Annotated in this window: 60 protein-coding genes (1 of these 60 cut by a window edge); 25 read left to right on the top strand and 35 right to left on the bottom strand. The window is 74.1% G+C overall.

Translation table 11 applies throughout. The features are described from left to right. The 4 genes in view from ribD to ribH are tightly spaced (at most 8 nt apart) and all read left to right on the top strand, a layout consistent with a single transcriptional unit that may run on beyond the window. Positions 1-65 carry the end of a bifunctional diaminohydroxyphosphoribosylaminopyrimidine deaminase/5-amino-6-(5-phosphoribosylamino)uracil reductase RibD gene (gene ribD / locus FJR00_RS14790; RefSeq protein WP_141339384.1) on the top strand. It extends 1,045 nt beyond the left edge of the window, so only the last 65 of its 1,110 coding nucleotides appear in the window; its start codon lies off the left edge, out of view; its stop codon occupies positions 63-65. An 8-nt stretch (positions 66-73) separates the two neighbouring features. Beyond that, on the top strand, positions 74-700 hold the full coding sequence (locus tag FJR00_RS14785; protein ID WP_141339383.1) for a riboflavin synthase: 627 nt from the start codon (positions 74-76) through the stop codon (positions 698-700). Then, positions 697-1,365: a 3,4-dihydroxy-2-butanone-4-phosphate synthase gene (gene ribB / locus FJR00_RS14780; protein WP_141339382.1), complete on the top strand. Its 669-nt coding sequence runs from the start codon at positions 697-699 to the stop codon at positions 1,363-1,365. Before FJR00_RS14785 ends, ribB begins: the two co-directional genes overlap by 4 nt. Next, complete coding sequence (ribH, locus tag FJR00_RS14775; protein ID WP_141339381.1) at positions 1,362-1,832, top strand: 6,7-dimethyl-8-ribityllumazine synthase; 471 nt, start codon at positions 1,362-1,364, stop codon at positions 1,830-1,832. Before ribB ends, ribH begins: the two co-directional genes overlap by 4 nt. A 6-nt stretch (positions 1,833-1,838) precedes the next feature. Here the strand turns inward: ribH and FJR00_RS14770 are convergent, their stop codons facing one another. Next, positions 1,839-2,921 (bottom strand): alcohol dehydrogenase catalytic domain-containing protein, encoded by a 1,083-nt coding sequence (locus FJR00_RS14770; protein ID WP_238330516.1) that lies wholly within the window; start codon positions 2,919-2,921, stop codon positions 1,839-1,841. A 120-nt stretch (positions 2,922-3,041) separates the two neighbouring features. On the opposite strand from FJR00_RS14770, the gene FJR00_RS15865 reads away from it, so the two are divergent. Continuing rightward, positions 3,042-3,209, top strand: coding sequence for a hypothetical protein (locus FJR00_RS15865; RefSeq protein ID WP_181409656.1), 168 nt, complete (start codon positions 3,042-3,044; stop codon positions 3,207-3,209). Positions 3,210-3,236: 27 nt separating this feature from the next. Then, positions 3,237-3,518, top strand: coding sequence for a ribosomal protein L7/L12 (locus FJR00_RS14765; protein WP_141339380.1), 282 nt, complete (start codon positions 3,237-3,239; stop codon positions 3,516-3,518). Position 3,519: 1 nt separating this feature from the next. Here the strand turns inward: FJR00_RS14765 and FJR00_RS14760 are convergent, their stop codons facing one another. After that, positions 3,520-4,995 (bottom strand): DUF5129 domain-containing protein, encoded by a 1,476-nt coding sequence (locus tag FJR00_RS14760; RefSeq protein ID WP_181409655.1) that lies wholly within the window; start codon positions 4,993-4,995, stop codon positions 3,520-3,522. Between the two features lie 102 nt (positions 4,996-5,097). Here FJR00_RS14760 and FJR00_RS14755 point away from each other — a divergent pair, with 102 nt between their 5' ends. After that, positions 5,098-5,553 (top strand): META domain-containing protein, encoded by a 456-nt coding sequence (locus FJR00_RS14755; RefSeq protein ID WP_141339378.1) that lies wholly within the window; start codon positions 5,098-5,100, stop codon positions 5,551-5,553. A gap of 37 nt (positions 5,554-5,590) precedes the next feature. Here the strand turns inward: FJR00_RS14755 and FJR00_RS14750 are convergent, their stop codons facing one another. From FJR00_RS14750 to FJR00_RS14725, 6 genes are all read right to left on the bottom strand, one after another. After that, entirely contained in the window at positions 5,591-6,475 is an 885-nt protein-coding gene (locus FJR00_RS14750; RefSeq protein ID WP_141339377.1) for a siderophore-interacting protein, read from the bottom strand. Then, a complete protein-coding gene (locus FJR00_RS14745; protein ID WP_141339376.1) occupies positions 6,472-7,335 on the bottom strand; it encodes an ABC transporter ATP-binding protein in 864 nt (287 codons plus the stop codon). The genes FJR00_RS14750 and FJR00_RS14745 overlap by 4 nt, the downstream gene beginning before the upstream one ends. Further along, the gene (locus tag FJR00_RS14740; protein WP_141339375.1) at positions 7,336-8,391 is read right to left on the bottom strand and encodes a FecCD family ABC transporter permease; all 1,056 of its coding nucleotides are present in this window, start codon (positions 8,389-8,391) and stop codon (positions 7,336-7,338) included. Beyond that, complete coding sequence (locus FJR00_RS14735; RefSeq protein ID WP_181409654.1) at positions 8,388-9,395, bottom strand: FecCD family ABC transporter permease; 1,008 nt, start codon at positions 9,393-9,395, stop codon at positions 8,388-8,390. Before FJR00_RS14735 ends, FJR00_RS14740 begins: the two co-directional genes overlap by 4 nt. 83 nt (positions 9,396-9,478) lie before the next feature. Further along, on the bottom strand, positions 9,479-10,600 hold the full coding sequence (locus FJR00_RS14730; protein ID WP_141339374.1) for an iron-siderophore ABC transporter substrate-binding protein: 1,122 nt from the start codon (positions 10,598-10,600) through the stop codon (positions 9,479-9,481). A 146-nt stretch (positions 10,601-10,746) separates the two neighbouring features. Continuing rightward, positions 10,747-12,204 carry an ADP-ribosylglycohydrolase family protein gene (locus tag FJR00_RS14725; protein ID WP_141339373.1) on the bottom strand — a complete coding sequence of 486 codons (1,458 nt, stop codon included), beginning with the start codon at positions 12,202-12,204 and terminating at the stop codon, positions 10,747-10,749. An 88-nt stretch (positions 12,205-12,292) separates the two neighbouring features. Between FJR00_RS14725 and FJR00_RS14720 the strand changes: the two genes are divergently transcribed. Then, positions 12,293-12,982 carry an NUDIX hydrolase gene (locus FJR00_RS14720; protein ID WP_141339372.1) on the top strand — a complete coding sequence of 230 codons (690 nt, stop codon included), beginning with the start codon at positions 12,293-12,295 and terminating at the stop codon, positions 12,980-12,982. A 75-nt stretch (positions 12,983-13,057) separates the two neighbouring features. On the opposite strand, the gene FJR00_RS16415 is transcribed toward FJR00_RS14720, so the two are convergent. Beyond that, positions 13,058-14,098 carry a hypothetical protein gene (locus tag FJR00_RS16415; protein ID WP_238330515.1) on the bottom strand — a complete coding sequence of 347 codons (1,041 nt, stop codon included), beginning with the start codon at positions 14,096-14,098 and terminating at the stop codon, positions 13,058-13,060. A gap of 222 nt (positions 14,099-14,320) precedes the next feature. Between FJR00_RS16415 and FJR00_RS14710 the strand changes: the two genes are divergently transcribed. Continuing rightward, the gene (locus FJR00_RS14710; protein ID WP_272949585.1) at positions 14,321-14,806 is read left to right on the top strand and encodes a very short patch repair endonuclease; all 486 of its coding nucleotides are present in this window, start codon (positions 14,321-14,323) and stop codon (positions 14,804-14,806) included. Here FJR00_RS14710 and FJR00_RS14705 read toward each other — a convergent pair. Further along, entirely contained in the window at positions 14,736-15,371 is a 636-nt protein-coding gene (locus FJR00_RS14705; protein ID WP_141339371.1) for a DUF2461 domain-containing protein, read from the bottom strand. The two genes, FJR00_RS14710 and FJR00_RS14705, sit on opposite strands and share 71 nt — an antisense overlap. Positions 15,372-15,420: 49 nt before the next feature. Next, a complete protein-coding gene (locus FJR00_RS14700; RefSeq protein ID WP_141339370.1) occupies positions 15,421-16,161 on the bottom strand; it encodes a TetR family transcriptional regulator in 741 nt (246 codons plus the stop codon). 121 nt (positions 16,162-16,282) lie between these two features. On the opposite strand from FJR00_RS14700, the gene FJR00_RS14695 reads away from it, so the two are divergent. Next, positions 16,283-17,203 (top strand): DUF2382 domain-containing protein, encoded by a 921-nt coding sequence (locus FJR00_RS14695; protein WP_141339369.1) that lies wholly within the window; start codon positions 16,283-16,285, stop codon positions 17,201-17,203. Between the two features lie 103 nt (positions 17,204-17,306). Here FJR00_RS14695 and FJR00_RS14690 read toward each other — a convergent pair whose 3' ends face one another. Together FJR00_RS14690 and FJR00_RS14685 are read right to left on the bottom strand one after the other, a co-directional pair. Further along, positions 17,307-18,737, bottom strand: coding sequence for a M1 family metallopeptidase (locus FJR00_RS14690; protein ID WP_141339368.1), 1,431 nt, complete (start codon positions 18,735-18,737; stop codon positions 17,307-17,309). Positions 18,738-18,799: 62 nt separating this feature from the next. Beyond that, a complete protein-coding gene (locus FJR00_RS14685; RefSeq protein ID WP_141339367.1) occupies positions 18,800-19,525 on the bottom strand; it encodes an AIM24 family protein in 726 nt (241 codons plus the stop codon). A gap of 115 nt (positions 19,526-19,640) precedes the next feature. Here FJR00_RS14685 and FJR00_RS15860 point away from each other — a divergent pair, with 115 nt between their 5' ends. The 5 genes from FJR00_RS15860 (at position 19,641) to FJR00_RS16565 (ending at position 22,628) form a co-directional block, all read left to right on the top strand. Continuing rightward, complete coding sequence (locus FJR00_RS15860; RefSeq protein ID WP_181409653.1) at positions 19,641-20,021, top strand: hypothetical protein; 381 nt, start codon at positions 19,641-19,643, stop codon at positions 20,019-20,021. Between the two features lie 301 nt (positions 20,022-20,322). Then, positions 20,323-21,195 (top strand): hypothetical protein, encoded by an 873-nt coding sequence (locus FJR00_RS14675; RefSeq protein WP_141339366.1) that lies wholly within the window; start codon positions 20,323-20,325, stop codon positions 21,193-21,195. A gap of 134 nt (positions 21,196-21,329) precedes the next feature. Then, positions 21,330-21,698: a phage holin family protein gene (locus FJR00_RS14670; RefSeq protein ID WP_377465593.1), complete on the top strand. Its 369-nt coding sequence runs from the start codon at positions 21,330-21,332 to the stop codon at positions 21,696-21,698. Further along, positions 21,695-22,378, top strand: a complete 684-nt coding sequence (locus tag FJR00_RS14665; protein ID WP_238330514.1) for a DUF3618 domain-containing protein — start codon at positions 21,695-21,697, stop codon at positions 22,376-22,378. Before FJR00_RS14670 ends, FJR00_RS14665 begins: the two co-directional genes overlap by 4 nt. Positions 22,379-22,493: 115 nt before the next feature. Beyond that, positions 22,494-22,628 (top strand): hypothetical protein, encoded by a 135-nt coding sequence (locus tag FJR00_RS16565; protein WP_272949584.1) that lies wholly within the window; start codon positions 22,494-22,496, stop codon positions 22,626-22,628. A gap of 7 nt (positions 22,629-22,635) precedes the next feature. Here the strand turns inward: FJR00_RS16565 and FJR00_RS14660 are convergent, their stop codons facing one another. From FJR00_RS14660 to FJR00_RS14640, 5 genes are all read right to left on the bottom strand, one after another. Then, positions 22,636-23,007, bottom strand: coding sequence for a nuclear transport factor 2 family protein (locus FJR00_RS14660; protein WP_141339364.1), 372 nt, complete (start codon positions 23,005-23,007; stop codon positions 22,636-22,638). 5 nt (positions 23,008-23,012) lie between these two features. Continuing rightward, positions 23,013-23,831: an FHA domain-containing protein gene (locus FJR00_RS16060; RefSeq protein ID WP_202876697.1), complete on the bottom strand. Its 819-nt coding sequence runs from the start codon at positions 23,829-23,831 to the stop codon at positions 23,013-23,015. Then, complete coding sequence (locus tag FJR00_RS14650) at positions 23,828-24,928, bottom strand: hypothetical protein (RefSeq protein WP_141339363.1); 1,101 nt, start codon at positions 24,926-24,928, stop codon at positions 23,828-23,830. Before FJR00_RS14650 ends, FJR00_RS16060 begins: the two co-directional genes overlap by 4 nt. Further along, a complete protein-coding gene (locus FJR00_RS15855) occupies positions 24,925-25,602 on the bottom strand; it encodes a hypothetical protein (protein WP_181409652.1) in 678 nt (225 codons plus the stop codon). The genes FJR00_RS14650 and FJR00_RS15855 overlap by 4 nt, the downstream gene beginning before the upstream one ends. Positions 25,603-25,671: 69 nt before the next feature. Beyond that, positions 25,672-27,573, bottom strand: a complete 1,902-nt coding sequence (locus FJR00_RS14640) for a hypothetical protein (protein ID WP_202876696.1) — start codon at positions 27,571-27,573, stop codon at positions 25,672-25,674. Between the two features lie 150 nt (positions 27,574-27,723). Here FJR00_RS14640 and FJR00_RS14635 point away from each other — a divergent pair, with 150 nt between their 5' ends. Then, entirely contained in the window at positions 27,724-28,629 is a 906-nt protein-coding gene (locus FJR00_RS14635; protein ID WP_141339362.1) for an SDR family oxidoreductase, read from the top strand. Positions 28,630-28,725: 96 nt separating this feature from the next. Continuing rightward, positions 28,726-29,895 (top strand): YihY/virulence factor BrkB family protein, encoded by a 1,170-nt coding sequence (locus tag FJR00_RS14630; protein ID WP_141339361.1) that lies wholly within the window; start codon positions 28,726-28,728, stop codon positions 29,893-29,895. On the opposite strand, the gene FJR00_RS14625 is transcribed toward FJR00_RS14630, so the two are convergent. From FJR00_RS14625 to FJR00_RS14560, 14 genes are all read right to left on the bottom strand, one after another. Then, positions 29,882-30,244 carry a hypothetical protein gene (locus FJR00_RS14625; protein WP_141339360.1) on the bottom strand — a complete coding sequence of 121 codons (363 nt, stop codon included), beginning with the start codon at positions 30,242-30,244 and terminating at the stop codon, positions 29,882-29,884. The two genes, FJR00_RS14630 and FJR00_RS14625, sit on opposite strands and share 14 nt — an antisense overlap. Before the next feature lie 10 nt (positions 30,245-30,254). Then, entirely contained in the window at positions 30,255-31,139 is an 885-nt protein-coding gene (locus FJR00_RS14620) for a hypothetical protein (RefSeq protein WP_141339359.1), read from the bottom strand. 144 nt (positions 31,140-31,283) lie between these two features. Next, entirely contained in the window at positions 31,284-32,165 is an 882-nt protein-coding gene (locus FJR00_RS14615) for an SGNH/GDSL hydrolase family protein (RefSeq protein WP_141339358.1), read from the bottom strand. Positions 32,166-32,327: 162 nt separating this feature from the next. After that, positions 32,328-33,335, bottom strand: a complete 1,008-nt coding sequence (locus FJR00_RS14610; protein ID WP_141339357.1) for a hypothetical protein — start codon at positions 33,333-33,335, stop codon at positions 32,328-32,330. 57 nt (positions 33,336-33,392) lie between these two features. Next, a complete protein-coding gene (locus FJR00_RS14605; protein WP_202876695.1) occupies positions 33,393-34,337 on the bottom strand; it encodes an FHA domain-containing protein in 945 nt (314 codons plus the stop codon). Continuing rightward, positions 34,334-35,620 carry a VWA domain-containing protein gene (locus tag FJR00_RS14600; protein WP_141339356.1) on the bottom strand — a complete coding sequence of 429 codons (1,287 nt, stop codon included), beginning with the start codon at positions 35,618-35,620 and terminating at the stop codon, positions 34,334-34,336. Before FJR00_RS14600 ends, FJR00_RS14605 begins: the two co-directional genes overlap by 4 nt. Continuing rightward, complete coding sequence (locus FJR00_RS14595) at positions 35,613-36,767, bottom strand: PP2C family protein-serine/threonine phosphatase (protein WP_141339355.1); 1,155 nt, start codon at positions 36,765-36,767, stop codon at positions 35,613-35,615. Before FJR00_RS14595 ends, FJR00_RS14600 begins: the two co-directional genes overlap by 8 nt. Next, positions 36,764-39,157 (bottom strand): serine/threonine-protein kinase, encoded by a 2,394-nt coding sequence (locus tag FJR00_RS14590; RefSeq protein ID WP_141339354.1) that lies wholly within the window; start codon positions 39,155-39,157, stop codon positions 36,764-36,766. Before FJR00_RS14590 ends, FJR00_RS14595 begins: the two co-directional genes overlap by 4 nt. Before the next feature lie 46 nt (positions 39,158-39,203). Next, complete coding sequence (locus FJR00_RS14585) at positions 39,204-40,349, bottom strand: hypothetical protein (protein ID WP_141339353.1); 1,146 nt, start codon at positions 40,347-40,349, stop codon at positions 39,204-39,206. After that, positions 40,346-41,449 carry a hypothetical protein gene (locus FJR00_RS14580; RefSeq protein WP_141339352.1) on the bottom strand — a complete coding sequence of 368 codons (1,104 nt, stop codon included), beginning with the start codon at positions 41,447-41,449 and terminating at the stop codon, positions 40,346-40,348. The genes FJR00_RS14585 and FJR00_RS14580 overlap by 4 nt, the downstream gene beginning before the upstream one ends. Positions 41,450-41,640: 191 nt before the next feature. Next, on the bottom strand, positions 41,641-43,527 hold the full coding sequence (locus FJR00_RS14575) for an AAA family ATPase (RefSeq protein WP_141339351.1): 1,887 nt from the start codon (positions 43,525-43,527) through the stop codon (positions 41,641-41,643). After that, the gene (locus FJR00_RS14570) at positions 43,524-44,132 is read right to left on the bottom strand and encodes a hypothetical protein (protein ID WP_075957710.1); all 609 of its coding nucleotides are present in this window, start codon (positions 44,130-44,132) and stop codon (positions 43,524-43,526) included. Before FJR00_RS14570 ends, FJR00_RS14575 begins: the two co-directional genes overlap by 4 nt. Before the next feature lie 15 nt (positions 44,133-44,147). Continuing rightward, positions 44,148-45,392, bottom strand: a complete 1,245-nt coding sequence (locus FJR00_RS14565) for a toxic anion resistance protein (RefSeq protein ID WP_141339350.1) — start codon at positions 45,390-45,392, stop codon at positions 44,148-44,150. A 191-nt stretch (positions 45,393-45,583) separates the two neighbouring features. Then, complete coding sequence (locus FJR00_RS14560) at positions 45,584-46,075, bottom strand: GNAT family N-acetyltransferase (RefSeq protein ID WP_202876694.1); 492 nt, start codon at positions 46,073-46,075, stop codon at positions 45,584-45,586. A 122-nt stretch (positions 46,076-46,197) separates the two neighbouring features. Here FJR00_RS14560 and FJR00_RS14555 point away from each other — a divergent pair, with 122 nt between their 5' ends. The 4 genes from FJR00_RS14555 to FJR00_RS14540 all read left to right on the top strand — a co-directional run bounded on the left by FJR00_RS14555 (position 46,198) and on the right by FJR00_RS14540 (position 49,454). Continuing rightward, positions 46,198-47,004, top strand: a complete 807-nt coding sequence (locus FJR00_RS14555; RefSeq protein WP_141339349.1) for a DUF4397 domain-containing protein — start codon at positions 46,198-46,200, stop codon at positions 47,002-47,004. Between the two features lie 33 nt (positions 47,005-47,037). Then, on the top strand, positions 47,038-48,009 hold the full coding sequence (locus FJR00_RS14550) for a class F sortase (RefSeq protein WP_141339348.1): 972 nt from the start codon (positions 47,038-47,040) through the stop codon (positions 48,007-48,009). Between the two features lie 99 nt (positions 48,010-48,108). Next, entirely contained in the window at positions 48,109-48,690 is a 582-nt protein-coding gene (locus FJR00_RS14545; protein WP_202876693.1) for an RNA polymerase sigma factor, read from the top strand. Next, complete coding sequence (locus tag FJR00_RS14540; RefSeq protein WP_141339346.1) at positions 48,687-49,454, top strand: anti-sigma factor; 768 nt, start codon at positions 48,687-48,689, stop codon at positions 49,452-49,454. The genes FJR00_RS14545 and FJR00_RS14540 overlap by 4 nt, the downstream gene beginning before the upstream one ends. On the opposite strand, the gene FJR00_RS14535 is transcribed toward FJR00_RS14540, so the two are convergent. Both FJR00_RS14535 and FJR00_RS14530 read right to left on the bottom strand, forming a co-directional pair. Beyond that, positions 49,426-49,782 (bottom strand): DUF202 domain-containing protein, encoded by a 357-nt coding sequence (locus FJR00_RS14535; protein WP_141339345.1) that lies wholly within the window; start codon positions 49,780-49,782, stop codon positions 49,426-49,428. The genes FJR00_RS14540 and FJR00_RS14535 overlap by 29 nt on opposite strands. Further along, positions 49,782-50,156 carry a YidH family protein gene (locus tag FJR00_RS14530; RefSeq protein WP_075957716.1) on the bottom strand — a complete coding sequence of 125 codons (375 nt, stop codon included), beginning with the start codon at positions 50,154-50,156 and terminating at the stop codon, positions 49,782-49,784. Before FJR00_RS14530 ends, FJR00_RS14535 begins: the two co-directional genes overlap by 1 nt. A 108-nt stretch (positions 50,157-50,264) precedes the next feature. Here FJR00_RS14530 and sqr point away from each other — a divergent pair, with 108 nt between their 5' ends. From sqr to FJR00_RS14510, 4 genes are all read left to right on the top strand, one after another. Beyond that, the gene (sqr, locus tag FJR00_RS14525; RefSeq protein WP_141339344.1) at positions 50,265-51,503 is read left to right on the top strand and encodes a type III sulfide quinone reductase, selenoprotein subtype; all 1,239 of its coding nucleotides are present in this window, start codon (positions 50,265-50,267) and stop codon (positions 51,501-51,503) included. Between the two features lie 8 nt (positions 51,504-51,511). After that, positions 51,512-51,826 carry a TusE/DsrC/DsvC family sulfur relay protein gene (locus FJR00_RS14520; protein ID WP_075957718.1) on the top strand — a complete coding sequence of 105 codons (315 nt, stop codon included), beginning with the start codon at positions 51,512-51,514 and terminating at the stop codon, positions 51,824-51,826. A 32-nt stretch (positions 51,827-51,858) separates the two neighbouring features. Continuing rightward, complete coding sequence (locus tag FJR00_RS14515; protein WP_238330513.1) at positions 51,859-52,506, top strand: DsrE/DsrF/DrsH-like family protein; 648 nt, start codon at positions 51,859-51,861, stop codon at positions 52,504-52,506. A gap of 207 nt (positions 52,507-52,713) precedes the next feature. Next, the gene (locus FJR00_RS14510; protein ID WP_272949586.1) at positions 52,714-53,823 is read left to right on the top strand and encodes a PLP-dependent cysteine synthase family protein; all 1,110 of its coding nucleotides are present in this window, start codon (positions 52,714-52,716) and stop codon (positions 53,821-53,823) included. Between the two features lie 29 nt (positions 53,824-53,852). On the opposite strand, the gene FJR00_RS14505 is transcribed toward FJR00_RS14510, so the two are convergent. After that, the gene (locus FJR00_RS14505; protein ID WP_337678397.1) at positions 53,853-54,275 is read right to left on the bottom strand and encodes a VOC family protein; all 423 of its coding nucleotides are present in this window, start codon (positions 54,273-54,275) and stop codon (positions 53,853-53,855) included. Positions 54,276-54,616 lie beyond the last annotated feature (341 nt).

Genomic DNA, 54,616 nt, shown 5'->3' with positions numbered 1-54,616 from the left:
ACGCCCGCCCGGCACCGCCGACCACCACCGACCAGCGGACGCTCGCCCCGTCCCCGACCCCCTGAGGAGCCCCATGTTCACCGGCATCGTCGAGGAGCTCGGCCGCCTGACCCGACGGACCGACGGGCAGGACAGCAGCCGCGTCGAGATCTCCGGACCGACGGTCGTCCCCGGTCTCTCCCACGGCGACTCGGTCGCCGTCGACGGGGTCTGCCTGACCGTGACCGAGGTCGTCGGTGACGGCTTCGTCGCCGACGTCATGGCCGAGACGCTGGCCCGCACCACGCTGGGCCGCCTCACCGAGGGGGACCCGGTCAACCTCGAGCGGGCCGTCCGGGTGGACGACCGGCTCGGCGGCCACATCGTGCAGGGCCACGTCGACGGCACCGCCCGGGTGATCTCCCGGACGCCGGGGGACCGGTGGGAGGTGGTCCGGTTCTCGCTGCCGCCGGAGCTGGCCCGGTACGTCGTGCACAAGGGCTCGGTCTGCCTGGACGGGGTCTCGCTCACCGTCTCCGCGCTCGACGAGGACGCCTTCGAGGTGAGCCTCATCCCGACCACCCTGGAGCTGACCACCCTGGGCCGCCGGCAGCCCGGCGACGAGGTCAACGTCGAGGTGGACGTGCTGGCCAAGTACGTCGAGCGGCTCGTCGCCGCAGGGGCGGGCGGGACGACCGGGTCGACGGGGACGACGTCATGACGAGCAGCGCCGTGGTCCCCGGCCTGTCCTCGGTGGAGGCGGCGCTCGAGGCGCTGCGCGACGGGCTGCCGGTGCTCGTGCTGGACGACGTCGACCGGGAGAACGAGGGGGACGTCATCCTCGCCGCGCAGACGATCACGCCCCGGTGGACCGGGTGGACGATCCGGCACTCCTCGGGATACCTGTGCGCGCCGATGCCCGCCGACTGGGCCGACCGGCTCGCGCTGCCGCCGATGGTGGAGCAGAACGAGGACGCCCTGCGGACGGCCTACGCGATCACGGTCGACGTGGCCGAGGGCGTGACCACGGGGATCAGCGCCACCGACCGGTGCCGCACCGTCGCCGCCCTGGGCGACCCGGCCACGGGGGCGACCGACCTGCGCCGGCCGGGCCACGTCGTGCCCCTGCGGGCCCGCGCCGGGGGCGTGCTGGAGCGTCGCGGCCACACCGAGGCGGCCGTCGACCTGTGCGCCCTCGCCGGCCTGACGCCGGTGGCGGCCATCGCCGAGCTCGTCGACGACGAGGGCGAGATGCTGCGCACCACCCAGGTGCTCGAGCTGGGCGCCGAGCACGGGCTGCCCGTGCTGACCATCGACCAGCTCGTGACCCACCGCCGCGAGCTGGACCAGGCCACGTCCGACGGACCGACGAGGAGCACGACATGAGCAGGAGCGGAGCCCCCACCGTGGAGGCCGACGGCAGCGGGATGCGGGTGGCCGTGGTCGCCGCGTCCTGGCACACCGTCGTTATGGACGGGCTGCTGGACGGCGCCCGCCGGGCCCTAGCCGAGGCCGGGGTCACCGAGGTCGACGAGGTGCGCGTGCCCGGCAGCTTCGAGCTGCCCGTCGCCGCGGCCCGGCTCGCGCGGACCGGCCGCTACGACGCGCTCGTGGCCCTCGGGGTCGTCGTCAGGGGGGGCACGCCGCACTTCGACTACGTCTGCTCGGCGGCCACCGACGGCCTGACCACCGTCTCGGTCACCACCGGCATCCCCGTGGGCTTCGGCGTGCTGACCTGCGACGACGAGCAGCAGGCGCTCGACCGGGCCGGCCTGCCCGGGTCGCAGGAGGACAAGGGCCACGAGGCGGCCGGCGCCGCCGTCGCGACGGCGGCGGTCCTGCGCGAGCTGTAGGCACGATCAGGGCCGGACGATGGTCACCCCCGGGGTCGTCGGACCGCTCATCGCGACCAGGGCCGCGGGTGCTTCGGCCAGCGTGATCGTCCGACCGAGGAACTGCTCGGGCGTCAGCCGGCCGTCCACCACGTCGGCCAGCATCCGCGGGTAGTCGGCCGGCGCCATCCCGTGGCTGCCCAGCACCTGCAGCTCCCGGGCCACCACCGTGTGCATCGGCACGCTCGCCCGGTCGCCGATCACCGCGGGCGGCATCAGTCCCAGCTGCAGGTGACGGCCGCGCACGCGCAGCACCGAGGTGGCCGCCCGGGCGGTGGCGACGCTGCCCAGGGCGTCGACCCCGACGTCGACCCCGCCCGGCACGAGCTCCCGTACCCGCGCGACCGCCTCCTCCATGCCCGGGTCGGTGGCGACGTCCACCTGCACGGTCTGCTCCGCGCCGACCCCGCGCGCCAGGTCGAGCGCCTCCGGGCTGACGTCCACCGCGACCACGTGGGCTCCTCGCGAGGCGGCCACCATGACCGCCGCGAGCCCGACCCCGCCGCACCCGAGGACTGCCACGTGCTCGCCGTCGACCACCCGGGCCACGTCGACGACCCCGCGGTATGCCGTCGCGAACCGGCACCCGAGGCTCGCCGCCACGTCCGCTCCGATCTCGTCGGGCAGGTGGACGACGTTGTGGTCGGCCCACGGCACCGCGACCAGCTCGGCGAACGACCCCGGGCCGCTGAACCCGGGCTGCCACTGGTGCGGGCACACCTGGGAGGCAGCGGCACGGCATACCTCGCAGGTGCCGCACCCGCAGACGAACGGGACGACGACCCGGTCGCCGACGGCGACCGTGCGGACGTCCGCTCCGACCTCGTGCACGACGCCGGCGAACTCGTGGCCGGGCACGTGCGGCAGCTCGGTGATGTCGTCGTCGTGCCCCTGCCACGCGTGCCAGTCCGAGCGGCAGACCCCGGTCGCCTCGACGCGGACGACGACGCCGTCCGGCCGGGGGCGGGGGAGCGGCACCTGCGTCACGTAGGGCCGTGCGCCGAACGCGTCGTAGCGCACGGCCCGCATGGTGGGGTGGTCCTCGGGCATGGGGCTCCTCGGGATGTGGTGCGTGTGCACCCTCAGTGTGGCGGTCCCCGCGCGGGCAGGACGCAGGTGGTCCCCGTCGGGGGATGGCGCGGTGGTGCCCGCCAGGTCTAGGTTCATGAGATGCGCATCCAGCTCTGGCACCTGGCGGTCCTGCTGCTGATGGCCGTCCCCTTCGTCCTGATCTACCTCGCGGTGCGCCTCGGCGTGCGCCACGGGCGGCGGGACAGCGGGGCGGGGCGCGGCGCGGGCGAGCAGGACGCCCGCCACGACCGGGCCACCCAGGACTGAGGCCGCTGTGGTCCGTAGGGTCGGGCCATGGGTCTCTTCACCAGCGACGAACAGATCGCCCGGCTCTCCCGGAAGGTCGACTCCCTCTCGGGACAGGTGCGCCACCTGACCCGCCTCGTCGAGCACCTCGCCCGAGGTCAGGGCGTCGACGAGGCGGTCCTCGAGGGCTTCACGCCGCAGGAGGAGCCGTTCTGGGAGGAGGCCCGCCGGCTCAAGCGGGCCGGCTCGCCCATCGCTGCGATCAAGCTCGTCCGCGAGCACACGGGCATGGGCCTGCGCGAGGCCAAGGAGGCCGTCGACCGGTTGTGAGTCAGAACCGCGACGAGCTGCCCGCCCCGCTGAAGCTGCCGCCGCCGCTGTAGCCGGAGCCGGACCCGCCGGAGGCGGCCGACCGCGCCTGCTCGACCTCGCCCTTGCCGGTCGACCAGCCGGAGACGAACGCGTGGGTGCCGAACCACGTCCAGGTCGGGTAGGCCGTCGCGACGATCGTCGGCTCGGACCGCCGCCGGTCGCGCTCGGTCCTCAGCGCCGTGTCCAGCGTCTTCCGCTCGTCCTCGTCCTCCCCGAACGTCCGGGCCACGGCCCCGGCCAGCGCGTCGAGCCGTTCGCTGAGGCCGTCCCGCGTCGCCCGCAGGTGGTCGAGGGCGTCGTCGGGCGAGACCTGCCGGTGCTCCAGCTCGCCACGGAGGCGGTCCAGCCCGGCCAGCTCCTCGGAGGCGAACTGCCGCAACCGGTCCGCCTCCGGAAGTCCGCGCATCTCCTCGGGCAGCTCGGTCCCCAGGAGGTCCTCGACCCCCTCGAGGTCCTCCCGGACGGGGGCGACCTGGCGGTGCCAGGCCTCCACCCACGCGCGGTCCCGGTTGAGGAAGGCCGCGGTGTCGGCGATGACGTCGTCCAGCTGGTCCAGCGAGGTGGCCTTCTCCTCGTAGGCGGCGAGCCGCTCGACGGCCTCGGGCGTGTCGTAGTCCTTCTCCGGGATGCCGCGGGCCGCGTTGCCCAGCTCGGTCAGCTCCCGGACGCCGCGGCTGTAGTCGTCGTAGCGCCGCAGCATCTGACCGCCGTAGCGCGAGTCCTCCGGGATGAGCCGGGCGTGCAGCTCGGTCACCTCCTGGTCCCGCACGACGCTGGCCATCGCCGTGTCGCCGGCCGCCCGGCTCCGGCGGCTCCTCCTCGCCCGGTGCATCCCCACGCCGAGCCAGGTGCCGGCCCCCGCGAGCGTGGCCAGCGAGGCGACCCCGGCAACGGCGATCCCGCCGGCGGTGCGGACGAAGGGTGCGTTCATCCGGGCGGCGGCCTCCTCGATCCCGACGACCGCGCCGTCGGTCCAGCGGCCGGCGCGCAGGTCGTCCTTGGTGGCGTCCTGGATCGCCAGCTGGGCGTCCTCGCCGACCGCCCGGTCGTCGCCGAAGTAGGTCCCGACGAGCCGGCCCTCGGGGTCGACCGCCCAGATGTAGAGCCCGTCGGCCCACCGCTGCCCGTCGTCGCTGAGCCAGTCGGTCCGGTCCTGGCGGGCGTGCTCCAGGACGGCGTCGTTGAGGGCGAGGTCGTCGGTCAGCGCCTCCTCGCCGCCGCGGGTGGTGAACACCGCCACCGTGGTCGGCTCGTGGAAGCGCACGTCCTCGACCCCGGACAGCAGGTCGGGCTCGTGGATGACCCCGGCGGTGTCCTCCAGCTGGACCTGCGTGGCCGGGTGCTCGGGCGCCTCGGCGAGGAACCATCCCACGCTGGCCCCCACCACCCCGAGCGTCGCCACGCCCCCGACGAGCACCCGCTGACGGATCGACATACCCCGAGCTCCTCTCCGCGGCCGACGCTCGCCCGCAGCTGCGGGTGCGACGGCGCCGCGCCCCTCCATGGTTCCACGCCATCCGGGAGTAGCCTCGGGCGCATGAGGTCGTTGCGGGCCGGTGCAGCCGCCGGGCTCGCCGTGCTGCTCACGGTGCTCGTGGCGGCTGCGGGCTGCGGGCTGCTCGGCGGTGGCCGGAACGAGGCCCTCGACGGGCCGTGGGAGCTCGCCTCCTTCGGGGACGCGGCCGGTCCGGTGGTCGACGACGCGGGGATGGTCCCGACGATGACCCTGGACGCGGGCGAGGTGACCGGGCACTCCGGGGTCAACCAGTTCGGCGGGTCCTACACCTGGAGCAGCGACGGGACGTTCGAGTTCGAGGACGTCACGAGGACGGCCGTGGGCGGGACCGAGGCGCAGATGGCGGTCGAGCAGAAGTTCTTCGACGCGCTGGAGGCGGTGCGGCGCTACGAGGTGGCCGACACCAGGCTGCGGCTCTCGGACGATGAGGGCGGGGACCTGCTGATCTTCGACCCGAAGGGACCGGGGGATCGGTGAGCATGCCGGTCGGACGCCGGGGGACCGCGGTGCCGCGTCAGCCGCGCGGCCGCCCGAGGATCCAGTAGGCGCAGAAGTAGACCGCCGTCCTTGCCAGCCCGCGCTCGCGGACCAGGTGACGGCGCACGCGCGCGGCGAGGTCCTGCTCGCCGGACACCCAGCCGTAGTCGGGAGCGGGCAGGTCGGCGTCCGCGAGCACCTCGAGGAGGGCGTCGCCCGGCCGCCCGTCCCGCTCGACCACGGTGAGGCTGCCGCGCTCCGGGGCCGACAGGTCGGGCAGCGCACCGGGCGTGGCCTCGAGCAGGACGTGCAGCTCGACGTCGCGCCCGCGTGCGCGCTCGATCATCGCCACCATGGACGGGTATGCCGTCTCGTCGCCGGCGACCACCTGCACCCGGGCGTCGGCGGGCGGGTGGTAGCAGGTCGTGCCGGTCTGCACCGCGAGCTCGTCGTTCGGTGCGGCAGCGCGCACCCAGCGGGCGCCTGGCCCCTCGTCGACCTCGCCCTCCGGGTGGAGCACGACCTCGAGGTCGAGCTCGGCGACGTCGGGCCGGTAGGCGCGGACGGTGTACCAGCGCACGTCGGGGCGCACGTCCTCCGGCATCCGCGCGAGGACCGGCCGCGGGTTGGGGCCGCTGACCCCCGACAGGTCCGGCAGCGGCGTCCCCGGCTGCGGCATGACCAGGCCCACGAACTCGTCGGGCCCGAACGGCTCCCACCAGCCCGCGAGGCCGGGCACGTGCAGGGTGAGCCGGCGCAGCTGCGGCGCGACCCACCGCGCCGCCAGCACGGTCGCGGGGACGCAGGCGTGCTCGCCGCGCTCCAGCGGCATCGCCGTCGTGCGGGCGTCGGCCTCGGCGGCCGCCTGCTCGGCGACCTGCCGCGCGCCGCGGGCGAGGGTGTCGCTCAGGGGGGCGTTCATCGCAGGACCTCCAGCTCGGGGGCGAGCTCCGGGGCGATCCGCGGGGTGCCCGCGGTGCCCAGGGCGTGCCCGACCGGCCGGTGCCGGCCGAGCGGGATGACGGACAGGTCGCCGGTGGCCTCCTGCCACAGCACGCGGCAGGTGATGCCGAAGACGTCGCAGACGGTCTCGGCCGTCACGACCTCGCGGGGGTTGCCCTGGGCGACGACCCGGCCGCCGCGCATCGCGACCAGGTGGTCGGCGTAGCGGGCCGCCATCGCCAGGTCGTGCAGCACCATGACCACCGTCGTGCCGCGGTCGACGGACAGGTCGCGGACCAGGTCGAGCACCTCGACCTGGTGGGCGATGTCGAGGAAGCTCGTCGGCTCGTCGAGCAGCAGCAGATCGGTGCGCTGGGCCAGCACCATCGCGATCCACACGCGCTGCCGCTGCCCGCCGGAGAGCTCGCCGACCTCGCGGCCGACCAGGTGGCTGGTGGCCGTCAGCTCCAGCGCCTCGGCGACCACCTCGTCGTCCTCGCGGGTCCACCGGCGCAGCAGGCCGTGGTGCGGGTGGCGGCCGCGGGCGACGAGCTCGCCGACGGTGATGCCCTCGGGCACGACCGGGTGCTGCGGCAGCAGTGCCATCGAACGGGCGACCTGCCGGGTGGGCATCCGGTGGACGTCGCGGTCGCCGAGCAGCACGCGCCCGTCCTTGGGCCGCAGCAGGCGGGAGAGCCCGCGCAGCAGCGTGGACTTGCCGCACCCGTTGGGGCCGACGATGGCGGTGACCCTGCCCTCGGGGACGGTGAGGTCGAGGTCGTGCACGATCGTCTGCTCGCCGTAGCCGAGGCTGAGACGTTCGGCGGTCAGGGAGGTCATCTAGGAAGCCCTTTCACGGGTGAGGAGCCACAGGAGGAAGGGGGCGCCGACGAGGCCGGTGACGACACCGACGGGAAGGTTCACGTCAGGTATGGCGTAGGCGCCGGCATGGTCGGCCAGCACCACGATGACCGCGCCGACGAGGGCCGCCGCGGCGATCGAGGCCCGGCCGCCGAGGAGCCTCCGGGCGATCGGGCCGGAGAGGAAGGCGACGAAGGCGATCGGCCCGCAGACCGAGGTGGTCGCCGCGACGAGGAGCACGACCAGCAGCAGCGCCCGGGCGCGGACGAGGCCGGGCGGGGCGCCGACGCCGGCGGCGACGTCGTCGCCGAGCTCGACGAGGTGCAGCTCGCGGGCGGTGGCGAGCAGCAGCGGGAGGGCCAGCGCCACGACCACCGCGAGCAGCCCGATCTGGCGCCAGGTGACGCCGTTGAGGCTGCCGGTCAGCCAGACCATCGCCTCGTGCGCCCGGTAGACGTCGGCGCGCAGCAGCACCCAGTGCACGACCGAGGTGAGCATCGCCGACAGCGCGATCCCGACGAGGATCATCCGCGTCGGTGCCGCGCCGGGGCGGGAGGCCGACAGCGTCAGCAGGGCCACGGCCACGAGGGCGGCGCCGACCAGGGCCGCCACCGTGACGGCCGCCCCCGACCCGCCGAGGACCACGAGCGTGAAGACGGCCGCGGCGCTCGCGCCCATGGTCAGGCCGAGGACGTCGGGGCTGGCCAGGGGGTTGCGGGCCATGAGCTGGAAGGTCGCCCCGCTCGCGCCCAGGGCCATGCCGGCGAGGGTGCCGACGACGGCGCGCGGCAGCTTGGAGTCCAGCAGGATGAACTCGGCGCCGCCGGGTACCTCGCCCGTGCCCAGGACGATGCGCCAGAAGTCGGGGACGGTGATCGTGAAGTCGCCCAGCAGGGTCCGCACCACCATCGCCACCAGCCAGGCGGCGAGCAGGCCGCCCAGGACGAGCTGCCCGCGCCGGCCGGCCCGGCGGCGGGAGGACCGGACCTGCTCGACCCGGTCGACGACCTTCGCCGGGGCGACGTCGACGCTCATCGCACGGCCGTCCTGCGGACGAGCCAGATGAGGCCGGGGGCGCCGAGCACCGCGGTCATGAGGCCGACCTGGATCTCCGAGGGCGGCATGACGATCCGGCCGAGCGTGTCGGTCAGCAGCACCAGCACCGGCCCGACGATCGCGCTGCCGAGGAGGATGCGGCGGTAGTCGGGGCCGGTGACGAGCCGCACCAGGTGCGGCACGACCAGGCCGACGAAGCCGACCGGACCGGCCAGCGCCACGGCGCCGGCGGCCAGGCCGACGGCGCCGAGGGCGACGACGCCGCGCGCCAGGTGGACCCGCTGGCCGAGCGCCCGCTCGAGGTCGTCGCCCAGGGCGGTGGCGTTGAGCACCGGGCCGGACAGGGCGACGACGAGGAGGGAGACGACCAGCAGCGGCAGGACGTCGAGGACCAGGCCCACCGGTCGTCCGGCGACGCTGCCGACCTGCCAGAAGCGGAAGGTGTCCAGGGCGCTGCGGTCGCTGATGAGCAGTCCGGCCACGACGCTGACCGCCCCGGCCGTGAGGGCGGCGCCGGCCAGGGCCATGGTGAGCGGGGCGGGGCCGCCGGGCGCGGCGGCGGAGACGGCATACACGACGACGGCGGCGACGACCCCGCCCCCCAGGGCGAGCCAGCCGAACGCCGCTGCGGAACCGACGCCGAGCAGCTGGATGCCGAGCACGACCCCGAGCGCCGCTCCGGCGTTGACGCCGAGGATCCCCGGGTCCGCCAGCGGGTTGCGGGTCAGCCCCTGCATGGCTGCCCCCGACAGCGCGACCGCGAGTCCGACGACGGCGCCGACGACCGTGCGGTCGACCCGGGCGGCGACGACCGCGGCGGCCGGGTCGGTGGTGCCGCCGCGCAGGAGGGCCTCGACCCCGGAGAGCACCTCGCCGGGGCCGAGGGTGCGCGAGCCGACCGCGACCGAGATCGCGACGGCCAGCACGACGGCACCGAGCCCGACGGCCAGGGGCTCCCAGGTCCGACGGCGCCCTGCCGGCACGCCGCGGGTGCGCGGCGTGCCGGGGAGGGTGCTGGTGCGCGTGGCGATCGCGGCTCTCCGATCAGCAGGGGGGGATGGGTCGCTCAGCGGGCGTCGGCCTCCGCCGCGGTGGCGGCGGCCTCGGCGACCTGCGGGACGAAGCGGTCGATCGCGACCGGGATGGACAGCGGGGTCGGCGAGCTCATGCCCACGACCTCCTGCGGCTCGTCGGCCTCGACGTAGGCGCCGGAGGCCATCGCCGGGATCTGCGAGAGCAGCGGGTCCTCGAGCAGCTTGTCGGCGGTGAAGCCGCCGTCGGTGTAGAAGATGAAGACGTCGGCGTCGAGGGTGTCGGCCTGCTCGGCGGACAGGTTGGCCGAGAAGTTCTCCTCCCCGCTCATCTCCTCCACGACCGGGGCGTTGACCATGCCGAGCTCGGTGAGGAACTGCGGGCGCAGGTCGATGACGTTGTAGAGGCCGATCGTCGAGGTGTCGGTCGGGCTGAACCAGCCCCACGCGAAGGAGGTGCCCTCGAGCTGGGGGAACTCCTCGCGAGCGCTCTCGAACTCGGCCTCGGTCTCGGCGATGGCCTCCTGCGCCTGCTCCGGCCGGCCGATCGCCTGGCCGACGAGCTCGACGGACTCGCGCCACGGGGTCGCCCACGCCGTCTCCGGGTAGGCGACGGTCGGCGCGATCCGGGAGAGGCGGTCGTAGTCCTCCTCGCTCATGCCCGAGTTGGTGCCGATGATCAGGTCGGGCTCCATCGCGGCGATCTCGTCGACCGGGATCCCGTCGGAGTCGTCGTAGCGGGTGATGTCGGCCGGGTCGTGGCCGAGCTCGGTGACGGCCTCGTCGAACCAGTCGGTCGAGCCGGCCTCGTTGCCGCCCCAGTTGATCGTCACCGCGCCGACCGGCACCTCGCCGAGGGCGGCCATGACCTCGTGGTCGGTCCAGCCGACGGTGACCACGCGCTGGGGGTCGGCGGTGATCTCGGTGCTGCCGAAGGCGTGGTCGACGGTGACCGGGAAGGTGCCGGTGTCCTCGCCGCCGGCAGCCGATCCGTCGTCGGCGGCCGCGGTGCCCTGGCCCTGCCCGGTGTCGTCCGTGCCGCTCGCGGTGTCCCCGCCCTCCGCGTCGGAGGTCGGACCGGTGGAGCAGGCGGTCAGGGTAAGCAGGGCGGCGGCGGCCAGGGCGGTCGTGCGGAGGACGGCGGGACGTCGGGACATCGAGGACTCCTCGGGCTGGGACCCCGTGGGGTCCGGAACGCGGACGGAAGTGAGGTTAGGATGTCCTTACCCAATTATGCAAACACCGACGGGCGGGTATGGCGTGGCGCCGCCCGCGCCCTGGGCGTGCCCCTCAGGCGTGCCCGTCAGTCGCGGCCCGCCTCCTGCCAGAGCAGCCCGTCGACCGCGTCCCGGCCCAGGGCCTCGGTGACCTCGTCCTCGGCGGCCGCGCGCTCCATGCCCCTCACCCTCAGGTAGACCAGCGCGACCGCAGGCGTGCGGTGGTGGGCGGCCACGCAGTGCAGCAGCACCCGCCGGCCCTCGGCGCGGAGGGTGGCCACCGCCCGGGCCGCCTCGACGAGGGCGAACCGCAGGTGCTGGTGGCTGGCCGGGTCGTCGGAGTCGACGAGCCACACCTCGGCGTGGTCGCGGGACTCGACGGGGGAGGGGGCGTGCTCGTCCTGGCCCAGCCGGCACAGCGAGACGACGGCGTCGACGCCGAGCTCGCGGACGCGGCCCAGGTCGGCGATGGTGCCCAGCAGCACGTCCGGGTCGGAGGGCAGCGCCGCCGCCAGCGGCCGCTGCGCCCCGTCGTCCATGCGGGGGACGCCCGGCCAGCCCTGGGCGCCGCGCCCACCGCCCGCGGCGGTGCGGACCGCCAGGGAGACCAGGCCCCGGGACCGCAGCCCCGGCCAGCCGTGCACCTCCCGCGTCCAGGCGAACGGCAGCGCCGAGGCGCCGTAGCGCGCCCCGAGCAGCCCGCCCGCGATCGCGGCCACCGTGTCGGTGTCGTGCCCGATGCCGACCGCCCGGTGCAGCGCGGCCACGACGTGGTCCGGGCCGGTCCCGACCTCCCGGGTGTGCCAGATCGCCGACCAGGAGGCCTGGAGGGCGGTGGCCGTCCAGCCGTTGCCCGCGAACGTCTCCGGCGGCCGGGTCTGCGCCTCCTCGAGCCGCTCGGCCCACCAGGTGCGCCGGTCCGTCGGCAGCAGGTCGAGCCCCGCCGCCACGTCGAGCACCCCGTCGAGCACGGCCCGGCGGACCGCCTCGGACCACAGCACGCACGAGTCGCCCGCGACCGGGTCGGCGTGCGTCAGGGTCGCCACGGCCCGGGCCGCCCCGGCGGTGGCCTCCCGGTCGTCGAGACGGGTCAGGCCGACCACGGAGGTGCGCATCAGCGCGCCGTTGCCGGCGGTCCGGCCGGTGCGACGGTGCAGGTCGGCGGCCAGCTCACGCAGGGCGACGTGGTCCCGGTCCGAGGGGTGGTGCGGGCGGTCGGCCAGGATCTGCCGGGTCTGGACGCCGATGTCGGCCGGGCCGTGGGCGTGCCAGCGCAGGAAGCCGGCCGCGACCTGCTCCAGGCCGTCGTCCCCGGCCAGGTCGGCCCCGGTGGCGGCCACCTGGGCGACCGCGACGGCCATCTGGGTGTCGTCGGACCACTCGCCCGGCGCGTAGCCCCCCAGCCCACCCCCCGCCATCCGGGGGCCGCTGGTCGGGTCGAGCCGGGCCGTGCCGAACTCGTAGGGGACGCCGAGGGCGTCGCCGCAGGCCTGCCCGAGGAGGACGCCGGCGGTGCGGTCGTGCTGGACGGTGCTGAGGTGCATGGGAACCTTCTTTCTTCGTGTCAGAGTGACTATATACGAATCCACCGACAAAGGGTGTCGCTGACCCTTAAGGGGCTACGCTGGGGCCGTGGCCGCCTACCCCGCCTTCGCCGTCACCGTCGACGTCGTCGCCCTCACCATCCGCGACGAGGTCCTCCACGTGCTGCTGGTCCGACGGGGAGGTGAGCCGTTCGCCGGCCGCTGGGCCCTCCCGGGCGGCTTCACCCGGGTCGAGGAGGACCTCGAGGACGCGGCCCACCGCGAGCTCGCCGAGGAGTGCCGGGTCACCCGGGACGACCTGCGGCTGGAGCAGTTGCGCACCTACGGCGCCCCCGGCCGCGACCCCCGGCCCGAGCGCGTCGTCAGCGTGGCCTGGCTCGCCCTGGGCGCCCACCTGCCCGAGCCGACGGCCGGCACCGACGCCGCCGAGGCCAGGTGGTGGCCGGTCGAGGAGGCCCTGGCGATGCCGCTGGCCTTCGACCACCACCAGATCCTCACCGACGGGCTCGAGCGGGCCCGGGCCAAGCTGGAGTACACCACCCTGGCCACCAGCTTCTGCCCCCGGGAGTTCACCCTGCGCGACCTGCGGCATGTCTACGAGACGGTGTGGGGCAGCACGCTCGACCGGTCCAACTTCCAGCGCAAGGTCCTGGGCACCGAGGGGTTCGTCGAGGACACCGGCAGGTATGCCGAGGGGCGCCGGGGACGGCCCGCCCGGCTCTACCGGGCCGCGGCCGGGGAGGGCACGGTGCTGCACCCCCCGCTGCTGCGGGGCTGAGCGGCCCTGCGCCGACCGTGCCGGGGCACCGTCGCGGACGGCCGCGGCTGCCAGCTCGGTCGCCGGTGTGCAGCTTCAGTCGCGGCCGGGGTCCCACCCGTGGCCGCAGTGCTCGCAGGTCCGCTGCGTCGCAGCGTGCCCGACGACGCAGCCCAGCTGGTCCACCCACTCCACCGGGCAGGGGCCGGCCGGCATCCCCAGGACATGGTGGCGGACGTCGAGGCTGTGGCACTCCGGGCAGGTACCCCGGGCCCCGGGCAGGTCCAGCCTCCCGCCCCGGGCCGCGAGCAGCTCGACGGCGCGGTCGTCGAGGAGGGCGAGCGGTGGAGGTGGGTCCGGCCAGCCGGCGGCCGGGCCGGGCTGGGGGAGGCGGTGCACGCCGTCCGGGTCCACGGCGAAGGGCAGCGCGAGCCGCACGTCCTCGTGGGCCCGGTGCCGGACCAGGGCGGTGGTCCCGGCCCCGGGCCGCCGTGGTTCGGCGATGTCGATCCGCAGGTGGGGCCGCCACCGGCCCATCCTGGTCGCAGCACCGCTGGTGACCACGGCCGCCCGGGACAGGGCGGCGTAATGACGCAGGCTGTCCTCGACGGCCGCACCACGCTGCCAGCCGGGACCGGCGGCGAGCGAGGTCGACAGCGCGCCCAGGTCGGCCCAGGGATCGTCGGCGACCAGCAGCTCGACCTGCATCATGGTCAGCTGGTGCGAGGGCACCATGGACGACGGGGTCATCGCCCGGAGGGTCACCGCCCGGAGGATCTCGTCGAGGGCCTCCCGGCGCGCACCCGCCCAGCCGTCCTCGGGACGGACCACCTCCTGCGCCGTCAGTCCCGTCGCCGACGTCACGCACCGCACCTGCAGCTGCTCGGGCGTCTCCTGCAGCCCGACCAGGAGGGTCGTCGCCCCGGCGGCAGCGCCCCACAGGGCGATGCTGCTGGTCACCGCTCGCCGCAGCTCCTCGGGGCCGGTGACCACGGTGACCCGGCCCCGCTCGACACCGCCTCCGATGAGGTCGTCCAGCTCGAACCAGCCCGTTGGCCACCGTCTCCCGTAGCGCTTGGTCCGCTCCTCGATGCCGCCGCGCAGCAGTGAGTTCTCGAAGCGTCCCTGCCCGTCCACGCCTCACGGTCTACCCCCAGGGACCGACAGACCCTTCGCCGGGGGTCGGGCACGCCCGCCACGGCCGGACTACGGTGGGAGGACCGCGACGAGAGGATTCCCATGCCGACGCAGAACCGTGCCCACGTCCTCCGCGTGCCCCGAGGTTCCTCGGAGCTGGAGTCCGCGATCGAGGCGACCGGGTCCGGCGAGGTGGCCAAGGCCGTCCTGGTGCACTGACCCGTGGGCGTCCCACCCCACCCGGGAGCCTCCTCGGCGCAGGTGTCGGCCCGGATGTCCCGGGCGCCCCGCCGCGAGACGGCGCCGGAGCTGGCCCTGCGGCGCGCTCTGCACGCCGCACGGCACCGCTTCCGCGTGGTCTACCCGGTGCCCGGCAACCGACGGCGGACGGTCGACATCGCCTTCACCCGCGCGCGGCTGGCCGTCTTCGTCGACGGGTGCTTCTGGCACTCCTGCCCCGAGCACGGCACCAGGCCACGGGCGAACGAGGCGTGGTGGGCCGGCAAGCTCGAGGCCAACCGCTCCCGCGACGCCGACACCGACCGGTTGCTGCGGGAGGCCGGCTGGTCCGTCGTGCGGATCTGGGAGCACGAGGACGTGCCGGCGGCGGTGGCGAAGGTCGAGGACGCACTGGACCTCAGCCGGGGCCGCCGACCACCTCGCGCAGCCACTCCACCAGGGGACGCACCCGGCGCCAGTCCGCCCTGACCTCCTCCACGAGCCGCGGCGTCGTCACCACGTCGCCGTCCTCGATCCACCGCATGGCCGCCAGCGACCTCCGCCGCAGCAGCCCGATCCGCGGATGGTCCCGGGAAAATCCTCGGGGTGCCGTCCGCAACGACTCGCCGACGACCTCCCACCCGGCCTGCCCGAGCTGCCCGACCACGGTCTCCAGCCGGGCCCCGCGGGGCCCGTCCACCCCGTGCCGGAACGCGCGCAGGTCCTCCGGCTCCAGGTGGTAGCACCCGCCGCCCAGCCGGAACCCGTCGGCCGACACCTCGGCATACCACCCTGTCCGGCGCCCGACCGGCACGAAGACCCCCTGGTGCGTCTTGTAGGGGCTCTTGTCGGCGCTGAAGCGCACGTCGCGGTGCGGACGGAAGATCCGTCCCTCGCCGAACTCCCCGGTGAGCTCCTCGAGCAGGGACGCCATCGGCCCGCGCACGTCCCGCTCGTAGCGCTCCCGGTGCCGGGCCCAGAACTCCCGCGAGTTGTCCTCCTCCAGCTCGGCGTAGAAGGCGGGAGCGGCGTGCGGGACCCCGGTGAACGGCATACCCGCAGTGCAGGTCCTCACCTGCGCCGGTGTCAACCGGACCGGGCCGTCAGACGGGGGACCGCTCGATCCCGCGCAGGCGCTCCAGCAGGGACTCCGTCCCGGCCAGGAACTCCTCCTCGCACCGGTCGCCCTCCAGGAGGGGACGCAGGTCCACCAGGGTGGGGTATGCGGTGAGGTCGAGCCCGCGGTCTCGTCCCCGGTGGTCGTCGGGGCCTCCCTCGTCCAGGGGGACGTCCGGCGGCGCCGTGCCCACCCCGAGCCGTGCGGTCTCCATCAGCAGGAAGCCCAGCAGGAACCCGGCGAACGCCTGGTAGACCTCCACGGAGGACTCCCGGTCCCAGCCCAGCGTGCGCAGGTCGACGAAGAACTGGTCGACGAGCGCCAGGCTGCGCAGCGGCGGGCAGAGCCAGGGCGCCGCCGGGTGGGTGGTGGCGACCAGGGGGAACGCCTGGGGGTGGCGGTGCGCCAGCCCGCGCATGGCGTCGGCGAAACCGCGCAGGTAGTCCTCCCAGGAGCCCGTCGCAGATGGCAGCTCGAGCGTGGCCAGCAGGTGGTCGACCACCGCCTCGAGGATGCCCTCCCGGCCGTCGACGTGCCGGTAGAGGGCCATGGCCTCGTAGCCCAGGTGACGGCCGAGGCTGCGCATGCTCAGGCTCTCGAGCCCACCCTCGTCGAGGATCTCCAGCGCACCGCGCACGATCGTGCCGCGGTCCAGGTGGGGGCGGTCGAGGTGCCGGCGCCGGACCCGACCAGCGGGGGGCGCACCGCCCGGGCCGGGGTCGTCCATGACCCCATCCTAGACGTCCCCCCACCCCTGGGGGTGAGGACGCCTCTTCGAGGTGCGAGGCCCCAGGCTGCTCTGCCATGGTCGGTCGAGTAGTGCCCCTAAACGGAAGGAGTTCGCAATCATGCGCATCACCCAGGAGCACATCGACCAGCTGTACAACGCCGACGTCGTCGACCGCGACGGCGACAGCCTCGGGGGAGTGGGCCAGGTCTACCTGGACGACAACACCGGCGACCCGGCGTGGGTCACGGTCAAGACCGGGTTCTTCGGCACCAAGGAGACCTTCGTGCCGCTGACCGAGGCCGACTACGGCGACGGCACGATCCGGCTGCCCTACGAGAAGGGCTTCATCAAGGACGCCCCCAACATGGAGGCCGACCAGCACCTCAGCGAGAGCGAGCAGGACGAGCTCTACCGCTACTACGAGGTGCAGGGCATGGGCGGCGGCACCGGCCGTGGCGACGTCGACCGGGAGGGCTTCGTCGACCGCGACCGCGACGGCCGCGCCGACGACGTGGAGGGCAATGCCATGCCGCGCGGCGCCGCGATGTCCGGCGGTCTCGACGAGGACCGGCAGGACCTGAACGCCGGGGGTGACGTCGCCCGGCAGGAGTACGCCGGAGACGCCCGCGGCAACGACGAGGGCCGGATGACCCTCCACGAGGAGCGGGTCGACGTGGGCACCGAGCGGGTCCAGACCGGCCGGGTCCGGCTGCGCAAGCACGTGGTCACCGACCAGAAGACGGTCACCGTGCCCGTCGAGCGCGAGGAGTACGAGGTCGTCCGCGAGCCCGTCACCGACGGCGGCACCGCCGACCGGGGTGACCTGGGCGACGACGAGATCGAGGTGGCCGTCCACGAGGAGCGTCCGGTCATCGACAAGGACGTGGTCGCCACCGAGGAGGTCGGGGTGCAGCGCACCACCGTCACCGACGAGCGCGACGTGACCACCGACGTGGCCCACGAGGAGGTCGACGTCGTCCAGGACGACGACCGCGAGGGCCTGCGCGACGGCGACGTCGACCCCGGTCGGCGCACCTGATCGGCATACGCCGTCGGGCCTGAGCCCGACGCCCGGGTCCCGGGACATGCAGACGGCCCGCCCCCCACGAGGGGGCGGGCCGTCCGCGCGTGAACGCCCGGGGTCACCAGTCGGTCGGCTTCTCCGGGGTGAACAGCCACACCTCGAAGAAGTGGTCGAGGTCCTCTCCGGAGATCTCCTCGGCCATCTCCATGTACTCCTGCGTCGAGGCCGTCCCACCGGCGTGCTCCTGGAGCCAGGTGCGGGTCAGCGTGAAGAAGTGGTCGTCCCCGATCTCGGTGCGCAGCGCGTGCAGCATCGCGGCGGAGCGGCTGTAGATCGCCGAGTGGAAGAGGTTGAGGGGCCCCGGGTCACCGATCTCGAGCTGCCAGAAGTCACTCGTGGCGGGCCGGTCCATCACGGCCTGGAACGCCTCGTCAGCGGTGGCCCTGCCCTGCTCCTCGTTCCACAGCCAGGTGCCGTAGGTGGCCCACCCCTCGTTGTGCCAGATGTCGGCCCAGCGCTCCACGGCGACGTCGTCCCCGATCCACTGGTGGACCAGCTCGTGCGCGACAGTGCCCTCCCGTGCGGTGCGGCTGAAGAAGGACCGTGTCTGCGTCTCCAGGGCGTAGCCGACGCTGTCGTCGTCCACGATGGCGCCGTAGGCCACGAACGGGTAGGGGCCGAAGACGCCCTCGTAGAACGTCATCATCTCGTCCGTCAGGGCCAGGTTCGCCGAGGCCGATTCCGGCAGGTCGGCATCCACGGCGTCGATGACGGGCACACCGCTGGCCGTCGTGTACTCGTGCAGCTCGAAGTTGCCGACCGTCGCGGTGGCCAGGTAGGCCGCCATCGGGTCCGGGGCGTCCCACCACCACGTGGTGCGCCCGTCGGCGGTCCTCGAGCCCTCGAGCAGCCCGTTGGCCACGGCGACCAGCCCCTCGGGCACGGTGATGGCGAAGTCGTAGGTCGCCTTGTCCGTCGGGTGGTCGCTCGTGGGGAACCACGTCGCCGCGCCGTCAGGCTGGCTGGTCACGATCGCGCCGTCGCGCGTGGTCACCCAGCCGTATAGCGCACCCTCCAGGTCCAGGGGGCGGGTCGTGGTGCCTTCGTAGTCGACGACGACCTCGACCGTCCGCCCGGTCTTGAGCATCGGGCGGGACTGGACGACCAGCTCGTTGCCCTGCTCCTGGGCGAAGGACATCGGTTTGCCGTCCACCCGGACCTCCGTGGCCGTGAGCCCTCGCAGGTCGAGGTTGAAGGACCGCAGGTCCTGGGTCGCCGTGAGGGTCAGCGTCGCCGTGCCCTCCAGCCACCCCTCGAGCGGTGCCGGGTCCGGTCCGGGCGGTGTGTAGTCGAGGTCCAGCGAGTAGTGCCGGACGTCGATCCCGCCGTTGCCGGCGAGCGGAAGGTAGGGGTCTCCTGCCCCGTCCGCGCCCTCGGTGTAGCGAGGGCCGGGCCGATCCGGCGCGGCGGTGGCGGTGGTCAGTGCGGGCGCGAGCGTCAGGACGCCCAGGGCCGCGCCTGCGGTCAGCCGTCGGTGAAGAGTGCTCATCGGTGCTCCTTCGTGCCGTCGTGTCTTCGGTGCTGACGAGTCGTGATCTGGGGCGCGGCGGCTCAGCCGCCCAGGATGTCCCCCAGGCCGCCGCTGCGGCCGGTCCGCTCGCCGGAACCCGTCGTGTGCTGGTTCTCGGCCGGCTGGACCAGCACGTGCCCGTTGCCGGTGAAGGCCATCTGGATCGACTCCCCGGTGCCGCCCCGCAGCATCGAGCCGATGCCCCCGGTGTCGACCTTGATGTCCATCCGGGCCCCGGCCGTCCACAGCACGACGGCGTGCGCGTCGGCGAAGGTCGGCGCCTGGCCCACGTCGAGGGCGACGGGCTCGCCGCGGCTGGTGACCGCGACATACCCGGACCCGCGGAGCGAGACGTTGAACAGACCGCCGGCCATCATCCCGCCCCGCGCCGCCACCCGGTGGATGTCCCAGTCGATCGAGGCGCTGAAGGCCAGGACGTTGGCGCCGTTGACCGAGATCATGTCGTTGTCCAGGTAGAGCACCTGCACGTCGGCCGCGTCGTTGGCGAGGAACAGCTCACCCGCGCCGGCGCACTCCATGATCGGCACGCCCTCGCCGGTCAGCTTGGACTTCAGCAGCTTGTCCAGGCCGCCGGAGCCGCGGTTGGTGAACCGCACGTCCCCCTGGTAGGCCACCATCGAGCCGAGCCGGGCGTTGACCGGGCCGTAGTCCATGCGGATCTTGAGCAGCTTGGAGTTCTGCCGGGTGAACTGGTCGCGGGACTCGGTCTCGCGGAAGTCCTCGAACAGCGAACCGTGGATGGCCATGCGTCTCTCCTCTGGTCGGTCCCATCTCCTCCGGACCTGTCCCGAGCTCCCCGAGCGGCCCACGTCCCGAGTATGGTCTGGATCACAGTCGCTGTCACCCACCCGGAGGTGGACCGTGGGATTCCTGGACAAGGCCATGCGCACCGCGAACGAGCTCGCGGGGAAGGCCGAGACGGCTCTCAACCAGAGCGGTATGACGTTGCCCGGCGGCTCGGGCGGGGTCCCGGGTGCCGAGCGGCTCTACGCCCAACTGGGGCGGCTCGTCCACGACGAGCACAGGGGTGAGGCCGCGGACCCGGCCCGACGCGCCCAGCTGCTCGCCCAGCTCGACGAGCTGGCCGACCGGGCCTCCTCGGCCCCTCCGCCGCCAGGGTCGACCGCCCCGCCGCACCCCGGCGGCGGGGCAGGTGGCGGGACGACCCCTCCGCCGCCCGGCCCGGGCACGTCCGGCCCGTCGGGTCCGCCACCCCCGCCACCGCCTCCACCCGGGCGCTGACGGGCGCTGGCGGGCGCTGACCGGGCGGACGAGGAGGCGCCCCGTCAGAAGACGAGGACACCCAGGATGGCGAACAGCACCGGGGCGGTGCTGGGTCATCTGCGATCGATCTCGTCGATCGCCGTCCATCGTCGACGGTAGTAACGGTCGCGAGGCTGGGCGACCCCAGACGCCCCGGTCCGCGGCGCCACGGCTTCCACCCCCAGGGGTGAAGGGTGCCTTTCGAGGCGCATCCGGACGCCGCCCCACCTACCGTCGTGGGCCAGTGGGCACCCGGCCCACGAACAGCTAGGGAGAGCAGATGAGCGATCAACCGTTCGACCAGTACGACTCGACACGCTCCACCACGGACGTGGCCAAGGAGGAGTCCAAGAACCTGGGCAGCGCCGCCAAGGAGAACGCCGGATCCGTCGCGCAGACGGCAGGCACCGAGGCGAAGCAGGTGGCCGAGGAGGCGAAGGCGCAGGCTGCCTCGCTCTACCAGCAGGTCCGCGAGGACGTCACTGGCCAGGCCAAGGACCAGCAGCAGCGGGCGGCCGGAGGCCTTCACGGCCTGGCCGGCGAGCTGCAGCAGATGGCCGACGGCACCGAGGAGGGTGGCATGGCCGCCGGTCTCGCGCGCCAGGCGGCGAAGCGGGTCGACACCGTCGCCGGCTGGCTGGAGGACCGTGAGCCCGCGGACCTCCTCGAGGAGGTCCGGCGCTACGCCCGTCGCAATCCTGGCACCTTCCTGGCGGCCTGCGCGGCGGTCGGCTTCATCGGCGGGCGGCTGACCCGCGGCCTGCGGGACGAGTCCCAGGACAACACCTCGGGCAGCGGTCAGCAGGCACTGCCGCCGGGGCCGACCGCCCCGGCGTCGCCGTACGGCGACGCCGCCGGCGTGCAGGGCTACGGCGGCCGGCCGGCCGCCGGCCAGCCGGCCACGACCTCCGCGGCTGCCGGCGCCCCACCCGTGGTGGCCGCCGGGGGCACCGGACCCTTCGTCGCCGGTAGGGACGACCTGGCGTACCCCGAGGCGGGGGAGGGCCACACCGGCCCGGAGGCCGTCGACCCGGTCGATCCCGCCACCGGTGACGTCGTCGCCGGGGACGCCTTCGACGAGGAGCACTTCGCCGCGGACCCGCTCGCCGGGGACCCGCTCTCGCCCTCCACGGACGGCGGTGACCGCCGGTGACAGCCCCGGGCAGCGGCGGCGCGCACCCTGTGCCCGACCCCCGCGCCGGGGGCACGACCGCCTCGGGCGACGTCCGCCCGGCCGGGCAGATCCGGACGGCGCACGACACCTACGACCGCGGTGAGGTCGGGTCGATCGGTGCGGTGGTCAGCGACATCACCCAGGACCTGTCCACCCTGATGCGCCAGGAGGTCGCCCTGGCCAAGGCGGAGGCCAAGCAGTCCGCCAGCCGGGCCGGCAAGGGGGCGGGCATGCTCACCGGTGCCGCGCTCGCGGGCTGGTTCACCCTCCTGTTCCTCTCCGTGGCCCTCTGGTGGGCGCTGGGAGAGGCCATGGGACGTGGCTGGGCGGCCGTCGTCGTCGCCCTGCTCTGGGCCGTCGTCGCGGCGGTCCTGGCCGTGCTGGGCCGGTCCCAGCTGCAGAAGGTCGAGGGTCTGCCGCAGACCGTCGAGACCGCCAAGAAGGTTCCGGACGCACTCAAGGGAAACGAGGACCACGCATGAGCACCTACCCCACCGACCCGACCCCGATGAGCGACGACCCGGAGGTCCTGCGCCGTCAGATCGAGCAGACGCGCAGCGACCTGAGCCGCGACGTCGACGCGCTCGGCGAGGCAGCCAGCCCGGGCAACGTGGCCAGGCGCCAGGCCGAGAAGGTGAGCGAGACCGTGACCGGGGCCGGCCGCTCGCTCAAGGAGAAGGTCATGGGCAGCGACGACCCCGGTTCCGGGCCCGGTATGGGGCAGCGCGCCTCCGACGCCGCCTCCGACGTGGGCGAACGGGTGGGTGAGGTCGCCGGGTCGGCCCGCGACACGGTGGCGTCGGCCCCGACCCAGGCCCGCCGGAAGACCAGGGGCAACCCGATGGCGGCCGGACTGATCGCGCTCGGCGCGGGCTGGCTGCTCGGCTCCCTGCTGCCCGGGTCGGAGAAGGAGCGCGAGCTCGCCGTCACGGCCAAGGAGCGGGTCGGGGACAGCGGCCTGGTCGACGAGGTCAGGTCGGTGGCCCAGGACGTGGTCGAGGACGTCAAGCCCCAGGCGCAGGAGGCGGCCGACCAGGTGAAGCAGAGCGCGTCCGAGAGCGTGGAGCACGTCAAGGACGAGGCCGGGTCGGCGGCCGAGGACGTCAAGGTCAGCGCCCAGGAGTCCAAGAAGAACGTCCAGGGGCAGAGCGGCCAGGCCTGACCGCCGCTGCCACCGCCACGGGGCCGGATCCGGTCGCCCCGACCGGGTCCGGCCCCTGCCGGGTAGTGTGGGGAGCTACGGAGCCATCCAGGCTTTTTGAACGAAGGAGTCAGCCGTGGCTGACAAGTCCCCCCGCCAGTCGATGTCGAAGAAGTCGGGCAAGAGCCTGAAGGAGAAGCGGGCCGAGAAGCAGGCGAAGAAGGCCGGCTCGGAGCACCTCGAGATCGAGTCCCGCGGCAAGAAGCACTGACTCCCGTTCAGGCGGGAACGACCGTCTGCTGGTAGAGCCCCAGCCGCAGCCGGTCGTCCTGCACCCGGTAGACGCTGGTCATGAGCGCCTCGAAGGGTGGGGAGACCGCCCGGCGGGCCGTCGCACGGTAGACCAGGGCGGCGACGTGCGTCCCCAGCTCGACGACCCGGGGCTCCACGATCGTGTACTCGTCCCAGGCCGGAGCGTCCCCGAGGGAGTCGACCGCCTGGGCCCGGTCCAGGACCATGCCGTGGGCCAGCACCATGAGGCCGTCCTCGGTCATGAGGTCCCGGTAGAAACGGCCGCCCCGACCCTCGCAGAGCGACCGCCAGCCCTCGTGCTCGAGGGCCAGCAGGTCGGGCAGCTGGAGTCCGGCCATCGGCGTCAGGCCCTGCGCCGCAGCATCAACCGGGTCCACGCGCCGAGGAAGACCCGGTCGTCCTCGTCGATCTGCACCCGCACGCCACGCTCGATCGGCTCGGTCGGCAGTGGCAGTCCCACGGTCGAGACGTACGTGCCGTTGGAGGTGTCCAGGTCCTCGACCCACCACCGGTGCCCGTCGCTGGTCAGCTGGGCGTGCCGGACGGACACGCCCGCGTCGGTGCCGGCGTCGAGGTCCGGGCGCAGCCCGCGCTCGACGTTGGTGCGACCCACGACCACATTGTCCTGCGTGAGCGTCACCAGCTCCGGGGGCCCCGCCTCGGGCGCCGGCTGGTCGGTGTCGCGGGTGGCGTACCAGGCGTGGTCCACCCAGATCTCGGCCACCCACCCCGCGTCCTGCTCCCGCGAGGGCGGACGCCGCTGCGGCAGGTCGTGGGCGATCTCGCTCTGGCCGGCCGCCGGCGGCGTGGGGGGCGGCACGTCCGGCCGGTGGGGCAGGTCCGCGGGGTCGAGGGCCACCTCGGCCGGGGTCGTCTGCAGCTCGATGTCGTCGGCGTCCCGCCGCGGGTCGATGTAGGCCTCGAGCGGCTCGGCGGACTGCTCCGCCGTGGGGCGGCGCTCGTCCGCCTGCGGCAGCTCCTCGGGCGCCACCGGTGGGGTCCCGGTGACGAAGTCGTAGCCGCACGACCCGCAGAAGCTGACGTCCCCGACGCTGGTCGCGTGGCAGTGCGGGCACTCCCGGCTGGTCTCCTCGACCTCCACCTCCGGGTCGACCGGGCGGGCCGGCTCGGTGCGGCGGCCGGTGACCTCCTCCCCGCTCATGACTCCGGCCTCAGCTGGGCGAGGTAGGCCTCCTGCGCGGCGACCAGGGCCGCCGCCCTCCGGACGTCGGCCGGCTTGTTGTGCAGGGACTCCTTGGCGGCGGTGAGCATGCCGGACAGGTCGACGCTGGTCGGGGCGCCGCACCCGGCCAGCGTCGAGGCGAGCCGCTCCGCGCGGTCGGCCAGGTCGGCGTACTCCGCCAGCGCCGCCGCATACGTCGCGTGCGCCTGGTCCAGCGCCCTGCCCACGCGCTCGAGGTTCCCGACGTATGCCGTCAGCTCGGACTCCTCGGTCGGCACCTCCCCGAGGGCGCTGACGTCGGGGATGCCCAGGGTCGGCGCGGGCGTGACGCTCTCCAGCACCCGGGCCGCGAGGGCCCGGACGGCCTCGCCCTTGGCGACGAGGTGCTCGCGCTCGGCCCGGGCCTGGTCGAGGTCGGCGGTGCCGTGGGCCTCCTCGGCGGCGGCCACGAGCAGTGCCCGCTCCAGCCCGGCCAGCTCGGACTCCAGCTCCCCGATCTCGACCAGGGCCTCCTCGTCGGCGCGCCGTCCCAGCGCGTCCAGTCGCCGACGGGCCTCCTCGAGGCGCTCGGTGCTGTCGTCGCCGGCCACCGCGTCCGCCAGCCGTTCCAGGTCGGCCCGCAGCGCCGCCACCCGCTGACGCACCGGCAGCTCGTCCCCGTCGGCGCCGGTGCGGGCCCGCAGCGAGGCGGCCAGCGCGTCCGACATGCGCAGCGCGTCCGGCAGCGCCAGCGCCAGCGCCTGGGGGTCGCCGTCGGGCATCTCCAGCACGCCCCACAGCAGGGTGGAGACCCACTCGCGCTCGCCGTCCCCGTCGCGCACGTCCTCCCACGTCGCCAGCAGCAGGTCGTGCCGCTGGGCGATCGCGTGGTGAAGGGTCATCGAGGCGGTGACGTCCTCGTTGAGCGCGTCCCGGTCGGGGTGGGTGCGGGTGATCTCGTCCAGCGCGCTGAGCTCGTGCTCGCGACGCATCCGCCACCGGGCCAGCTCGGAGAGGTAGTGGTCGACCGCCCGGTCCTCGGGCTGCTCCCCGGGCCCCGCCGGCGGGGTCGGCGCCACCGCATACCTTGTGCTCACGTCGTCTCCTGGGTGGGGGTGTCCGGGCCGGGAGCGGCCGCGGTGGTCTCATGGTGGGGGTCGGGCTGATCCGGCACCGGCAACCGGGGGATGCCGTCCTCGCCCACCTGGAGCCCGTGGTCGTCGAGGACCTGCTCGTCCAGGTGCTCGGGCCGGACCCCGGTCTCGTCGACGAGGCGGTCCGGCCGGGTGGTGGTGCCGAACCGGGTCAGCAGCACCTCGCGCTGACGGCGCGCGTGGTCGGGATCGGCCCGGTGGACGGCGTCGTAGGCGTGGTCCACGGTCAGGCCCAGCAGGTCGAGGTCGTCGACGAGGGCCAGCAGCGGCGGATGCTCCCCCTCGACGGCGTGCCCGGCCGCGAACCGGGACGGCAGGCGCAGGTGCGCGCCGACGGACTCCACCACCCAGGTGACCGCGCGGGCGACCGTGTCGCGGGCGAGCAGATCCAGGTCGTCGACGGGTCCGGTGGTGCGCGCCCCGGCCGGACGGCCGGAGATGTCCTCGTCCAAGAGCTCCAGCAGGTCGGCGGCGGCCCCGAGCACCCGGCGCACCCGGACCGTGACCGAGTCGTGGAGGGGAGGACCTGTCAGCAGGGGCTCCTGCTCGGCGACGGTGCGCCGCAGTGCCTCGACGGAGGGGACGTCGAGGAGGGCGGGGTCGGGCGCGTCGGGCATCACGGGTCCTGGGTCGAGGTCACGGTCGTGTCATTGTGCCCACCCCCGGGGATGGTGGCTACTCGACCGCTACTGGTAGGAGATGAAGTCGGGGGTCGGCTCGACCTGCATCGTCGCCTCCGGGGTGAACGGCCCCGGGACGTCCTCGTCGTAGAAGTTCTTCCAGCCCCAGTGCTCCACGCCCGGCGCGTGGCCCTGCAGCGCCGTCCAGGTGTCCATCTTGCTCCCGTGGGGCCCCTGCCCGTCGGCATGGATGAGCACGGCGACCTCGGGGCGGGACCGGTCGACGTCGTCGGCACCGGGGATCATCCGGATCTGGAACTGGTGCAGCACGAGCATCTTCTGGGGCAGGTCGTGCTCGCGCACCAGCTCGGCCATCCAGTCGACCACCCGGTCGACCTCCTCGGTCTCCACCGACCCGATCCGGACCATGTGCACCTCGTCGGGGCCCAGCCGCCACTCCGGGTCCAGCGCGAGACCCACGTGGGGCAGTCGGAGCAGCTCCTCGTAGATCTGCGCCTGCTCCACGAAGTCGGTCCGGCCCGGCTGGAGGTCGAGCACGACGTAGACGCCGTTCTCGGCGGCCAGCTCGACCAGGGGCCGCAGGTCCTCGACCGGCAGCTCGTTGGAGTAGTTGCCGTCCGGCCCGGCCTCCGCGCTGGCGACCGTGGCGATGATCTCCAGGGTCGGGACCACGGGCTCGTCGGTCAGCGGCTCGTACCAGGACGCGTGCTCCTGCGCCCTGGTGATCGTGTCCTCGATGGGCTGCTCGCCGAGGACGCCGAGGGCCCCCGTGCTGGGCGTGCCGTAGAGGGCCACGTAGGTCTTGCCCGGCAGGGTCGTCAGCCCCCCGCCGGGCAGCTCCACGCCGGTGGCGGCCACGCGGGCCTGCCAGTCGAGGGTGTCCGGGTCGCCGAACTGCGCGCCCAGCCCGACCAGGGAGGTCGCCCCGGCGGCCGCGTCGGCGAAGGCGGACAGCGACTCGGACGAGGCACCGGGGTCGCCGCCGGGCAGCACGACCACCTGCGCTCCTGCGGCCCTCGCCGTGCCGACGGCGGCCGTCTGCGCCGGGTCCCCGGTCGAGAGCACGAGCACGTCGTCCAGCGGGGGCGGTGGCGCGGTCACCGGCAGCTCGTCCCGGTCGGACTCCAGGGGGGCCGGAGCGGGGTCCGCGGTGGCCGTCGTGGCGTCCTGGTCGGCCCCCTCCGGCGCCGGTGCCGGGGCGGCCTCGGCGGTCGCGCCGCCCTCGTCCCCCGCCGGGCCGGCCGTCGCGGCCTCGGCGTCGGTGGAGGAGGCGTCCGGAACGAGGACCTCGGGGGAGGCCGGGTCGAGGTCGGCCACCTGCTGCACCTGGTCCTCGGGACCCACGGCCAGCGGCTCGCCCGTGGCGCCCACCAGGGAGGCCAGCTCGGCATCGTCGGCGGCCACGACCACGTCGATCCCGGGGTCCGCCACGGCACCGACGACCAGGGCCACCTCCGTGCCGAGCCGGTCCAGCTGCGCCGAGGTGTGCGGGCCGTCGACGAGGACGGGCACGCCGAGGGCCACGGCGGCGGACGCGGCCCGCAGCTGCTTGTCGGCCGAGGTGAGCACGACGACCGGGGCGTCCGTGAAGAAGTGGTCGGCCGTCGCCAGGGCGAGGGCCGAGGGGTCGTAACCCTCGGCGTGGTCGTCGCCGTCGTCCTCGGCCCCCAGCACGACCGTCCCCTCCTGGCCCGCGGAGAGGGTCGCCACGAGGGCGTCCGGGTCGGCGGGCGGGGCGACGGCCGAGCCGTCCGTGCCGCGGGCCCCGTCCGTCCCGCTCCCGTCGTCCCCGTCGGACCCGGGCGAGCAGGCGGCCAGGACGAGCGACAGGACGGCAGCCGCGGCCACCCCGCCGCGCAGGCCGGCACGCCGGACGGGTCCGGCGGGCCGCCGGACGGACCGGTCGTCGCCGGCCGGGACGGAGGGGACGGGCAGGTGGTCTGGCATGCGGGCTCCCGAGCTCGTGGACCTCCCCAGGCTAGGCGAGGGCAGCGGGGGCGGGGCGCCGCCACGCCCGCCGGCGCGACGGCATACCCCTGCGGGTGGGGCGGGACGCCTCGGCTGGCGCGTCCCCGCCCGCGGTGGTGGCATGAGGCCATGGCACGCAAGCACACGGACCACCTGACGTTCGACAACCCGGTGACCCGGCACCCCGACATCACGCCCCCCGAGCAGGACCAGGACATGCCCGGGCTCGACGCCGAGCTGGAGCCGCGGACCGACCGGGGGGAGCGGACCTACCGGGGGACGGGTCGGCTCGAGGGGCGCAAGGCGCTGATCACCGGCGGCGACTCCGGCATCGGCGGGGCCGTCGCGATCGCCTATGCCCGGGAGGGGGCGGACGTGGCGATCAACTACCTGCCGGCCGAGGAGGAGGACGCCGAGCGGATCGCCGAGCTCGTCGAGGCCGAGGGGCGCACCTGCCTCCGGATCCCGGCCGACGTGACCGACCGGAAGACCTGCGACCGGATCGTCGAGGAGGCCGTCGACGGTCTGGGCGGGCTCGACGCGCTCGTCGTCAACGCCGGGCGCCAGGTGGCCACCGCGTCGATCGAGGACATCACCGACGAGCAGTTCGACGAGACGGTGAAGACGAACGTCTACGCGATGTTCTGGCTCGTCCGGGCCGCGGTGAAGCACCTGGAGCCCGGGTCCACGATCGTGCTCAGCTCCTCGGTGCAGGCCTACAGCCCCAGCGAGACGCTGCTGGACTACGCGATGACCAAGGCGGCGATGAACACCTTCGGCAAGGGCCTGGCCAAGCAGCTGGCACCCAAGGGCGTGCGCGTCAACATCGTCGCGCCCGGCCCCGTCTGGACGCCGCTGCAGGTGGTCGAGGGCCAGCCGAAGGACAAGCTGCCGCAGTTCGGCAAGGGGCAGCCGATCGGCCGGGCTGCCCAGCCGGTCGAGCTGGCCCCGGCCTACGTCTTCCTCGCCTCCCCGGAGAGCTCCTACGTCGTGGGGGAGACGCTCAACGTCAACGGAGGAGCCGACTCGCCGTGACCTGACGGTGGGTGGTCGACGCGCCGGGGCGGGACGCGTCCTCCCCGGCGCGGACCGCACCGTGCGTCACAATCGTCGGGACCCTAGGAGGCCCGCATGTCGATACCCCGGCGGCTCGACGAGTTGCAGCGCCGGCACCGCTGGGTGGGCTTCCCGGTCGCGGTGGTCTACAAGTTCATCGACGACCACGGCGTCTACCTGTCGGTGCTGATCACCTACTACGGCTTCCTCGCGCTGTTCCCGATGATCCTGCTGCTGACCTCGGTGCTGGGGTTCGTCCTCGACGGGGAGCCGGAGTGGCGCGAGCGGATCCTCGAGACCGCCGTCGGCCAGTTCCCGGTCCTGGGCAGCCAGATCGGGGACGAGGGCTTCGGCGGGTCGACGACCGCCGTCGTCATCGGCGTCGTCATCGCGATCTGGGCGGCGGTGCGCGCCTCGCAGGCGACGCTGCACATGATGAACATCTGCTGGGCGGTGCCGCGGCACCAGCGGCCGGACCCGATCCGCTCGCCCATCCGGTCGCTGCCGCTCATCGCGATCGCCGGGCTGATGCTGCTGGGGACCACGGTCGGGTCGGTCCTGGCGCACTCCGCCGGCGCCTACGGCGTCGAGCTGCGCCGCATGGTGCCGTTCATGGTGATCGCGGCGAGCTTCGTCGTGGCGGTGCTCGTCTTCAGCCTGGGCATGTGGGTGGGCACGACCTACCGGGTGCGGCTGGTCGAGGTGCTGCCCGGAGCGGTCGTCGCCGCGGTCGGCTGGCTGCTGCTGCAGCGCTTCGGCATCACCTACGCCAACCAGATCGTCAGCCGCTCCGGCGACACCTACGGCGTGTTCGCGGTCGTCCTGGGCCTCATCGGGTTCATCTTCGTGGCCGCCCAGATCGTCGTCATCGGCGTCGAGGTCAACGTGGTGCGCGTCAAGAAGCTGTGGCCGCGGGCCCTCCTCGGGCCGTTCACCAGCTCGGTCGCGCTCACGCCGGCCGACGTGCGGACCTACCAGGACGCGACCGTCTCGACGCGGATCAAGGACTACCAGGACGTGGCCGTGACCTTCGACCAGTCCGACCACCTGGAGCAGGCCGACGCCCGGGCGGCCCAGCGCGCCGCGCAGCGGGAGGCCCGCCGGGCGGCCGCCGCGGGGGAGACCGAGGACGGTACCCGCCGGCGACGCCTCATGCGCCGACGCCGCAACGGGGAGGCGACGGACGACGGGGTGCCGACGGGCGACGCGGGCGGCCCCGGGGACCGGCCGGTTAGTCCGCGGTGAGTCCGGAGGCTGCGTCCAGCCGCTGGAGCAACTCGTGCGCGGCGAGCTCGACGGCCTTGTGCCGCCACTGGGCGGCCCGGAAGACGCAGGCGATGAGCGCCGAGCGGTGCACCCGACGGAAGTCGCCGAACACGAACGCGTAGCGGCTCTTGGTGCCCTCCGTCGCGCCGACCGTCAGCCCGAGGTGCCACTGCGCATACTCCTCGAAGGAGTGGCGTTCCAGGTAGGCGTTCTCTGCGTCCGCGCCCGGCTGGACGTCCGACCACTCGCTGTCGAGGACGTACTGCCGGGCGTCGATGAGGTCCCGGCACCGGGCCACCCCCGCCTCGTTGACCGCGTAGGTCGCCACGGCGGCTTCCTCAGCGACGGTCGTCGTCGGTGCCCCGGTCCGGGGAGCTGCCGGGGGGCGGCGGCGCGGCCCACGGGTTGTCGGTGGACCCCTGCGCGGGCGGCTGCTGCCCCGGGGTGCCCCACTGCTGCGTCCGGTCCTGCGGGCCCTGCCCGTAGCCCTGCTGGCCGTAGCCCTGGCTCTGGCCCTGGCCATAGCCCGAGTCCTGCGGTTGGCCGTACCCCTGGCCCTGCCCGTAGCCCTGCTGGCCGTACCCGGGGGAGGACGGTGCGCCATACCCCTGGCTCTGGCCGTAGCCGGAGGAGGTGCTGTAGCCGTAGCTGCCGGGGCCGTCCATGGCCTTCTTGTCCCGGTTGCGTCCGACCAGCCACAGGATCAGGCCGATCAGGGTCAGGAAGCCGAAGCCGAGGAGCGCGAGCAGCCCCAGGCCGGCGGCGAGGACGCCCATGGCCGAGGAGGCGCTGAGCTCGGGCGTGAGCTGAGCGGGGGCGTCGCAGGTGATGGTGTGGTCGCCGCTCTGCACGGCCGAGAAGGCGCCCACCACCTGGACCTGCGCGTCGCCGAGGTCGGAGAGGGCGGCGTCCTGGCTGACGGCGACGTCCGACCCGTCGGGGGCGGTCACGGTGCAGGTCGGCTCCTGCCCGCCCTCGGTGAGGATCATCCGGGAGCCGCCCTGGCTCATCGGCACCGTGGTGTCGCCGGTGACGGTGATGGTGTCGTCCATCATGTTCTGCGCGACGCGGACCGTCTGGGTCGTGCCCCAGACCACCGCGACCAGCGACAGGACCGACAGGACGAGGCCGACGAAGAACATGATCTTGCCGGCCTTGGTCATCCCGCTGCTGCGGCGGGGGAGGGACTGGCCGGGCCCGTACGGGTTGGGTGCGGTGCTCACAGGCCCCACGGTATGCCCTGCGGCGCACCTCGCGCAGGCAGACGTGCACAGGGCAGCACTTTCGGCCGGTTCCTGACGTGGCCCTGGACGTTTCCGCAGGTCGCGGAGGAGGGGGCGGTCAGGAACCGGACGAGAGTGCGGATGTCACTCGGCGAGGGCGGCGAGGAAGGTCTGGCCCATCACCGCGTAGCCCGTGTCGTTGGCGTGGATGTCCGGCGGGTTCCAGCTGCACATCCAGGTCCAGCTGCAGATCCGCACGACGTTGAGCGGGGCGGTGGTGCCCATGAACGGGACGAGGGTCTGGACGTCGCTGTCGAACGCATAGGCCACGTCGGCGACCTCGGCGTCGACGGACCAGGCGGCACCGGCGATGATCCCGTTGAGCTGGTCCTGCAGCACGGCAGAGGTCTGCGCCAGCTGCCGCCCCTCCGGGCCGAGCAGCGAGGCCGCCAGGAACGGGTTGTAGTAGTTGCCGACCACGATCTCGGTGTCCGGGTGGGCCGCCTTGTCGAGGGTCGTGAGGATCAGTGGCAGGTTCGTCATCGTCGCCTGCATCCCCGCGGCGATGCAGGCGGTATCGATGGTCCCGCCCCGGACGCACTGCTGCACGTCGTTGGCGCCGATGTCGATCGTCACCGTCGACACCTTGTCCTTGTGCGCCCGCAGGAACTGCTCGGCGGCGTCGAGCTGGTTGCCCTGGTCGTAGGAGCAACGACCCCCGTCGATCATCGTGGCCGACGTCTCCCCGGAGCAGGCGAGGTTGACCAGCTTGGTCTTGGCGTAGTCCTCCTGCAGGCCGTCGAGCACGTGCCCGACGTAACCGCCGTCGAGGTCGTCACCCACCCCTGGCTGGAAGCCCGCGGCCAGCGAGTCGCCGAGTGCGAGGTACCACTCCACGCTCCGCGACGAGGTGTCCGGGCGCTCGCCCGGCCCCTTGCCGTCCGGCGGGCCGGCAGCCGCGGGCAGCGCGGCGAGCGGCACGGTGAGGGTCAGGGCTGCGGCAGCGGTGGCGATCCTGCGGAACATGGGTCCTCCTCGACGGACCACCGGCGCGGCGGTGCGCCGGAGGCGGTGGGAGCCATCATGCTCCTGTCCGGTGCCTCGGGGAAGACCCTGGCGCCCGGACGCGAACGGTCGGGCGTGCGGTCTGGCGTGGGGGTGGGACCCCAGGCGTCGACCGACGGCAGGTCAGCGGTAGGTGTCCTGCTGTTCCGCGGAGCCGTCGTCCTGGCCGGGGGTGGTGTCGCTGACGACCTCGCCGTCCTCGTCGACGAAGACGAGGGCGCCGGACTCGACGAGCTGGGCGACCTCCTCGTCGGAGAGGGCTGCCAGCTCCTCGTCGCTCAGGTCGACGTAGTCGTCCTCGGTGACCACGTCGAAGTCCACCGGGCCGGCCCCCTCCGGGACGTCGCTGCCGACGTCCCTGGGACCGTCCGGGTCGTCCGTGCGGGCCGGGGCGGCCGCATCGAGAGGGTCCTCCGCACCGGCGGGCACCGCGGCCGGGCTGACGGTCTCCTCCTCCCACCACTCCTCGGCACCCTCCGAGGGCGGCTGGGCGGCCACGTCGAGCTCCTGCCCGTCGTCGTCCCCCTCGTCGGTGCCGTGGCGCACGACAAGCAGCAGGACGCCGCCGATGAGGGCCAGGGTGGCACCGCCGAAGACCCCGAGGCTGCCGAGCATGAGACCGCCGACGCGCAGCAGGCCGTCGGCCGGGCTCACCTCGGGGGCGACGACGACGCCCAGCCCCGAGCAGTCGATGGTGTGCTCCCCGGACGTGCTCGCGCGGAAGGATCCGACCACCTGGAACCGGGCCAGCGGGTTGTCCACGCCGACGCGCTGGTCGTCGTCGGACAGGTGCGCCACCGGCACCTCGCCCTCGGGCCCGGCGACGGTGCAGCGGATGTCCTCGACCGGGGTCGGCACGATCTCACCGGGCGCGACCAGCCCGCCCGTGACGTAGAGGCTGCGCTGGTCGCCCTGGGACAGCGGCACCGTGGCGGTCCCGTCGAGCAGCTCGGCCGAGTTGTCGCGCAGGTTGTTCACCAGGCTCCTCGTGGCCAGGCCGGCCACGAGGGTGACGACGAGGGAGATCAGCAGCAGGACGAGCCCGACGCGGGTCATCGCCCGCCCCGACCGGCGCAGCCGTCCCCGGCTGGTGGGTGTGCGTGGTGCGCGGTCGGACGGCTCGGCGGGCATGGCCCTGACTCTAGGCCGCCCGGCGGACAGGAGCCAGGGTGCGGCGCGTCGCGCCGGTCAGCCCCGCCCCTGCTTCTCGGCCTCGGTCGCGTGCCGCAGCGCGAGCCGGGTCCACGCACCGACGAAGATCCGGTCGTCGCGGTCGATCTCCACCCGTTGCCCGGGGGTCAGCGGCGTGGTCGGCAGCGGCTCGCCGACGGTGCCGACGAAGGTGCCGTTGCTGCTGCCCAGGTCCTCGATCCACCACCGCTGCCCGTCGCTGCTCAGCTGCGCGTGCCGCCTCGACACCGCGCTGTCGCCGCCGGCGTCGATCTCAGGGCGCGCGGCCAGACTGCTGGACGGCCGCCCGACGAGCGCGCTGCTGCGGGTCAGCAGGACCACGTCCGGGACCCCGGCGCTCGGGCAGGTCTCGTCGGTCTGCTGGACGGCGTACCAGTCGGGGTCCACCCAGATCTCGACCACCCAGGCGTCCGCGAGCTCCCGCGAGGGAGGGGTATGCCGTGGCGCCCGGTGCGCCCGCGGTGCGGGCTCCGCGGGCGTCGGCTCCGGTTCCGGGCCCGGGTCGGCTTCCGGCTCCGGCTCAGGGGCCGCTGCCTCGACCTCCTCTCCCTCGACCTCCTCGACCTCGCGCTCCTGCTCCTCCCCGGACTGCTCCGGCTCATCCTCCGGGGGCTCGACCTCCTCCTGCACGGGGCTCTCCGGCCCAGGACCCTCGACCTCGGGGGCGGGACCGTCCATCGGTGGCGTCCCGGTCGTGAAGTCGTAGCCGCACGCCTCGCAGAACAGCGCCTCCTCGACGTTGGTCGCCCCGCAGTGCGGACAGGTGATCGTCGCCGGAGCCGGGGCCGGAGCAGGGGCGGACGGCCCCAGGTCGAACCCGCCGCCGCCCGGGGCGGGCGCGGACGGCATACCCGCACCGGCAGGGGCGTCCATGGGGGTGCCGCAGACGTCGCAGTAGTCCATCGCCTCGCTGAGGTGCCCCTCGGGGCAGCGGGCGCTCACGAAGGCCGCACCCTCGTCGTCTTCGTCGAGGCGGTGTCCAGCTCCATCTCGTCGAGGCGGTCCACGTTGCGCCGCAGCCGGACCCGACCGGTCGCGGCATCCTCGATGTCCACCACCCGCGCCAGGCGGGAGGTGGCCGCCTCGTCCCCGGTCTGCCGGGCCAGCTGCACGGCCCGCCCCAGCTTGGACGTCGCGGTCGTGTCGTCGCCGATCGCCTTGGCGCGCAACCCTTCCTGGATCGCCGAGGCCAGCTCGGTCTGCCCGGTGTAGTGCGCGACCTCGGGGCTGATCTGGGCGGTGAGCAGGCTGTCGTCGGACCACCTGGCCTTGACCAGTCCCTGGGTCCGGACCTCGCCGGCGACGGCGAGCTGGACCCGGGCGGCGAGCTGCTCCTGACCGAGCGCGCGCGGCGCCAGCCGGACGGCGACGTGGTAGTCCCGCGTCTCGTCCCCCCACGCCCCCGTGTCGTAGGCCCCCGTCAGCGCGTTGACCTCCCGCCGTCGTCCGGTGAGGTCCTCCAGGGTCGGGGCCACCTGCTTGACGAAGAGGATCTGCGCGCCCTGCGGGGCCCACACCCGCAGCTCGGCGTCGCTGACGCCCCGGCCCATCGACTGCTGCATGAGGCGGGCGAAGTCCTCCGGCAGGCCGTCCCACGTGCGGATCAGCTCGACGGTGCCCATGAGCGCCTCGGCGATCCGGCGCACCTCCTCGACCTGCCAGGCGGCGCCGAGCCCGCGGCAGTCGGCCTGGTAGCGGCCCCGCACCTGCTCGATGGCCCAGCTCAGCTCCTGGGGGGTCTCGTGCTGGTTGGCCCCGTCGGTGAGCAGGATCGCGTGGCGCTTGGTCAGCGTCGGCACGGTCCCGAACAGCTGGGCCGCCGCCAGCAGCCAGCGGCCCATCGCGGTGCCGCCGCCGGGCACCAGCCGCTGGAGCGAGCGCTTGGCCTCCAGCCGCGACTGGGCCGACATCCGCACCATCGAGGCGGTCCCCGTCGTGGGGTAGCACAGCGCGGCCTCGTGGTTGCCCGCGACGATCGCGAACCAGACCCCGTCGACGATCTGGTCCAGCGCGGCGGACGCGGCGTAGGCCGCCGCCTGCACGCCCTGCACGTCCATCGACCCGGAGACGTCGACGATGATGATCTCGCCGGCCTCCCCGGACCCGCTGCTCATCGGTGCCACCGTGCCGGCCCCGGTGCAGGTCACCGAGACGATGGCGTGCACGTCGGTCCCGCCGTCGGGCAGGTGCTCGTTCTGGTGTACGGTCGCCGTGAACTCAGCCATGGGTCCCATCCTGCCCCGTCGGCGTGCGCACGAGCGCGACGGTGATGTTGTCGGCGCCGCCCCGGTCGTTGGCCCAGTCGACGAGCGCCTGCGCCAGGTCGAGGGGGTCGGGGGAGGAGGGGGTATGCGGTGCCTCGCCCCCGTCCGCCTCGGGCCGGGCGAGGGTGTGGACGACCTCCCGGAGGGCCCGCGGCTCGGAGGCGTAGTTCCACAGCCCGTCCGAGCACAGCAGCAGCCAGCCGGGCGTCGTGACGTCCTGGGTGGTGACCACCGGCGTGTGGTCGGGGGAGTCGGGGCCCAGCCAGCGGGTGATCGTGTGGGCCATCGGGCCGGCCTCGGCGGTCTGCCGGTCGATGCCGGCCTGGACCTGCTCCTCGGCCATCGAGTCGTCGGTGGTCAGCCGGCGGGGCTCGCCGGAGTCCGGCAGCCAGTAGGCCCGGCTGTCGCCCACTGAGCCGACCGTCGCGGTGCCGTCCTGGACGAGGGCGGCGACGTAGGTGCACGACGGCGCCGACTCTGGGAAGTCGCGGCCCACCTGCTCGACCGCCTCCGCGGCCGCGTCGGTGGCGGCGACGATCCGCTCGGCCGGGGCCAGGGCGTCGTCGACGAGCACCTCCAGCGCCGCGTCGGCGGCCGCCATGCTGGCCTCCGCGCTGCGGGTCGCGGTGGTCACGCCGTCGCAGACGACCAGGGCCGCCCGGCCCGTGCCGTCGGCCCAGACGGCCATCGCGTCCTCGTTGTCCTCGTGCCGGATCCCCCGGTCGCAGACGGCCGCGACGTGGTCGTCCGGCCGGGCGCTGAAGTGGTGCCGCGGGTCCGGCCTGCGCGACCCGCACTCGGTGCACCAGCCGTCCTCGTCGTAGGCGCCGCCGCACACCGCGCAGGTCCCGTGGTCCGGGGCCTCCTCGTCGGCGGGGGCGGGGTGCTCGGGCAGCGTCCCGTCGAGGACGAGCATCGGCTCGGGCAGGGGAGGAGGGCCGTCGGAGAAGGGCTCGGGCTCCTCGGCCTCGAACTCGTCGGCCTCGGGCTCGTCGGCCTCGGGCGGGTCGGCCTGGGGCTCGGCGGCCTCGCGCGGGGCGGTCTGCTGCCGGTCGGCCGGCTCGGGCAGGCCGTCCGGCGGCGGGGGGACGGGAGGGGTCGTCGTCATGTCCAGCTCCAGGGTCGGACGGCGTTGGCCCGGTCGATGAGGGCCGCACGCTCGGCGGGGTCGGGGGTGTAGTCGGCCAGGAAGCGGTATTCCTGCTCCAGCGCCCGGCGCAGCGCGTCGCGGGTCAGGCGCACCTCGCCCAGGCGCCAGTCAGGGCGTTCGCCGTGCTCGCGCACCTGCTCGAGGGCCTGCTCGTAGACGCCGGCGGAGAAGTGGGCCCGCTGTCGGGGGTCCAGGGTCAGCCGGGAGACCGAGTGGACCGACTCGCGCAGGTCGGCCAGCCCGCCCCGGCGGCGGAGCAGCTCGGCGCGCAGCCACCGGGCCCGAGGGTGCGCCCGGCTGCCGGGCGGGACGGAGTCGAGGGCCGTGATCGCCCCGTCGACGTCCCCGCGGCCCAGCCGCACCCGGTAGAGCCCGAAGGCGGCGGGCGCGACGTACGCCGCGTCCGTGCGCCACGCCCGGTCGTAGTCCAGCTCGGCCGCCTTGGCGTAGCCGCCGATCTCGCTGGCCAGCGCCAGCGCCAGCCGGGGCGCGATCTCGCCGGGCAGGGCGTCCCGCACGACCGCCAGGTGGCTGGCCGCGGCGTGGCCCGCGGCCCGGTCGGCGTCGCGGTCGCTCGGTTGCGCAGTGCCGACCCTGCTCAGCGCCCACAGGCCGCGCATCCAGGAGGCCCGCCAGTCCCAGGGGTCCTCCGCCAGCAGGCCCCGGACGGCGTCCTCCACCCACGTCTGCTGGCCGACCCGGATGCCGGCCCGGGCCTGGGCGAGCAGCACCTCGGGGGTGCGCTCGGAGGCCCCCTGCAGCGCGGCGTGCAGCGCCACCGGGTCCGAGGTGGGCAGGTTGGCGACCCAGTCCAGCATCGGGTCGGCGTCGTCGTGCTTGAGCTCGGGCAGCTCCCACCAGGCGAGGGTCTCGGTCGTCGAGACCGGCGGGTCGAACACCGGCGAGTGCGAGGACAGCGTCGCCGGGTGGTCCGACCCCGCGGCCACGACCTGTCGCAGCACGCCCATCATCTGCGAGCGCAGGTCCTCCACGGTGAGGAAACGGTCGTTGGGGTCGGGGGCGCAGCAGCGGGCGACCAGCCGGTAGAACGCGTCGTGCTCGACGAACGGCGGCACCTGCGACATCGGGGGGAGGGAGTCGACGTACTCGCTCTGGTAGCCCCGGAACTCGAAGGTCAGCACGGCCAGCGTGCGGCCCACCGTGTAGACGTCGGAGGCGACCGAGGGGCCCACCTCGGCGACCTCGGGCGCCTGGTAGCCCACCGTGCCGTAGATCGGCGACTCCAGGTCGTCCTGCCGCCGCACGCCGCCAAGGTCGATGAGCTTGACGCCGTCGCCCTCCTGGATGAGGTTGTCCGGCTTGAAGTCGCAGTAGAGCAGCCCCAGGTCGTGCAGGTGGGTGAAGGCCGGCAGGACCTCGATGACGTAGGCCAGCGCCTGCTCGACGGGGAAGGCGTCGTAGCGCCCGGCCGCCTGCATCCGCGCCTTGAGCATCTGCTTCAGGCTGGTGCCCCCGACGTGCTCCATCACGGTGTAGGCGTCGCCCTCGTGGGTGACGACGTTGTAGATCTCGACAATGAGCGGGTGCTTGACCTGGGCGAGGAACTGCTGCTCGGCGACCGCGGCGTCCAGGGCGTCGGCGTCGCCGGTGTTGAGCAGGCCCTTGAGCACGACCCACCGGTCGGAGACGTTGCGGTCGCGGGCCAGGTAGATCCAGCCCATCCCGCCGTGCGCCAGCGCCCCGGCGACCTCGTACTGCCCGGCCACGAGGTCGCCCTGGTCCAGCTTGGGGGTGAAGGAGTAGGGCGCGCCGCACTGCGGGCAGAAGCCCTGCTGCCGACCGCCGCCCTCGCCGAGCGCCCGCCCGACCCTGGCCCCGCAGTTGGGGCAGACGCGTCGGTCCTCGGGGACCTCGGGGTCGACCATGACCGCGTCCAGGGGGTCCCCCGGGGGCACCGGCGGCACCTGGGTCAGGCCCATGCCCAGCCGGGACCGGCGCCCGGAGGCCGCGCGCTGCCGCCGCACCCGGGCCGCACGTACGGCCTGGCGGGTCTGGCCGGGGGCCGGGGTGGCGACCTGGTGGGCGCTCGGTCCCTCGGCGGGTGCCTCGGCCGACGCGCCGTCCCCCGACCCGTCGCCCGCCGGCCCGCCGGCGGCCGCGGACCCGCCGTCCCCCGCTGCAGCGCCGTCTGCGGCCGACCCGGACGGATCGGGTGCCGCGGGACCCGCCCCGACCCCGGCGCCGGCCGGGCCGAGCGAGGGGTCGCCGTGGACGTGCCCGGTCACGACCCCGCCCGTCGGCACCTGCGTGGGCTCCGGCGAGCCGCAGACGTTGCACCAGCCGTCCTCGTAGGTCCCCGGGCAGCCCGGCTCGACGCACCCGGTCACCGCGCCTCCGTCCGTCCGCCGGCCGCCGGCGCCACGTCGTGGGGCCTCACGGCTGGACCCCCATCGTCCGGGCCAGCGTCTCCTGGGCCTGCACCATCGCCTCCAGCCGCGTCAGGTCGGTCGGGGTCCGCGCCAGCAGCGCCTGCGCCTGCTCGGCCAGCCCGGCGCTCGCGGCCGCGCCCTGCTCGTCGTCGGCCAGCGCCGCGTGCACCCGCCCGGCCCGCCCGGCGAGGTCCTCCCGCCGCTCCAGCGCGGCGGCGTAGGCCTGCTGGGCCACCGTGAGCGCGCGGTCCACCCGCTCCAGCCGGGTCAGGTATGCCGTGAGCTCCTCGGGGTCGCCCGGCACCGGTCCGAGCTGGGCCACGTCGGGCACGCCGAGCGTGGGGGCCGGGGCGACCAGGGCCCGGGCCCGCTCCGCCAGGGTCCGGACCGCCTCGCCGCGGGCGGTCAGCTCGGCGACCAGCTGCGAGGCGCGGGCGTGGTCGACCCGGGCGGAGGCCCGCTGGGAGGCGGCGACGATGAGGTCGCGCTCGGTCGTGGCCGCCTCGACCTCCAGGGGGCCGAGGAAGCCGCCCACGTCCCCACCGCGTCGGGCCCGCCCGGTGACGTCCTCCAGCCGGCGGTCCAGCGCTTCGTAGGCCTGCTGCGCGGAGGCCCGGCGGCTCTCCGGCACGAGGGCGACCTGGTCGGCGATCCGCTCCACCTGCTGGCGCAGGTCGTGCAGGCGGTCGGTGACCGTCGGGTCAGCGCCGTCCAGCCGCAGGCGCATCCGCAGCGAGGAGGCCAGGGAGTCCGAGAGCCGGCAGGCCTCCGGCAGCGAGACCGCCAGCGACTGGCCGCCCGCCCGCTGCCCGGGCTGCTCCAGGGAGCCCCACACCAGGGTGGTGATCCGGCGGCGCTCACCCTCCCCGACCCGGCCGGAGTCCCACGTGGCGAGGATCAGTCCCAGCCGGTTGGACACGGCCTGCCACAACGTCATCGACAGCGTCACGTCGGGGGTCACGGCCGCCCGGTCCTGCGGGTCGGACAGGTCCATCGCGGCGCGGTCGAGGGCGTCGAGCTCGATCTTGCGCTGGTCCTTCCAGGTGATCAGGGCGTCCAGGTAGCGCAGCAGCTCCCGGGGGTCGACGTCCGTGCCGAGCGCCCCCGGTGCGGGGGGCGCCACGGCATACCTGCTCGTGGCGGGGCTCACCGGTAGTCCTGCAGACGACGGGTGATCCCGGCCCACGCGAGGCCGGCGGCGGACAGGCCGAGCAGCAGGGCCAGCCCGGAGCTGACGACGGCCGGCAGGCCCACGCGGGAGGCCGCAGCCCCCAGGCGGCCGTCCAGCCGCTCGGAGAGCTCGGTGTCCAGCCCGGCGTAGGCCTCCTGCGTCCCGGCGAGGACCTCCGCGGCCGCGGCGGGGTCGGGCGCCGCGGCGACGTCCTCCTGGGCGGCCTGGATCTGCTCCCAGGCCTCGGACAGCTCCGGGTCGTCGAGCGCGCCCAGGGCCTCCGCGGCGTTGGCCCCGTCGGTGGCGAAGGTGTCGGTGGTGCCGAGGACGGGGGCGTACTGGCCCGCCCTCGCCTCCCGGACGTGCTGCAGGGCGTCGGCCACCTCGGCGGTGCCGCTGACCTGGCCGTCGACGCTGACCGGGACGGCAGCGGGGTTGAGCGAGACGTAGGCCAGCCAGCCCGTCATCGCGGTGGCGACCAGCAGGGGGACGTTGACGATCCGCCGCGTGCGCAGCGCCAGCCAGACGAGCACGCCGAGCATGAGGAGGGTCGCGAGGGTCCCGACCACCCCGGTGAGGACCGACCGGGAGCCGGTGGCCAGGTCCTCGGCGTGCGTGGCCGCCGTGGCGTCGCTGGCGTCGCCGGCGGTGCGCAGCAGGGTGCGGGCCGCGGTCAGGTCCTCGGCCACCGAGCCGCCCTCGGTGGCGTCGTCCGCCGCGTCGCCGGCCGCGGGGGCCGCGAGCGTCCGACCGACCAGGACCGCCGCCTCGGCGATCTCCGCCGCGGTCTCGCTGCTGCGGCCCGGGTCGCCCCCGGAGCGGGCGTGCGCCCCGGCCGCGACCCGCAGCGCCTCGACGGGGTCCCCGGAGGTCTCGGCCGGCGCGCTGCCGGTGGTCCGGGCGGCGGCCTGCTCGGTGGCCCGCAGCTCGGCCTCGGCCAGCCCGACGCCCGTGCGCTCGGCCGCGGTCCACTGGGCCGCGATGACGTTGGGGGTGCTGTTGACGCCCCCGGTGTCGAAGGTGCCCGTGGCCACGATCCCGGTGAGCAGGGCAGCAGCCGCCGTCACGCCGCGGGCCACCCGAAGCAGACGGGGGGTCGAGGAGGTCGGGTGCCCCTGGGTGCCCTTCCCTGCGGTCTGCGGCTGGGCGCCCTTGCCCGGGGCGGGCCGCTGGGCGCCAGAGGTGGTGGTCTTCGGCGAACTGACGGGAGTGGGGGCGTTTGCGCCGGACCGTGCCGGTGCTTGACCGGCTTGAGGCGCCTGGGATGCACTCATGTTGCGTCCTCTGCACGGCCCGCCGGCTTGGCCTTCGACCTATCTTCACGCCTCGCGCGCAGGCGTCGAGTGGCACGGCCACTTGCCTTGTTGGGGGGAGGGCCAGGATCACGTCCAGGCACTGGCCCAACTTCTTCGTCGCCTTGTCGACGGGTACGCGATCTTCGCGGAACCCTCATCGCAGGGGGCCAAGCCCACCAGCCTCTGAGTGGGCGTCTGCGCGGCAAATCACCAGGTGTTGCGGTGGCCCTCACTAACGGCGGGAGCCCCTCGTGGTCATCACCGATCTTGGACATGACGTCGCTTTCAGACTCACCCGACTCGACCTCCACGGACAGGTCCACCCCGTCGCGGTCCTCGAAGTCCTGCCGCCGCAGCGTGCGCAACTCGGTGACGTCGACGTCCTCGGTGTCCCGCAGCCGCCAGGCGTGCCGGCCGATCGCGGCCTCGAGCATGTTGCGGGCGAAGCGTCCGTTGCCGAAGCTCGGCCCCCGCGGCGTGGCGGCCAGCATCTCGCGGAACCGCTCCTGCGCCTCCGGGTCGACGTCGTAGTCCATCTTCTCGGCGAGCACGAGCAGGATCCCGGTGAGCTCGTCGTCGGTGTAGTCGTCGAACTCGATGATCGTGCGGAACCGGCTCTCCAGGCCCGGGTTCATCCCGATGAACTCGGCCATCGGCGCCGGGTAGCCGGCGACGATGACGACCAGCTCGTCGCGGTGGTCCTCCATCTCCTTGACGAGGGTGTCGACGGCCTCCTTGCCGTACTGGTCCCCGCCCAGGCTGTACGCCTCGTCGATGAACAGCACCCCGCCCAGCGCCGACGCCACCACCTCGGCGGTCTTGGCGGCGGTCTGGCCCAGGTAGCCGGCGACCAGCTCGGAGCGGTCGACCTCGACGAGCTGCCCCTTGTCGAGCAGCCCCAGCGCCCGGTAGATGCCGCCGACCAGCCGCGCCACCGTCGTCTTGCCGGTGCCCGGGTTGCCGACGAAGACCAGGTGCCGGGTCAGCGTGGCGACCTTGAGGCCGGCCTCCTGACGGCGCGCGTCCATCTTCAGCAGGGCCACCTGCCGGTGGATCTCGGCCTTGACCCGCTCCAGCCCGATCAGCTCGTCGAGCTCTGCGAGCAGCTCCTCGACCGACCGCTGCGGGGGAGCGGGCTCGGGCGGCGGCTCGGCCTCCGCGGGCTCCTCCTGGGTGGCGGCGGCAGTGGGTTCCGGGGGGTATGCCGTGCCCGCCGGCGGCGTCCACGACGTCGGCGGGGCGGGCGGCAGCTGGCCGCCCGGGCCGCCGGCCTGGCCGAGCCGGCCCATCTCGTCCAGCATCTGGCGGACCCGGCCGGACTGCTCCTGGGCACGCTCGAGCAGCTCCCGGGCCCAGGTGCGCTGGTCGGTGCCGTCCAGCCCGGCACCCTGGTGCGAGGCCGGTGCGTAGCCCTCGAGCGGGTCCGCGGCCGGCGGACGCCGCCCGGCGCGGGGGTGCCCCTGCACCCCGGCCGCGGCCAGCTGGGTCCGGGCCGCGGTGATCGCCTGACCCACCGTGGTCGCGTCCGACCCGGGCAGCGCGCTCGCCGCGGTGGCCACGTCGGCCAGCGCGAGGGCATACCCCTGCGCGTGCGGGCTCGACTCGGCGAGGAGCGTCTGCAGCAGCGGCGTGGGGACGGCGCGGTAGCGGCGGCCGTGCGGGGCGGTGCCGAAGTAGTCGCTGGCGGGCAGGGCGAAGGCCTCGCCCCAGGTGCGGGCGATCCGGGCCGAGCCCACGCTGCGCTCCATCACCGCGGCGGCCAGGGCGATGCCCTCGGCGCGGGCGGACCCCTCATCCAGGCCGGCCTGCTCGCCGACCCGGGCCAGGGTGTCGACGGCCTCGCGCAGCGGCGACGTGGTCATGAGGTCCTTCCCTCGGGCGGGGTGAGCGGGTCGACAGCGTCGTCGTCGGCAGACTCCTCCGACGGCTGCTCCGGGACGGGCGCGTGGTCGTCGGCCCCGATCCGCAGCGACCCGCCCCCGGCCGACCCGCCGAACTTCTCGGCGATGAAGCGCCCCTGGGCGACCAGCTCGCGGGCGTCATCGCGGTAGACCGCGTCGAAGACCCGGTCCATCGTCAGGCCGAGCAGGTCGAGCTGGTCGACGAGGACCATGAGCGAGGTCTTAGCGCCGTCGACGGGACGGGTGTCGGCGTACCGCCGGGGGAGACGCTGGTAGGCGCCGATCGCCTCGGGCAGGTAGTCGGTGGCGGTCGCCACGACCGTGTAGCCCAGGCTGCTGCCGGAGATCCGACCCATCCGCGGCACGGTGTCGCGCACGGTGTCGACGACGCGCTGGGCCCGCGCGGTGACGACCGAGGGCAGCGCGGAGGAACCGAGCAGCTCCTCGGTGGTCGCGAGCGCCTGCTCGACGTCCTGCGCCGTCGGGGGCGCGGGCAGCTCGAGGCGGTCGTCGGCCGCCTCGGGCGCCCGGCCGAGCATCCGGTCGAGCAGGTCGGAGAACCCCATGCCGTCCCCGCCCCGTCAGGACGACCGGGTCGGCGGGGCGTCGCCCAGGTCGAGCTCGCCACCCACCAGCCGGGTGTCGGTGCGGCGGGAACGGTCCAGGTAGCCCCGCGACTTGGACACCTCTCCCTCGAGCACGCCGATGGTCTGGGCCATCGAGTCCAGCGCCTGGGAGCGGAAGGCGTCGATCGCGTCCATCGTCTCGTAGATGTTGGCGAAGGCCGCCTGCAGCTGCTCCAGGCCCAGCGTCGAGGACGCCGCCTGCTCCTGGATCGCCACCGAGTTGTCCCGCAACATCTCGCTGGTGCGCTGGATCATGTCGGAGGTCGTCTCGTTGAGCGCGGTGATCTGGTCGAGGACAAGCTTCTGGTTGTTCAGCGCCTGGGCCACGAGGACGGCGGTGCGCAGCGCCGACACGGTGGTCGTGGAGGCCCGGTCGACACCCTTGATGAGCTCGATGTTGTTCTTCATGATGATGTCGATCGCCAGGTAGTTCTGGATCGACACCGCCAGCTGGGTCAGCAGGTCCTGGTGCTTCTGCCGGACGTAGAAGAGCACGTCCTCGCGCATCGCCTTGGCCTTCTCGGGGTCGGTCTCCTCGAGCTGGGCGACGTGGGCGGCGACGCGGGCGTCGAGCTGCTCGGCGATGTAGACGTACTGGTTGAGCCGGCCCATGGAGTCCCACAGCTGCTGCTTCTCCATGTTGAGCGCGGCGTTGTCCTTGGCCAGCTCGTCCTGCCCGCTGCGCAGCGCGTGCAGGATGCCGTCGAGGTGCTTCTCGGCCGACTCGTACTTGCGGAAGTAGTCGCGCAGCCGGTCCCCGAACGGGATCATCCCCAGGAACTTCTTGGCGCCCTGGGCCTGCGCCGGGTCGAGGTCCTCGACGGTGCGGCGCAGCTCCATGAGGGTGCGGCCGACCTTGGACTCCTTGGAGACGCCGCCCTCCTGCAGGGCCCGCACCGGCGACTTGAGCAGCCGGTTGGACGTCTCGGCCGCGGTGCGGATCTCGGCGTCCCCCATCGTGCGGACGTCGGCGGCCTTGCGCGCGAACTCCGGCGACCGGGTCTCGGTCTGCGTCAGCCCCTGGACGAAGTCCTCGACCTTCTTGTCCAGGGCCGGCAGGGCCTGCGGGTCCACCTGCGGGGCCATCGCGGGGGCGGCGGTCTCGGCGACCGGCTGCGGCGGGGGCGGCGCGGTCAGCGTGAGCGGCTCCGGGGCGGCCAGGGGCTCGGGGGCCTGGAGCGGCTGCGGCTGGTCGGTCATCTGCTCTCCTCCGGTTGGCACCCTGCGTCGGGCGTCGTCGACGGGGCCACCTGGGCACCCGGCGGGTCTGACGTGCCCATTGTGTCCTGCCGTTCCCTCCGGCACACCTGGGGAGCCGCGCGCCTGGGGAGGAGGGGTATGCCGTGGCGCGGCGGGCGCCCGGGACGCACCTGCCGCACCCGGGGCCCGGTTCACAGGCCCAGCCGGTAGACCCGCAGGTCCACGCCGGGGACCGGCGTCCAGTCGCGTCCTGGCACCCGGACGAAGCCGGCCCGTTCGTACATCCGGTGGGCCGTCGACATCCAGCCGTCGCTGGAGAGGACGACGGCCTCGTAGCCGTCCCGGCGGGCCCGGTCCACGACCGCGTCCAGCAGGGCCTGGCCGACGCGACGGCCGCGCACCGCCGGGTCGACGGCGAGCATCCGGAACTCGGCCTCGCCGTCGACGGCGACCTCCCGCTGCCCGGAGCCGTGGCCTGCCCAGGTCACCGTGCCGACGACCCGGCCGTCGAGCTCGGCGACCCAGACCTCCGCGTCCGCGACCCGGGCGGCCGTGTCGCGCAGGGCCGTCCAGTAGGGCTCGTCCGGGGCCATCCCGCTCGGCCCGTAGGCCGAGACCAGGATCCGGCCGACGGCCTCGTGGTCGTCGGTGACGGCGGGCCGGAGCGAGACGTCGATGGGCACGGTGGAACGGTACCGCCAAAAAAGTTCGACAAACTTTTGACAAGGATGAATCCAAGCCTGGACATCGGCCCGTAGTAGGGGGCAGAGGGCGGAGACGCCGCCCCTCACCGAAGGAGCACACGATGCGCAGGATCACCACCGCAGCCCTGGTCGCCGGCGCGACCGTCACCGCCCTCGCCGCCCCGGCGGCCGCGGACGACCACGAGTCGGCCGTCTCCATCCTTCACGGGGTTCCCGGCCTGACCGTGGACGTCTACGTGGACGGCGAGGAGCTGCTGCCCGACTTCGAGCCCGGCACGCTGACCGACCCGATGATGCTCGCGGCCGGCACCTACGACATCGCCGTCTACGCCGACGGCGACACCCCCGACTCGGCCGAGCCGGCCATCTCCGCCGAGGGCCTCGAGGTTCCCGGCGGGGCCAACCTGACCCTCGCCGCCCACCTGGCCGAGGACGGCACCCCGATGCTGTCCGCCTTCGCCAACGACGTGTCCGAGACCGCGGCGGGCGACGCCCGCCTCACCGTCCGGCACGCCGCCGCCGCCCCCGCGGTGGACGTCCGCGCCGGTGGCGAGCCGGTCATCACCGGTCTGACCAACCCGAACGAGCAGGTCCTGGACCTGCCGGCCGGCATGGTCTCGGCCGACGTGGTGCTCGCGGGCACCGAGGACGTCGTGCTCGGCCCGGCCGACCTCGACCTGGGCGAGGGCGTCAACACCATCGTCTACGCCTGGGGCTCCGCCGAGGACGGCACCCTGGACCTCGCCGTCCAGACCATCGACGGGCTGCACAGCGCCCCCGAGGGTGTCCCGTCCGGTCAGGGTGGCCTCATGGACAGCTCCATGCTGATGGTGCTGGCCGCGGCCGGTGCGGCCGGCGTGCTGGCCGCCGGTGGCCTCGTGGCCCGTCGCGCGACCCAGCGCGGCTGAGCCCCGGTCCCTCCGGACGTCGAACCTGCTGCCATGACCACTCCGCCCAGCCCCGTCCCCACCGGTGGGAACCCCACCGGTGGGGGCGGCTCCCCCCGTCGGGGGACGGCGCGCGGCGAGGGCGTGGAGCAGCAGGTCGGCAGCTCCGCCGGAGGGCCCGTCCGGGCCTTCTGGCGGCGGGTCGGCGCGGTGCCCCTCGCGGTGCTGGTCGGCTCCGTCCTCCTGCTCGTCGTGGCCCTGGTCGGGCTGACACGCGACCCGGTCCCGGCGGCGGAGGACTTCGGTGAGGTCCCCGTGGAGGTGGCCATGACCTCCACGGGGACTCCCGCCGAGCAGGACGGCGCGGCCGACGAGGCGCCTTCGGCCGACGAGCAGGACGCCCCGGCCGACGAGGCACCTCCTGCCGACGAGGCGCAGGACGCTCCGGCAGGCGAGACCGAGGACGGCTCGGCCGACGACGCCGACAGCTCCCCGCGGCCGGCCGTCGAGCCGCCGGCCCGGCGCCCCGCCGGTCTGGACGGGCTGGCGGACGCCGCGAGGGCCGCCGCCGACCGGGTGCCCGTGCGCCTGGAGGTCGGCTCGGTCGACCTGGACGTGCCCCTGGACCAGGTCGGGGTGCAGGACGACGGCCAGATGCAGATCCCCGAGGACGCCGACCGGGCCGGCTGGTACCGCTACGGACCCGCCCCGGGCGCCGACGCGGGCTCCACCGTCATCTCCGGCCACGTCGACGACCGCAACGGCCCGGGTGCCTTCCTGGCCCTGACCGACGTGACCGAGGGCGACGAGGTCACGGTGGAGGCCGCGGACGGGACGCGCACCGCATACCGCATCGTGTCCCTGCGCACCGTGGCCAAGCCCGAGCTCGCGGTCCAGGAGGTCTTCCGCCGCGACGGGCCGCACGTCCTCCAGCTCATCACCTGCACCGGCCCGTGGTCCCCCGACACCCGGCGCTACACCGACAACCTCGTCATCACGGCCGAGCCGGTCGCCGACGGGTCGTGACCGGCGATGTCCTGGGCGGTCGCCGTGCAGGACCGGGAGGCCGGCACCCGGAGGCCGTTCACGTTGACGCCCGGTCCTGACCTGCGGCAGGTTGGTCCCGTGACCGACAGCGCCGCCTCCGACGCCGCCGGTCCACCGGCTGCGACGACCACGGAGGAGAGGCTGGCGCTGGAGGCGTGGCTGGACGGGGACGAGCGGGCCCTCGAGCTGGCCTACCGCCGCTGGGGCGGCATGGTCCACGGCCTGGCGGCCAAGGCCGTCGGCCCCGTCGAGGCCGACGACGTCACCCAGCAGGTCTTCCTGTCCGCCTGGCGCGGCCGGGACGGCTTCGACCCGGCCCGGGGTCCCCTCGGCGCCTGGCTCGTGGGGATCACCCGACGCCGGGTCGCCGACGTCGTGCGGGCCCGCCCCTTCACCGCCGAGGTGCCGACCACCGACGACGAGATGGCGACGGCCGACCTGACGGCCTGGGACGCCGCCGACTCCACCGACCTCATCACGGTCTACGAGGAGCTGGAGCGGATCGGGGAGCCACAGCGGACCATCCTGCTCATGGCCTATGTGGAGGACCGCACCCAGAAGGAGATCGCCGAGCTGCTCGACCTGCCGCTCGGGACCGTCAAGACCCACACGACCCGCACCCTGCGACGGTTGCGCGACCGGCTAGGAGGTGAGCAGTGACCGTGCAGGACGACCGACGCCAGGAGTTCTCGGGCGAGGAGCGCGTGGTCCGGCTGCTGCGCCGGGCCGGCGACCTGAGCGCGCCGCCACCGCCGCAGGTCTGGCGAGCGGTGGAGGAGGAGCTCGGGAACCCGTCCGGTGACTGGTCCACCCGGCGGGCGCGCGGCTCCCGGCACGTGGCAGGACCGCGGCGGGCGCACGGCTCCCGACGGGCCGGCCGTCGCTCGTGGCCGGGGGTCCTGCCGATGCTGGCCGCGGCCGCGGTGGGCGGGGTGGTCGCGCTGTCGGGCGACCGGCTGCTGCAGGGTGGGCAGGAGCAGGAGCCGGAGGGCTTGCTGGTGGCCGCCGCCGGTCTCGGGCCGGTCGAGGACGCCACGGACGCCACGGCCGGTGCGGACGACCTCACCGCCCGGGCCGAGGTGGTCGCTGTGGACGGGCACCGGACGCTGCTGGTCGAGCTGGACCGGCCCGTCGAGCAGGACGGTGACTACCTGGAGGTCTGGCTGCTGCGCCCGGACGTCAGCGGGATGGTCTCGGTGGGGGTGCTCCAGGGCACGACGGCGCGGCTCGAGCTTCCCGACGACGTCTCACTGGAGGAGTACCCCGTCGTCGACGTCTCCGTGGAGCGTCTCGACGGAGACCCGACGCACGGCGGCCGCAGCGTGCTCCGGGGCGAGCTGTCCGGCGACCCCGGGCTCACCGCCCGGGCGGCGGGCCCGGCCGGTGACGCCCGAATCACCCCAGCAGCTGGACGGTCGCGCTGACCAGCTCGCCGAGGGCCAGGGAGGCGGTCACGACCGTGACCACGGCCGGCACCTTGCCGTCGCCGAGGATGCGGTCGAACCGCGGGTCCTCCGGGTGGGTCCACGAGTAGCGCCCGCTGCGCAGCGTCACGCTGACGACCCAGGCGGCCAGCGCCGCGGCGATGAAGGCGGGCACGAGGACGGTCGGCCCCAGGGTCGTCATCGTCAGCCGCCCGACCGTCAACGAGCCCACGACCAGGGCCAGGCCGGTGCGGCGCCAGGCCAGGGCGGTCCGCTCCTGCTGCAGCCCCGGGTCGCGGACCGTGCCCCGGGCCGGCTGCTCGCCCATCAGGCCCGCAGCAGGGTGGCCACGAGCAGGACCACGCCCGCGACGGCCACGCCGATGACGACGACGATGCCGGCGGCGTTGCCGGGCAGGGGCCGTTCGGTGCGCATCGCCTGCTCGGTGCGCACCCAGCCGCGCCAGGCGTGGTATGCCGACGCGAGCCCGGTCAGGGCCAGCACGGCCGCGAGGGCGGCCTGGGCGCGGTCGTCGATGCGCAGGGGGAGGGCGTCGACCGCGGCGGCGACGGCCAGCAGCGCCAGGGAGGTGCGGATCCAGGCGAGGAAGGTGCGCTCGTTGGCCAGGGAGAACCGGGGGTCGGGCTCGTCGCCCGAGCCGTAGACGGAGCGGGGCCAGCGGGAGTAGGGCACGGTCGGCATGGTAGGCGACAGGGCTGCTCCGGGCCCTGCCGAAGTCCACTACCTAGTGTCGTAAGTCACGTCCTCAGAATGGCGTCAATGGATACCCGCCGGGGTATCGTTGGGGGCATGAACAAACTCCTCATCCTGGGGGCTGGAACGGCCGGGACCATGGCCGCCAACCACCTGCTCGCGACCCTCGACAAGAGCGCCTGGTCGATCACCGTGGTGGACCAGGACACCGAGCACCGGTATCAGCCGGGCTACCTGTTCATCCCCTTCTGGATGAAGCCCGAGCGCGTGGTCAAGGACCGGCGCGAGCTGCTGCACGACGGCATCGAGTTCGTCGAGGCCGGCATCGCCAAGGTGCACCGGGAGGAGCGTGAGGTCGAGCTGGTCGACGGCCGGCGGCTCTCTTACGACTGGCTGGTCATCGCCTCCGGCACCCGGCCCGACCCGACCCTGGTCGACGGCATGGCTGACGGCTCGCTGTGGCGGGACAAGGTCCACGAGTTCTACACCTACGAGGGCTCGGTGGCGCTGAAGAAGTCGCTCGCGGAGTTCACCGAGGGCCGCATCCTCGTGCACATCGCCGAGATGCCCATCAAGTGCCCGGTCGCACCGCTGGAGTTCGCCTTCCTCGTCGAGGACCACTTCCGCAAGCAGGGGATCCGGCACAAGGTCGACATCACCTACGTCACCCCGCTGGACGGCGCCTTCACCAAGCCGGTGGCCTCCAAGGAGCTGGGTGGCCTGCTCAAGGACCGCAGCATCCGCCTGGCCGCAGACTTCGCCGTGGAGCGGATCGACAACGAGGCCCAGAAGCTGGTCGCCTACGACGGGCGCGAGCTGCCCTTCGACCTCCTCGTCACCATCCCGCCGAACGTCGGCCAGCAGTTCGTCATGGACTCCGGCCTGGGCAACGACGCCGGCTTCGTCCCCGTCGACAAGCACACGCTGCGGTCGGTCGTCGACGAGCGGATCTTCGTCCTCGGCGACGCCAGCGACATCCCGACCTCCAAGGCCGGCTCGGTCGCACACTTCGCGGTCGAGGAGTTCATCGACAACTTCATCGCCGCCGTCGACGGCCGCCCGCTGCCGAACGCCTTCGACGGGCACGCCAACTGCTTCATCGAGTCGGGTCGTGGCCAGGCCATGCTGCTCGACTTCAACTACGACACGCAGCCGCTCAAGGGCACCTTCCCGGTCCCGGTCGTCGGACCGATGACCCTGCTGAAGCCCTCGCGCGCCAACCACCTGGGCAAGCTGGCCTTCGAGCAGATCTACTGGAAGATGCTGCTCCCCGGACACAAGCTGCCCGTCTCCAGCCACATGTCGATGGCCGGCAAGCGCCAGCCGAAGGAGTGAAGAACCCCATGCCCACCAACACGCTGAACGACCGGACCTTCGAGGTCGACGCCGAGGGGTTCCTGACCCGTCGTGACGACTGGAGCGAGGACCTAGCCGCCGACATGGCCGCCCTGATCGGGATCGACCTGTCGGACGAGCACCTGGCCATCCTGCGCTTCATGCGCGAGGACTCCGCCCAGACGGGGGTCACCCCGACGCTGCGCCGCATCCAGACGGTCGGCGGCTTCGACATCAAGACCCTGTTCGCCCTGTACCCCGGCAAGCCCGCCAAGAAGATGGCCTGGCTGTCCGGTCTGCCCAAGCCCGTCGGCTGCGTCTGAGCGACCGGGTCGACGAGGAGGAGAACCACATCATGAGCACTACCACCCGCAGCACCACGCCCCCCGCGGGCTTCATCATGCCGGACTTCGGCGACAAGGGCCGCGCCGCGCCGTCCACCAACGGCACCCCCGGCACGGCGACCGCCGCCGAGGGCGCCGGCGCCCCGGCCTACTCCGGCCCCCGGAAGATGGCCTTCATCTGCTCCAAGGGCAACCTGGACATGGCCTACCCGGCCCTGATCATGGGCAACGCCGCGCTCGGCGAGGGCGTCGAGGTGCACATCTTCTTCACCTTCTGGGGCCTGGACATCGTCAACACCAGGACGAACGACAAGCTCAAGTTCACCCTCTCGGGCAACACCGCGATGCACATGCCCGACCTGGGCCGCATCAAGCCGGGCCTGGAGCACGTCTCCATGCCGCAGGCGCTCGGCAACCTGCCGGGGATGACGGGTTACGCCACGCGGATGATGAACAAGCAGATGGAGGAGCAGGAGATCCCCACGGTCCCCGAGTTCCTCGACCTGCTGCAGGCCTCGGGCGCGCACATGTACGCCTGCCGGCTGACCTACGACATGATGAAGCTGCTTGAGGCCGACCTGCACCCCGGTGTCGAGGGTGTCATCAGCGCCGGCGACTTCATCGACATCGCCGAGGGCGCCCAGGTCGTCTTCGTCTGAGGGCCCACCCCTCACCAGCCCGCCGCCGCCGACCCCTCCCTGCCTGGTCGGCGGCGGCGCCCTGCTGCCCGCCGGCTTCTCAGCGGCGCTCGGCCGTGCGCCCGGTCGTCGGCCGGCTCCGCTAGCGTCGACCAGGTGAGCACCGAGGCCCACCCCACGTCAGCCGCACGCCCGCCGCATACCCCTGCGGCGCGGCATACCCGTCCCGTGCCGGAGGCGTCTCCCGTCCCCGTCGTCGACCGCCGCCCGCGGCGTCCGCACGACCGGGCGTGGACCGACGAGGCGGTGCGCCGGCTGAAGGCGGACGCGAACCGCAGCGCCGACACGCACCTCATCGCGCTGACGATGCCGCCGGGCTGGGACGTGCAGGTCTACCTCAAGGACGAGTCCACCCACCCGACCGGGAGCCTGAAGCACCGCCTGGCCCGGTCGCTGTTCCTCTACGCGCTGTGCAACGGGGCGATCCACGAGGGCACGACGGTCATCGAGGCCAGCTCGGGCTCGACCGCGGTCAGCGAGGCGCACTTCGCCCAGATGCTGGGACTGCCGTTCGTGGCCGTCATGCACCGGGACACCAGCGCGGAGAAGATCGCGCTCATCGAGCGTGAGGGTGGCAGCTGCCACCTGGTGGACGACGCCGGCGAGGTCTACGACGTCGCCCGGGAGCTGGCCGACCGCTACGACGGCTACTACATGGACCAGTTCACCTACGCCGAGCGCGCGACGGACTGGCGGGGGAACAACAACATCGCCGAGTCGATCTTCGAGCAGATGGCGCTCGAGCTGCACCCGGTCCCGGAATGGATCGTCGTCGGCGCGGGGACGGGCGGGACGTCGGCGACGATCGGACGTTACGTGCGCCTCCACGGGCACCGGTCGCAGCTGTGCGTCGTGGATCCGGAGGGGTCGGCCTTTCTGCCGACGTTCGCGCGGGAGGAGGTCCACCGGCCGTGCGGGTCGCGGATCGAGGGGATCGGACGGCCGCGGGTCGAGCCGAGCTTCATCCCGGACGTGGTCGACCGGATGATGGGCGTGCCCGACGCCGCGTCGGTGGCGGCGATGCGGTTCCTCGAGGAGCGGACGGGGCTGTCGTGCGGTCCCTCCACGGGGACTGCGCTGTATGCGGTGATGCGGCTGGCCTGCGAGATGCGCGCCGAGGGGCGGGCGGGGGCGATCGTCACGCTGCTGTGCGACGGGGGCGCACGCTACGGGCGGAGCTACCGCGACGAACGGTGGGTGGTCGACCACGGGTGGGACGTCGACCCCTACCTCGCCGTGATGGCCCGGGCGTGGGACGAGGGGAAGTGGACGGGGTGAGGTGACCGCGTCGGGTCGGCGGACGTCGGTCAGGCCGCCTGGCCGCCGCCGATGTTGACCATCCACCGGATCCCGAAGCCGTCGGTGCACGCGCCGAAGTGGTCGCCCCAGGGAGCGCGCTCGAGGGGCATGTCGACGGAGCCGCTGGCGCTGAGCCGCTCCCAGTAGCCGAGGAGTTCGATCTCGTCCTCGGCCGGCCCGCTCAGCGAGATCTGGACGTTGTCGCCCACGGTGACGTCCATGCCCGGCGGTGCGTCGGAGGCCATGAGCGTGAGGTCCTCGTCGGTGACGAGCATCGCGTGCATGACCTGAGCTGCGGTCGCCGGGTCGTCACCCAGGCCGGCCTCGCCGAAGGTGTCGATCGTCAGGTGGCCGCCGAAGACGTCGCGGTAGAACTCCATCGCCTCCCGCGCGTTGCCGGTGAACGAGATGTAGGGGTTGAGCGTCGTCATGATCTCTCCTCGTCCCGGTGATCGTCGCGGCGGCGGTCGCGGTGACGGTGTCGGGTGATCCAGTGTCACGGTCCTCCTCGGGAGGGATGCGCACAACCCCCTTCATGCCGGAGACGTTCGGAGGGGGCGGCGCTCGGTGCGCGCCGGGTGGAGGGCCGGACAGGTGGTTGGTCGGGGCCCGCCGGCAGTGGTTGGTCGGGGCCGGCCGGCCGGCGGTCAGAACGGAGGAGGTCCGTAGGTGCGCTTGTCCCAGGGGGTGTCGCCGGGGTCGGTGTCGTCGTGGCCGGGGTCGTCGTGGGGGGTGGGGGCGTTGTCGGGCTGGGTGGGGATGTTCAGCTTGG

It is taken from the genome of Ornithinimicrobium kibberense (genome assembly GCF_006519705.1).
GTDB classification, from domain to species: domain Bacteria; phylum Actinomycetota; class Actinomycetes; order Actinomycetales; family Dermatophilaceae; genus Ornithinicoccus; species Ornithinicoccus kibberensis.
Note: the sequence above shows the minus strand (reverse complement) of the source record. Positions and strands in the feature narration are given on the sequence as shown.

Bases quoted from the DNA above. Each gene is read 5' to 3' on its own strand.
- FJR00_RS14785 (WP_141339383.1), top strand. From the start codon at position 74: ATGTTCACCGGCATCGTCGAGGAGCTCGGCCGCCTGACCCGACGGACC.
- ribB (WP_141339382.1), top strand. From the start codon at position 697: ATGACGAGCAGCGCCGTGGTCCCCGGCCTGTCCTCGGTGGAGGCGGCG.
- ribH (WP_141339381.1), top strand. From the start codon at position 1,362: ATGAGCAGGAGCGGAGCCCCCACCGTGGAGGCCGACGGCAGCGGGATG.
- FJR00_RS14770 (WP_238330516.1), bottom strand. From the start codon at position 2,921: ATGCCCGAGGACCACCCCACCATGCGGGCCGTGCGCTACGACGCGTTC.
- FJR00_RS15865 (WP_181409656.1), top strand. From the start codon at position 3,042: ATGCGCATCCAGCTCTGGCACCTGGCGGTCCTGCTGCTGATGGCCGTC.
- FJR00_RS14765 (WP_141339380.1), top strand. From the start codon at position 3,237: ATGGGTCTCTTCACCAGCGACGAACAGATCGCCCGGCTCTCCCGGAAG.
- FJR00_RS14760 (WP_181409655.1), bottom strand. From the start codon at position 4,995: ATGTCGATCCGTCAGCGGGTGCTCGTCGGGGGCGTGGCGACGCTCGGG.
- FJR00_RS14755 (WP_141339378.1), top strand. From the start codon at position 5,098: ATGAGGTCGTTGCGGGCCGGTGCAGCCGCCGGGCTCGCCGTGCTGCTC.
- FJR00_RS14750 (WP_141339377.1), bottom strand. From the start codon at position 6,475: ATGAACGCCCCCCTGAGCGACACCCTCGCCCGCGGCGCGCGGCAGGTC.
- FJR00_RS14745 (WP_141339376.1), bottom strand. From the start codon at position 7,335: ATGACCTCCCTGACCGCCGAACGTCTCAGCCTCGGCTACGGCGAGCAG.
- FJR00_RS14740 (WP_141339375.1), bottom strand. From the start codon at position 8,391: ATGAGCGTCGACGTCGCCCCGGCGAAGGTCGTCGACCGGGTCGAGCAG.
- FJR00_RS14730 (WP_141339374.1), bottom strand. From the start codon at position 10,600: ATGTCCCGACGTCCCGCCGTCCTCCGCACGACCGCCCTGGCCGCCGCC.
- FJR00_RS14725 (WP_141339373.1), bottom strand. From the start codon at position 12,204: ATGCACCTCAGCACCGTCCAGCACGACCGCACCGCCGGCGTCCTCCTC.
- FJR00_RS14705 (WP_141339371.1), bottom strand. From the start codon at position 15,371: ATGCCGTTCACCGGGGTCCCGCACGCCGCTCCCGCCTTCTACGCCGAG.
- FJR00_RS14700 (WP_141339370.1), bottom strand. From the start codon at position 16,161: ATGGACGACCCCGGCCCGGGCGGTGCGCCCCCCGCTGGTCGGGTCCGG.
- FJR00_RS14695 (WP_141339369.1), top strand. From the start codon at position 16,283: ATGCGCATCACCCAGGAGCACATCGACCAGCTGTACAACGCCGACGTC.
- FJR00_RS14690 (WP_141339368.1), bottom strand. From the start codon at position 18,737: ATGAGCACTCTTCACCGACGGCTGACCGCAGGCGCGGCCCTGGGCGTC.
- FJR00_RS14685 (WP_141339367.1), bottom strand. From the start codon at position 19,525: ATGGCCATCCACGGTTCGCTGTTCGAGGACTTCCGCGAGACCGAGTCC.
- FJR00_RS14675 (WP_141339366.1), top strand. From the start codon at position 20,323: ATGAGCGATCAACCGTTCGACCAGTACGACTCGACACGCTCCACCACG.
- FJR00_RS14665 (WP_238330514.1), top strand. From the start codon at position 21,695: ATGAGCACCTACCCCACCGACCCGACCCCGATGAGCGACGACCCGGAG.
- FJR00_RS14660 (WP_141339364.1), bottom strand. From the start codon at position 23,007: ATGGCCGGACTCCAGCTGCCCGACCTGCTGGCCCTCGAGCACGAGGGC.
- FJR00_RS16060 (WP_202876697.1), bottom strand. From the start codon at position 23,831: ATGAGCGGGGAGGAGGTCACCGGCCGCCGCACCGAGCCGGCCCGCCCG.
- FJR00_RS15855 (WP_181409652.1), bottom strand. From the start codon at position 25,602: ATGCCCGACGCGCCCGACCCCGCCCTCCTCGACGTCCCCTCCGTCGAG.
- FJR00_RS14640 (WP_202876696.1), bottom strand. From the start codon at position 27,573: ATGCCAGACCACCTGCCCGTCCCCTCCGTCCCGGCCGGCGACGACCGG.
- FJR00_RS14635 (WP_141339362.1), top strand. From the start codon at position 27,724: ATGGCACGCAAGCACACGGACCACCTGACGTTCGACAACCCGGTGACC.
- FJR00_RS14630 (WP_141339361.1), top strand. From the start codon at position 28,726: ATGTCGATACCCCGGCGGCTCGACGAGTTGCAGCGCCGGCACCGCTGG.
- FJR00_RS14615 (WP_141339358.1), bottom strand. From the start codon at position 32,165: ATGTTCCGCAGGATCGCCACCGCTGCCGCAGCCCTGACCCTCACCGTG.
- FJR00_RS14610 (WP_141339357.1), bottom strand. From the start codon at position 33,335: ATGCCCGCCGAGCCGTCCGACCGCGCACCACGCACACCCACCAGCCGG.
- FJR00_RS14600 (WP_141339356.1), bottom strand. From the start codon at position 35,620: ATGGCTGAGTTCACGGCGACCGTACACCAGAACGAGCACCTGCCCGAC.
- FJR00_RS14595 (WP_141339355.1), bottom strand. From the start codon at position 36,767: ATGACGACGACCCCTCCCGTCCCCCCGCCGCCGGACGGCCTGCCCGAG.
- FJR00_RS14575 (WP_141339351.1), bottom strand. From the start codon at position 43,527: ATGACCACGTCGCCGCTGCGCGAGGCCGTCGACACCCTGGCCCGGGTC.
- FJR00_RS14570 (WP_075957710.1), bottom strand. From the start codon at position 44,132: ATGGGGTTCTCCGACCTGCTCGACCGGATGCTCGGCCGGGCGCCCGAG.
- FJR00_RS14565 (WP_141339350.1), bottom strand. From the start codon at position 45,392: ATGACCGACCAGCCGCAGCCGCTCCAGGCCCCCGAGCCCCTGGCCGCC.
- FJR00_RS14555 (WP_141339349.1), top strand. From the start codon at position 46,198: ATGCGCAGGATCACCACCGCAGCCCTGGTCGCCGGCGCGACCGTCACC.
- FJR00_RS14550 (WP_141339348.1), top strand. From the start codon at position 47,038: ATGACCACTCCGCCCAGCCCCGTCCCCACCGGTGGGAACCCCACCGGT.
- FJR00_RS14535 (WP_141339345.1), bottom strand. From the start codon at position 49,782: ATGGGCGAGCAGCCGGCCCGGGGCACGGTCCGCGACCCGGGGCTGCAG.
- FJR00_RS14530 (WP_075957716.1), bottom strand. From the start codon at position 50,156: ATGCCGACCGTGCCCTACTCCCGCTGGCCCCGCTCCGTCTACGGCTCG.
- sqr (WP_141339344.1), top strand. From the start codon at position 50,265: ATGAACAAACTCCTCATCCTGGGGGCTGGAACGGCCGGGACCATGGCC.
- FJR00_RS14520 (WP_075957718.1), top strand. From the start codon at position 51,512: ATGCCCACCAACACGCTGAACGACCGGACCTTCGAGGTCGACGCCGAG.
- FJR00_RS14515 (WP_238330513.1), top strand. From the start codon at position 51,859: ATGAGCACTACCACCCGCAGCACCACGCCCCCCGCGGGCTTCATCATG.
- FJR00_RS14505 (WP_337678397.1), bottom strand. From the start codon at position 54,275: ATGACGACGCTCAACCCCTACATCTCGTTCACCGGCAACGCGCGGGAG.